51 protein-coding genes and 2 riboswitches (2 of these 53 running past the window's edge) are annotated in these 57,671 nt (G+C 64.9%); of the genes, 42 read left to right on the forward strand and 9 right to left on the reverse strand.

Features of this window, described 5'->3' with window-relative positions:
- From AC24R4_RS17020 to AC24R4_RS17050, 7 genes are all read left to right on the forward strand, one after another.
- On the forward strand, positions 1-466 hold the 3' portion of the coding sequence (locus tag AC24R4_RS17020; RefSeq protein WP_400391432.1) for a branched-chain amino acid ABC transporter permease. 578 nt of this gene lie to the left of the window's left edge; only the last 466 of its 1,044 coding nucleotides appear in the window; its start codon lies beyond the left edge, outside the window; its stop codon occupies positions 464-466.
- 290 nt (positions 467-756) lie between these two features.
- Entirely contained in the window at positions 757-1,329 is a 573-nt protein-coding gene (locus AC24R4_RS17025) for a hypothetical protein (RefSeq protein WP_487523382.1), read from the forward strand.
- A 114-nt stretch (positions 1,330-1,443) separates the two neighbouring features.
- Entirely contained in the window at positions 1,444-2,202 is a 759-nt protein-coding gene (locus AC24R4_RS17030; RefSeq protein WP_487523383.1) for a sulfite exporter TauE/SafE family protein, read from the forward strand.
- A gap of 350 nt (positions 2,203-2,552) precedes the next feature.
- Positions 2,553-3,701, forward strand: a complete 1,149-nt coding sequence (locus tag AC24R4_RS17035; protein ID WP_400394673.1) for an ABC transporter substrate-binding protein — start codon at positions 2,553-2,555, stop codon at positions 3,699-3,701.
- A 213-nt stretch (positions 3,702-3,914) separates the two neighbouring features.
- Entirely contained in the window at positions 3,915-4,967 is a 1,053-nt protein-coding gene (locus AC24R4_RS17040; protein WP_400394671.1) for a branched-chain amino acid ABC transporter permease, read from the forward strand.
- Between the two features lie 108 nt (positions 4,968-5,075).
- The gene (locus AC24R4_RS17045; RefSeq protein ID WP_400394677.1) at positions 5,076-6,851 is read left to right on the forward strand and encodes a branched-chain amino acid ABC transporter ATP-binding protein/permease; all 1,776 of its coding nucleotides are present in this window, start codon (positions 5,076-5,078) and stop codon (positions 6,849-6,851) included.
- A 9-nt stretch (positions 6,852-6,860) separates the two neighbouring features.
- Entirely contained in the window at positions 6,861-7,604 is a 744-nt protein-coding gene (locus AC24R4_RS17050) for an ABC transporter ATP-binding protein (RefSeq protein WP_400394669.1), read from the forward strand.
- Positions 7,605-7,737: 133 nt separating this feature from the next.
- Here the strand turns inward: AC24R4_RS17050 and AC24R4_RS17055 are convergent, their stop codons facing one another.
- A complete protein-coding gene (locus AC24R4_RS17055) occupies positions 7,738-8,661 on the reverse strand; it encodes a LysR substrate-binding domain-containing protein (RefSeq protein ID WP_487523384.1) in 924 nt (307 codons plus the stop codon).
- Positions 8,662-8,789: 128 nt separating this feature from the next.
- On the opposite strand from AC24R4_RS17055, the gene AC24R4_RS17060 reads away from it, so the two are divergent.
- From AC24R4_RS17060 to AC24R4_RS17215, 32 genes are all read left to right on the forward strand, one after another.
- On the forward strand, positions 8,790-9,806 hold the full coding sequence (locus tag AC24R4_RS17060; RefSeq protein WP_400396561.1) for a Bug family tripartite tricarboxylate transporter substrate binding protein: 1,017 nt from the start codon (positions 8,790-8,792) through the stop codon (positions 9,804-9,806).
- A 3-nt stretch (positions 9,807-9,809) separates the two neighbouring features.
- Positions 9,810-10,700, forward strand: coding sequence for an N-formylglutamate amidohydrolase (locus AC24R4_RS17065; RefSeq protein ID WP_487523385.1), 891 nt, complete (start codon positions 9,810-9,812; stop codon positions 10,698-10,700).
- 244 nt (positions 10,701-10,944) lie between these two features.
- Positions 10,945-12,900 carry a tRNA uridine-5-carboxymethylaminomethyl(34) synthesis enzyme MnmG gene (mnmG, locus tag AC24R4_RS17070; RefSeq protein WP_400396268.1) on the forward strand — a complete coding sequence of 652 codons (1,956 nt, stop codon included), beginning with the start codon at positions 10,945-10,947 and terminating at the stop codon, positions 12,898-12,900.
- Positions 12,901-13,608, forward strand: coding sequence for a 16S rRNA (guanine(527)-N(7))-methyltransferase RsmG (gene rsmG / locus AC24R4_RS17075; protein WP_487523386.1), 708 nt, complete (start codon positions 12,901-12,903; stop codon positions 13,606-13,608). It abuts the gene before it with no gap.
- Between the two features lie 76 nt (positions 13,609-13,684).
- Positions 13,685-14,458 (forward strand): ParA family protein, encoded by a 774-nt coding sequence (locus tag AC24R4_RS17080; RefSeq protein WP_400393388.1) that lies wholly within the window; start codon positions 13,685-13,687, stop codon positions 14,456-14,458.
- Between the two features lie 32 nt (positions 14,459-14,490).
- Positions 14,491-15,384, forward strand: a complete 894-nt coding sequence (locus AC24R4_RS17085) for a ParB/RepB/Spo0J family partition protein (RefSeq protein WP_400393390.1) — start codon at positions 14,491-14,493, stop codon at positions 15,382-15,384.
- A gap of 433 nt (positions 15,385-15,817) precedes the next feature.
- Positions 15,818-16,345, forward strand: coding sequence for an ATP synthase subunit I (locus AC24R4_RS17090; RefSeq protein WP_400393392.1), 528 nt, complete (start codon positions 15,818-15,820; stop codon positions 16,343-16,345).
- Between the two features lie 284 nt (positions 16,346-16,629).
- Positions 16,630-17,499 carry a F0F1 ATP synthase subunit A gene (gene atpB, locus AC24R4_RS17095; protein WP_400393394.1) on the forward strand — a complete coding sequence of 290 codons (870 nt, stop codon included), beginning with the start codon at positions 16,630-16,632 and terminating at the stop codon, positions 17,497-17,499.
- Between the two features lie 62 nt (positions 17,500-17,561).
- On the forward strand, positions 17,562-17,828 hold the full coding sequence (gene atpE, locus AC24R4_RS17100) for a F0F1 ATP synthase subunit C (protein WP_008650162.1): 267 nt from the start codon (positions 17,562-17,564) through the stop codon (positions 17,826-17,828).
- A gap of 105 nt (positions 17,829-17,933) precedes the next feature.
- Positions 17,934-18,404 (forward strand): F0F1 ATP synthase subunit B, encoded by a 471-nt coding sequence (locus tag AC24R4_RS17105; RefSeq protein ID WP_029051304.1) that lies wholly within the window; start codon positions 17,934-17,936, stop codon positions 18,402-18,404.
- A 2-nt stretch (positions 18,405-18,406) separates the two neighbouring features.
- Positions 18,407-18,949 carry a F0F1 ATP synthase subunit delta gene (locus AC24R4_RS17110; protein ID WP_153946336.1) on the forward strand — a complete coding sequence of 181 codons (543 nt, stop codon included), beginning with the start codon at positions 18,407-18,409 and terminating at the stop codon, positions 18,947-18,949.
- 39 nt (positions 18,950-18,988) lie between these two features.
- Complete coding sequence (gene atpA / locus AC24R4_RS17115) at positions 18,989-20,530, forward strand: F0F1 ATP synthase subunit alpha (RefSeq protein WP_029051302.1); 1,542 nt, start codon at positions 18,989-18,991, stop codon at positions 20,528-20,530.
- 71 nt (positions 20,531-20,601) lie between these two features.
- Positions 20,602-21,477 (forward strand): F0F1 ATP synthase subunit gamma, encoded by an 876-nt coding sequence (gene atpG, locus AC24R4_RS17120; RefSeq protein ID WP_400393397.1) that lies wholly within the window; start codon positions 20,602-20,604, stop codon positions 21,475-21,477.
- 33 nt (positions 21,478-21,510) lie between these two features.
- Complete coding sequence (gene atpD, locus AC24R4_RS17125; RefSeq protein ID WP_029051300.1) at positions 21,511-22,914, forward strand: F0F1 ATP synthase subunit beta; 1,404 nt, start codon at positions 21,511-21,513, stop codon at positions 22,912-22,914.
- Positions 22,915-23,042: 128 nt separating this feature from the next.
- The gene (locus AC24R4_RS17130) at positions 23,043-23,459 is read left to right on the forward strand and encodes a F0F1 ATP synthase subunit epsilon (RefSeq protein WP_029051299.1); all 417 of its coding nucleotides are present in this window, start codon (positions 23,043-23,045) and stop codon (positions 23,457-23,459) included.
- Between the two features lie 820 nt (positions 23,460-24,279).
- A complete protein-coding gene (locus AC24R4_RS17135) occupies positions 24,280-25,236 on the forward strand; it encodes an alpha/beta hydrolase (protein WP_487523387.1) in 957 nt (318 codons plus the stop codon).
- Between the two features lie 101 nt (positions 25,237-25,337).
- Positions 25,338-26,441, forward strand: coding sequence for a uroporphyrinogen decarboxylase (gene hemE, locus AC24R4_RS17140; protein WP_400396623.1), 1,104 nt, complete (start codon positions 25,338-25,340; stop codon positions 26,439-26,441).
- 512 nt (positions 26,442-26,953) lie between these two features.
- A complete protein-coding gene (locus AC24R4_RS17145) occupies positions 26,954-29,245 on the forward strand; it encodes a primosomal protein N' (RefSeq protein ID WP_487523964.1) in 2,292 nt (763 codons plus the stop codon).
- Between the two features lie 197 nt (positions 29,246-29,442).
- Positions 29,443-33,396 carry a trifunctional transcriptional regulator/proline dehydrogenase/L-glutamate gamma-semialdehyde dehydrogenase gene (putA, locus tag AC24R4_RS17150; RefSeq protein ID WP_400394298.1) on the forward strand — a complete coding sequence of 1,318 codons (3,954 nt, stop codon included), beginning with the start codon at positions 29,443-29,445 and terminating at the stop codon, positions 33,394-33,396.
- Positions 33,397-33,554: 158 nt separating this feature from the next.
- Entirely contained in the window at positions 33,555-34,706 is a 1,152-nt protein-coding gene (locus tag AC24R4_RS17155) for a branched-chain amino acid ABC transporter substrate-binding protein (protein WP_092602235.1), read from the forward strand.
- Between the two features lie 222 nt (positions 34,707-34,928).
- On the forward strand, positions 34,929-35,543 hold the full coding sequence (locus AC24R4_RS17160; RefSeq protein WP_487523388.1) for a PAAR domain-containing protein: 615 nt from the start codon (positions 34,929-34,931) through the stop codon (positions 35,541-35,543).
- The gene (locus tag AC24R4_RS17165) at positions 35,540-36,400 is read left to right on the forward strand and encodes a DUF6402 family protein (protein WP_487523389.1); all 861 of its coding nucleotides are present in this window, start codon (positions 35,540-35,542) and stop codon (positions 36,398-36,400) included. The genes AC24R4_RS17160 and AC24R4_RS17165 overlap by 4 nt, the downstream gene beginning before the upstream one ends.
- Positions 36,384-36,749 carry a hypothetical protein gene (locus AC24R4_RS17170; RefSeq protein WP_487523390.1) on the forward strand — a complete coding sequence of 122 codons (366 nt, stop codon included), beginning with the start codon at positions 36,384-36,386 and terminating at the stop codon, positions 36,747-36,749. The genes AC24R4_RS17165 and AC24R4_RS17170 overlap by 17 nt, the downstream gene beginning before the upstream one ends.
- Positions 36,750-36,752: 3 nt before the next feature.
- Positions 36,753-37,172 carry a hypothetical protein gene (locus AC24R4_RS17175; protein ID WP_487523391.1) on the forward strand — a complete coding sequence of 140 codons (420 nt, stop codon included), beginning with the start codon at positions 36,753-36,755 and terminating at the stop codon, positions 37,170-37,172.
- A 190-nt stretch (positions 37,173-37,362) separates the two neighbouring features.
- Positions 37,363-38,223 (forward strand): DUF6402 family protein, encoded by an 861-nt coding sequence (locus AC24R4_RS17180; protein ID WP_487523392.1) that lies wholly within the window; start codon positions 37,363-37,365, stop codon positions 38,221-38,223.
- Positions 38,207-38,572, forward strand: coding sequence for a hypothetical protein (locus tag AC24R4_RS17185; protein WP_487523393.1), 366 nt, complete (start codon positions 38,207-38,209; stop codon positions 38,570-38,572). Before AC24R4_RS17180 ends, AC24R4_RS17185 begins: the two co-directional genes overlap by 17 nt.
- 127 nt (positions 38,573-38,699) lie before the next feature.
- Positions 38,700-38,879, forward strand: coding sequence for a DUF6402 family protein (locus AC24R4_RS17190; RefSeq protein ID WP_487523394.1), 180 nt, complete (start codon positions 38,700-38,702; stop codon positions 38,877-38,879).
- Positions 38,863-39,228: a hypothetical protein gene (locus AC24R4_RS17195; protein ID WP_487523395.1), complete on the forward strand. Its 366-nt coding sequence runs from the start codon at positions 38,863-38,865 to the stop codon at positions 39,226-39,228. Before AC24R4_RS17190 ends, AC24R4_RS17195 begins: the two co-directional genes overlap by 17 nt.
- A gap of 125 nt (positions 39,229-39,353) precedes the next feature.
- Positions 39,354-39,722: an OmpA family protein gene (locus AC24R4_RS17200; protein ID WP_487523396.1), complete on the forward strand. Its 369-nt coding sequence runs from the start codon at positions 39,354-39,356 to the stop codon at positions 39,720-39,722.
- 175 nt (positions 39,723-39,897) lie between these two features.
- A complete protein-coding gene (locus tag AC24R4_RS17205) occupies positions 39,898-41,865 on the forward strand; it encodes a hypothetical protein (RefSeq protein WP_487523397.1) in 1,968 nt (655 codons plus the stop codon).
- 183 nt (positions 41,866-42,048) lie between these two features.
- Positions 42,049-43,263, forward strand: a complete 1,215-nt coding sequence (locus AC24R4_RS17210) for a cation:proton antiporter (RefSeq protein WP_153946349.1) — start codon at positions 42,049-42,051, stop codon at positions 43,261-43,263.
- Positions 43,263-44,378 carry a YbdK family carboxylate-amine ligase gene (locus AC24R4_RS17215; protein ID WP_092602245.1) on the forward strand — a complete coding sequence of 372 codons (1,116 nt, stop codon included), beginning with the start codon at positions 43,263-43,265 and terminating at the stop codon, positions 44,376-44,378. Before AC24R4_RS17210 ends, AC24R4_RS17215 begins: the two co-directional genes overlap by 1 nt.
- Before the next feature lie 75 nt (positions 44,379-44,453).
- Here the strand turns inward: AC24R4_RS17215 and AC24R4_RS17220 are convergent, their stop codons facing one another.
- From AC24R4_RS17220 to AC24R4_RS17250, 7 genes are all read right to left on the reverse strand, one after another.
- Positions 44,454-45,200 carry an MBL fold metallo-hydrolase gene (locus AC24R4_RS17220; protein ID WP_487523965.1) on the reverse strand — a complete coding sequence of 249 codons (747 nt, stop codon included), beginning with the start codon at positions 45,198-45,200 and terminating at the stop codon, positions 44,454-44,456.
- Between the two features lie 78 nt (positions 45,201-45,278).
- Positions 45,279-46,655 carry an L-serine ammonia-lyase gene (locus tag AC24R4_RS17225; RefSeq protein WP_400392297.1) on the reverse strand — a complete coding sequence of 459 codons (1,377 nt, stop codon included), beginning with the start codon at positions 46,653-46,655 and terminating at the stop codon, positions 45,279-45,281.
- 57 nt (positions 46,656-46,712) lie between these two features.
- Positions 46,713-47,255, reverse strand: a complete 543-nt coding sequence (locus tag AC24R4_RS17230; RefSeq protein WP_400392294.1) for a DUF421 domain-containing protein — start codon at positions 47,253-47,255, stop codon at positions 46,713-46,715.
- A gap of 107 nt (positions 47,256-47,362) precedes the next feature.
- A complete protein-coding gene (gcvP, locus tag AC24R4_RS17235; protein ID WP_400392292.1) occupies positions 47,363-50,287 on the reverse strand; it encodes an aminomethyl-transferring glycine dehydrogenase in 2,925 nt (974 codons plus the stop codon).
- A 78-nt stretch (positions 50,288-50,365) separates the two neighbouring features.
- Positions 50,366-50,746 (reverse strand): glycine cleavage system protein GcvH, encoded by a 381-nt coding sequence (gene gcvH, locus AC24R4_RS17240; protein WP_153946352.1) that lies wholly within the window; start codon positions 50,744-50,746, stop codon positions 50,366-50,368.
- 112 nt (positions 50,747-50,858) lie between these two features.
- Positions 50,859-51,986: a glycine cleavage system aminomethyltransferase GcvT gene (gene gcvT, locus AC24R4_RS17245; protein WP_400392288.1), complete on the reverse strand. Its 1,128-nt coding sequence runs from the start codon at positions 51,984-51,986 to the stop codon at positions 50,859-50,861.
- An 89-nt stretch (positions 51,987-52,075) separates the two neighbouring features.
- Positions 52,076-52,197, reverse strand: a riboswitch (glycine riboswitch).
- Between the two features lie 21 nt (positions 52,198-52,218).
- Positions 52,219-52,306, reverse strand: a riboswitch (glycine riboswitch).
- Between the two features lie 93 nt (positions 52,307-52,399).
- On the reverse strand, positions 52,400-52,624 hold the full coding sequence (locus AC24R4_RS17250; RefSeq protein WP_066736784.1) for a YMGG-like glycine zipper-containing protein: 225 nt from the start codon (positions 52,622-52,624) through the stop codon (positions 52,400-52,402).
- Positions 52,625-52,905: 281 nt separating this feature from the next.
- Between AC24R4_RS17250 and AC24R4_RS17255 the strand changes: the two genes are divergently transcribed.
- From AC24R4_RS17255 to AC24R4_RS17265, 3 genes are all read left to right on the forward strand, one after another.
- Entirely contained in the window at positions 52,906-54,993 is a 2,088-nt protein-coding gene (locus AC24R4_RS17255; RefSeq protein ID WP_400392285.1) for a UvrD-helicase domain-containing protein, read from the forward strand.
- A gap of 324 nt (positions 54,994-55,317) precedes the next feature.
- Entirely contained in the window at positions 55,318-56,049 is a 732-nt protein-coding gene (locus AC24R4_RS17260; RefSeq protein ID WP_400392282.1) for a response regulator, read from the forward strand.
- Between the two features lie 4 nt (positions 56,050-56,053).
- A complete protein-coding gene (locus tag AC24R4_RS17265) occupies positions 56,054-57,352 on the forward strand; it encodes an ATP-binding protein (protein ID WP_400392279.1) in 1,299 nt (432 codons plus the stop codon).
- A 21-nt stretch (positions 57,353-57,373) separates the two neighbouring features.
- Here AC24R4_RS17265 and AC24R4_RS17270 read toward each other — a convergent pair whose 3' ends face one another.
- On the reverse strand, positions 57,374-57,671 hold the final stretch of the coding sequence (locus AC24R4_RS17270) for an ABC transporter substrate-binding protein (RefSeq protein WP_400392276.1). It continues 875 nt past the right edge of the window; 298 of the gene's 1,173 nt are visible here — the last part of the coding sequence; its start codon lies off the right edge, out of view; the stop codon is at positions 57,374-57,376.

The raw sequence follows: 57,671 nt of genomic DNA on the forward strand, positions 1-57,671 counted from the left end.
GGTGCACTCGCCGTTCGGCCAGATTCTGAAGGCGATTCGTGAGAACGAGCCGCGTGCGATCTCGCTGGGTTACGACGTCGACCGCTTCAAGCTGCTGGCCTTCGTCATCTCGGCGGCGCTGTCCGGCTTGGCCGGGTCGATCAAGGCGCTGGTGCTGGGCTTCGGCACGCTGACCGACGTGCACTGGTCGATGTCGGGCTCGGTGATCCTGATGACGCTGGTGGGGGGCCTGGGTACGCTGTCTGGCCCGATCGTCGGCGCTTTCGTGGTGGTGGCGCTGGAAAACAAGCTCGGCGACATCGGCACCTTCCTGGCCAACCTGACCGGCATCGGCTGGTTCAACGCGCTGGGCGAGTCGGTGACGATGGTGACCGGCGTGATCTTCGTGATCTGCGTGCTGACGTTCCGACGCGGCATCATGGGCGAGCTGATTGCGCTGACTGGCCGAAAATCGGACAAGCACTAGCCGGCCACCCCGAGTGGAGATCGGGCGACATGCCCGATTTTGGGGCTAGGGTTATTGCTGACTTGTTTCATACGCACCGGTTCGTTACATTGCATATACGGTTTTCGCAGGTTAATTGGAGGCGGAAGCGAGGAGACGACAGGCGCGCACCCGGTGTCGGGTAGCAGCAGCCAATACGATAAAGAGGCGTTGCTGGGTGATCCCCGGCAACGCCTTTTTCATTTCTGGCCTCCCGAAACCGCCGCCTGCGGCACGCGCCCAAGTGAATGTGCGGCCGATGCATCTTCGGCATGACCGCCCGCCAGCCCCCATGCGACAATGCCGGCAGCTTCTTCGGCCGTGCCATGTCTACCCCTTCCGAATCCCCCGGTTTCCAGAAAGTGCAGTATCAGATACGCGTTGGCGGCAGCGCCGATGGTCCCGCCATCGAGGCCTGGCTGAACGCGCGCGCGCCGATGCCGGTGCCCGAAGCGCGCGCCCGGCGGCTGTCCCTGGACGCCTTGCTGGAGCAGGGCGGCCACGGCATCTGCGTGTTGGGTGTCGGCACCAACGCGGTGCGCGAACCCGGTGAAGCCGATACCGCGCTGGCCTGCCTGATGCCCGTCACACTGGTTCACAGCCTGTCGCTGGGCGGGCGCGTGGCGATGGTGGCCGAATGGTGGCCGCCGGCCACCGATGCGGCGGGCTGGCTCGAGGCGACGTGCCAGCTGCTGGCCGACTGGTGCCGTGCCCATGGCATCCGCCATATCCGGCTGGCGCCGGGGCTGGTGGCCGACGCCGCGCGGCCGCCGCGGGGCTTTCAGCGCGATGCCGATGGCCTGTGGCTGCGCAGCCTGATGCCCACCCCGAAACGGCTGGGCTGACCCGCAGCAGGGCCGTTTTCCCGCCCGGGCGAGGCGATGCGTTGCCGCCTGCTTCGGTTCTTCGATCCCCTCGATTCCTTTCACCGCTTTTTCGACCGTTCGGACTGTTCAACCATGGAGTTTGTATTTCTGGCCGCCGCCGCGTTTCTGGCCGGCATGATCGACGCTGTGGCGGGCGGGGGCGGCCTCGTGCAGGTGCCGGCGCTGTTCTCGACCTATCCCAACATGTCGCCGGCGACGTTGATCGGCACGACCAAGGTGGCGTCGCTGGCCGGGACGTCCAACGCTGCCTTCCGCTTTGCGCGCAAGGTGCCGATCTACTGGGGCGCCACCGCGCCCGCGACGCTGGCAGCCTTCGTGTTCTCGATGGCCGGCGCGTGGACGCTGACGATGATCCCGGCCGATCCGCTGCGCAAGGCGCTGCCTTTCGTGCTGCTGATCCTGCTGGTCTATACGGTGGTGAAGAAGGACCTGGGCACCGAGCACGCGCCGGTGCTGTCGGGCGGGCGCGAGCGGCTGGCGGCGCTGCTGGCCGGCGCGGCGATCGGGTTCTACGACGGTGTGTTCGGCCCCGGCACGGGCAGCTTCCTGATGATCGTGTTCGTGCGCGTGTTTGGTTACGACTTCCTGCACGCGTCGGCGTCGGCCAAGATCGTCAACCTGGCCACCAACCTGGCGGCGCTGCTGCTGCTGTCGGCGAAGGGTCATGTCTGGTGGCAGCTCGGCATCGTGATGGCCCTGGCCAACGTGGCCGGCAGCCAGGTGGGCAGCAAGCTGGCATTGCGGCACGGCAGCCGCTTCGTGCGCAAGGTGTTCATCGCGGTGGTCAGCGCGCTGATCCTGAAGACCGCCTACGACGCGTTCCTGCGCTAGGCCACGGCAAGTGTCCGCACCGGGCTGGAAGCGCCGTCGGACAATGGAAACCCGCGACTGTTGCGCCTGCGCCGCTGCGGGTTAATCCGGCCTTTTCGTATCACATCGCTGTGTTAGACTCGATTCGCATTCCCGACCGGGCGGTCGGGAAATGCAACTGCGCAATCCGGGGGTAATGGCGCAGGACGGGAAAAAACGGGACGAACTTCGATGTTCCCGGCTGAGATCGGATGCCAGCGTTGCATCCGCCAAAGAGCCTGCCAGAGTGGGCCACAAAAAAACTGAAGGCATCCGTCGGCCGGAAGCCGGCGGGTGCCTTTTTCCGTTTTTGGAATCGAAGGAGACAAGCCATGACGTTCAAGCGCGCCAGCCTGCTGGCACTTGCCGCCGCCAGTCTGTTCTCGGGCGCGGTCGGCGCCCAGGTAAAGGTCGGGGTCACGGTTTCGGCGACCGGGCCGGCCGCCTCGCTCGGCATCCCCGAGAAAAACACCTTCACGCTGCTGCCCAGGGAAATCGCCGGCAAGAAGATCGAATACATCGTGCTTGACGATGCCACCGACACGACCACGGCGGTCAAGAACACGCGCAAGCTGATCAGCGAAGACAAGGTGGATGTGGTGGTGGGTTCCACCGTCACGCCCAATTCGCTGGCCATGGTGGATGTGGCGGCCGAAAGCGAGACGCCGATGATCTCGATGGCCGCCTCGGCCCGCATCATCGAGCCGATGGACAGCAAGCGCGCCTGGGTCTTCAAGACGCCGCAGAACGACTCGCACATGGCAACCGCCCTGGCCGAGCACATGACCAGCAACAACGTGAAGACGGTGGCTTTCATCGGCTTCGCGGACGCCTATGGCGACAGCTGGGCGCAGGAATTCGCCAAGGTGGCGGAAATGCGCAAGATCAAGGTGGTGGCCAACGAGCGTTTTGCGCGTACCGACAATTCGGTGACGGGCCAGGTGCTGAAGATGATGGGCGCCAATCCGGACGCCGTGCTGATCGCCGGTTCGGGTACGCCGGCCGCGCTGCCGGCCAAGGCGCTCAAGGAGCGCGGCTACAAGGGCAAGATCTACCAGACGCACGGTGTGGCCAACCCCGACTTCCTGCGCGTATGCGGCAAGGATTGCGAAGGCACGTTCCTGCCGGCCGGCCCGCTGCTGGTGGCCGAGCAGCTGCCCGACACCAATCCGGTGAAGAAGCCGGCGATGACCTACAAGACCGCATACGAGAAGGCGTTCGGCGGGCAGGTATCCACCTTCGGCGGCCACGCCTGGGATGCGGGCCTGCTGCTGCAGAACGCGATTCCCGAGGCGCTCAAGAAGGGCCAGCCCGGCACGAAGGAATTCCGCAAGGCGCTGCGCGATGCGCTGGAGCAGACGAAGAACCTGCCGGTATCGCACGGCATCATCAACATGAGCCCCACCGACCACCTCGGCATGGACCAGCGCGCGCGCGTGATGGTGCAGATCGTCGATGGCAAGTGGAAGCTGCAGAAGTAAGCCGGCACAAACCGACCGGCTGGCAGGGGTCACACGCTGGGCAGCGTAGCAACGCAGGGCGCATGGCAGACCATGCGCCCTTTTTTTGCCGCCGTGAATTCCCGCCACCCTCTAGGCATTGCGCGGTGGAGTCTCTAAGCTGAGGCTGCGGTAGCGGCAGGCAGGTTTTCCGGCGCTGGCGCCCACCACGCGCGCACATCACACGGGCAGACAATGGACCTATCGATTGCGGCCATTCTGGCGCAGGACGGCATCACCTCCGGCGCGATCTACGCGCTGCTGGCACTGGCACTGGTGCTGGTGTTCTCGGTGACGCGCGTCATCTTCATCCCCCAGGGCGAGTTCGTGGCCTACGGCGCGCTGACGCTGGCCGCGATGCAGGCGGGCCACGCGCCGCAGACGACGTGGCTGCTGCTGGCCATGGGCGTGCTGACATTCCTCTACGACGGGGTGGCGGTGCTGCGCAGCCCCGAACTGCGGCTGGCCGCGCCGCGCCGCATCCTCATCCTGGCGGGCAAGTACCTGCTGTTCCCGGGCGCCGTGCATGTCCTGGTGCAGCAGTACGGCGGCATGCCGCTGCCGATGCTGGTGCAGATCGCGCTGACGCTGCTGATCGTGATCCCGCTGGGCCCCATGCTCTATCGGCTGGCCTATCAGCCGCTGGCCGAGGCCAGCACGCTGGTGCTGCTGATCGTGTCGGTCGGCGTGCATTTCGCGCTGGTGGGATTGGGGCTGGTGATGTTCGGTGCCGAAGGCTCGCGTACGAATCCGTTTTCCGATGCGCGCTTCGATGTGGGCAGCCTCAGCGTGTCGGGGCAGAGCATGTGGGTCGTGGCGGTGTCCGGTGTGCTGATTGCGGCGCTGTATTTTTATTTCGAGCGCACGCTGCAGGGCAAGGCACTGCGCGCCACCGCCGTGAACCGTCTGGGCGCGCGGCTGGTGGGTATCGGCACGACGCAGGCCGGGCGCCTGTCGTTCACGCTGGCCGCCGCGATGGGCGCGCTGTGCGGCATCCTGATCGCGCCGCTGACGACGATCTACTACGAATCGGGCTTCCTGGTGGGGCTCAAGGGGTTCGTTGGCGCCATCGTCGGCGGGCTGGCCAGCTATCCGGTGGCGGCGCTGGGCGCGCTGCTGGTGGGGCTGCTCGAATCGTATTCGTCGTTCTGGGCCAGCGCGTTCAAGGAGGTCATCGTCTTCACGCTGATCATTCCGGTGCTGCTGTGGCGTTCGCTGACCAGCAAGCATGTCGAGGAAGAGGAGTAAGCCATGACGATGCTGACCGACAAGCCGCTGGAGAAAGACGTGGTGCCGCAGAACGGGAATTCGCCAGGCCGGCCGCAATCGCGACGTGACGGCCACCTGCGCGGCGTCATGCGCAACCGCGTGCTGGCGCTGGGCTTTGCTGTCGTGCTGGCGCTGCTGCCGGTGCTGCCGACACCGGAGTTCTGGATCACGCTGGGCAACTACATCGGGCTCTACAGCATCGTGGCGATCGGCCTGGTGCTGCTGACGGGCGTGGGCGGCATGACGTCGTTTGGCCAGGCCGCATTCGTGGGGCTGGGCGCCTACAGCACGGCGTACCTGACCACGCAGTTCGGGCTGTCGCCATGGCTGGGACTGATCGTCGGGCTGGTCATCACGATAGCGTCGGCCTATGTGATTGGCCTGATTACGATGCGGATGTCGGGCCACTACCTGCCGCTGGCGACGATTGCCTGGGGCCTGTCGCTGTTCTTCCTGTTCGGCAACCTTGAATTCCTGGGCAAGTACGATGGCCTGAACGGCATTCCGGTGCTGTCGTTCCTGGGTATCGAGCTGCAGTCGGGCCGGTCGATGTTCTACCTGATCTGGGCCGTGGTGCTGCTGGCCGTGGTGGCCATGCAGAACCTGCTCAATTCGCGGCCGGGCCGGGCGATCCGTGCGCTGAAGGGCGGCGGCACGATGGCCGAGGCGATGGGCGTGCATACCGCGTGGATGAAGGTGGTGATCTTCGTCGTGGCGGCGATCCTGGCGTGCGTGTCGGGCTTCCTGTACGCGCATCTGCAGCGTGCCGTGAATCCGACGCCGTTCGGGCTCAACTACGGCATCGAATACCTGTTCATGGCCGTGGTCGGCGGCGTGGGGCACGTCTGGGGCGCCGTGCTCGGCGCCGGCATTCTGACCATCCTCAAGGACGTGCTGCAAGGCCTGCTGCCGAGGCTGCTTGGCAGCACCGGCAACTTCGAGATCATCGTCTTTGGCGTGCTGCTGGTGCTGCTGCTGCAGTACGCGCGAGATGGCATCTGGCCGTTCCTGCGCAGGCTGATGCCATCGGGGCCGCCGGTGGTTGCGCCGGATCAGGCCGAGGCGCTGGCGGTACGGCAGAAACCCGAGGCCGGCGAGCTGATCCTCGACGTGCGCGCGGCGCGCAAGCAGTTCGGCGGGCTGGTAGCGGTGAACGACGTGAGCTTCCAGGTGCGTGCCGGCGAGATCGTCGGGCTGATTGGCCCGAACGGCGCGGGCAAGTCCACGACCTTCAACCTGGTGACCGGCGTGCTGCCGCTCACGCGCGGCGAGGTGCGCTATCGCGGCGAGGTGATCTCGGGCCTGCCGTCGCGCGAGATCGTCAAGCGGGGCGTGGGCCGCACCTTCCAGCACGTGCATCTGCTGCCGACGATGACCGTGCTCGAGAACGTGGCCATCGGCGCGCACCTGCGCGGCGATTTCCGCGCCCAGGGCGGCGTATCGGCGGCAATCCTGCGCATGAACCGCGCGGAGGAACAGAAGCTGCTGTTCGAGGCCAGGCGCCAGCTGGAGCGTGTGGGTCTGGCCGATTGCATGTACATGGAAGCCGGCAGCCTGGCGCTGGGCCAGCAGCGCATTCTGGAAATCGCACGCGCGCTCTGCTGCGACCCCGCGCTGCTGCTGCTCGACGAGCCTGCGGCGGGCCTGCGCTACAAGGAAAAGCAGGCGTTGGCGGAACTGCTACGCAAGCTGAAGGGCGAGGGCATGAGCGTGCTGCTGGTGGAGCATGACATGGACTTCGTGATGAACCTGACAGATCGGCTGGTGGTGATGGAGTTCGGCACGCGCATTGCCGAAGGGGTACCGGAAGAGGTACAGAGGAATCCGGCCGTGCTGGAAGCCTATCTCGGCGGCGTCGAGTGAGGAAATGAGATGAGTCTGATTCTGGAGGTGAAGGACCTGCATGTGCGCTACGGCAAGGTGGAGGCCGTGCATGGCGCCAATCTGCAGGTGCAGGCCGGCAAGATCGTCACGGTGATCGGTCCGAACGGCGCCGGCAAATCGACCATGCTCAACGCGATCATGGGCGCGCTGCCGGTCAGCGGGTCGTCCAGCGGCACGGTCCGTTACCTGGGCCATGACATGTCCGGCATCCCGGTGGAGGGGCGGGTGGCGCGCGGCATGTGCCTGGTGCCCGAGAAGCGCGAGCTGTTTTCGACGATGACCGTCGAAGACAACCTGCAGCTCGGCGCCTTCCGCCGCAAGCGTGCCGGCGAGCGCCACTATCTGGATCAGATGGATGTGGTCTACGACCTGTTCCCGCGCCTCAGGGAGCGTGCCAGGCAAGAGGCCGGCACGCTGTCCGGCGGCGAGCGCCAGATGCTGGCGGTGGGCCGGGCGCTGATGGCCAAGCCACAGCTGCTGATGCTGGACGAACCCAGCCTGGGCCTGGCACCGCTGATCGTGAAGGAGATCTTCCACATCATCAGCAATTTGCGCCAGACCGGCGTGGCGACGCTGCTGATCGAACAGAACGCGCGGGCGGCGCTGCAGGTGGCCGACTACGGCTACGTGGTCGAGACTGGCGATATGGCCATGGAGGGCGAGGCCGGCGCGCTGGCCAGCAATCCGAAGGTCATCGAGACGTATCTGGGGCTGGCCAAGAAGGCGGCGTAAAGGCACCTTGTGGATGCCCCGCGGACGTTTCGCGGTACGTATACATCGGTTTGGAAAATAATGGTGCCAGTTTAGGCACCGTTTTTATTCTCCCAGCCGATGTTGTTCACAAAACTATCCACAGTGTGGATAACTACGGGCGGACCAGTTCGACGATATCGGCCGCCGCCGCCGAAAGCAGCCATTCGCGGAAGACCGCCAGGGCCCGATGGTCGCTTTTTTCACGTGGCGCGCAGAGGAAATAGCCCCGGTTCAACGTGACCGGCAGATCGAACGGCGCCACCACCTGACCGGCCTGCAAGGCATCCCTGACAAGGCATCGCTGCAAAACGGCCACCCCCATGTCGGCCTTCACGGCCTCCAGCAGGATCGACACCTGATCGAATCCACGGGCCAGCGCGGGCGCAGCGTTGGGTACGCCCGAGGCACGCAGCCAGTTCTCCCAGTTCCTGGGGGCAGTTGTGTGGAAAAGCAGCGGTTCGCCCATCAGGTCCGACGGAGTTTTCCACAGATTGGCAGCCTGCCGCGCATGGGCCCGCGCGGGGTGGCAGACCGGCACCATTTCGCGTCCGATCACATAGTCAACCTGCAGGTTCGGCCAGTGGCTGGCTTCCCCGGTCAGGATCGCCGCATCGGGCTTTGCGCCGGCGAAGTCTTCGTCACGTCGGTAGGGCACGAAGTCGAGCCGGATATCGGGATGCTTGCGGTGGAAGTCAGGCAGGCGCGGGACCAGCCATACGCTGGCCAGTGTGGGCACGGCAGACAGCGTCAGGTGATGCTGGCGATCTTCCCCCAGCATCGCCCCACTGGCGGTTTCGATCGCGGCCAGCGGGGCCGAGATGGCGTCCAGGTATTGGCGCCCCGCGTCAGTCAGCGTGAGCTTGTGGGCGTTGCGATGGATCAGCGGCTGGCCGAAATGCGATTCCAGCCGGGAGATGGCCCGGCTGATGGCGCCTTGCGTGACGCACAGCGTTTCCGCGGCACGGGTGAAGCTGCCCAGCCTGGCAGCCGTCACAAATGCATGTAGCTCGGACATCGAAGGTGAGCGTATACGCATGAGGACGTGAGCATGAGCTTTGGTAATGGAAGCGTGCAATATAGTCGTTTGTGCAGGGCCGGTAAACTGCCGAAACTCCCCAGCTCGGTCCCCGGATTCGAGAACGATAAAACGAGGAGTTTCACACCATGAATCGAGCCCTGCCTGTCCGCGCCACGCGCCGCCGCCTGATGTTTTCCACAATGTTGTCCACAGCCATCGGCGCCGCTTTTGGCGGTATGGCGATGCCTGTGGCAGCACAATCGAACTACCCGAACAAGCCGATCCGTCTGGTCGTGCCGTTCGCCGCAGGTGGCACCACCGACCTGTCGGCGCGCCTGGTTGCCGAGTACGCCGGACGCGAGCTGGGCCAGACGATCGTGGTCGATAACAAGGGTGGGGCAGGCGGTTCGATCGGCATGGAGCAGGTGGCCCGTTCCGCGCCGGACGGGTACACGATCGGCATGGCCACGGTCAGCACCCATGGGTCCAACCCGGCGGTATACCCGAAGCTGGGCTACGACCCGATCAAGGACTTTGCGCCCGTCACCAACGTGGCGGCCGTTCCCAGCGTCTTTGCCGTGCATCCGAGCGTACCGGCCAAGACCATGCAGGAGTTTGTCGCACTGGCCAAGGCCAACCCGGGCAAGTACACCTTCGCATCGCCCGGCGCCGGCTCGCTCGGGCACGCCAACATCGAGAATTTCATGATGCTGGCCAAGATCAACCTGCTGCACGTGCCGTACAAGGGGGCCGGCCTGGCACTGAACGATGCGCTGGCAGGGCAGGTGAATGCGATTACCGACAACCTGTCGACCACGTTGCCGCACGTGAAGGCGGGCCGGCTGCGCGCACTGGCCTTGCTGGGGGCGCAGCGGTCCCCGCAACTGCCGAACGTGCCGACGTACGGCGAGCTTGGCTACAAGGATATGGGTGACGGTGGCTGGTTCGGCATCGTCGCCCCGGCGGGTACGCCTCAGCCCATCATCGACAAGCTCAATGCCGCCATCCACAAGGCGATGCTGAACCCCGAGTTCAAGCGCAAGATCGAGGAATCGGGCGGCACGCTGGTGCCGACCACGCCGGACCAGTTCAAGGCCCAGATTCAGCAGGCCATGGCGCGCTATGCCCGCGTGGCCAAGGCTGCCAATATCAAGCTGGATTGAGCCATGACGACGTTCGATACACCGTACCGCGCGGTACAGGGCGATGCGCCCGACGGCCCCTATACGCTGGCCTTGCCGGAAGGGCTGCCACTGCCGCTGGTCTGTGATTCGCCGCACAGCGGCGTCTACTATCCGGACGATTTCCGGGCTGCCGTGCCCCTGGCGCGGCTGCGTGGCGGCGAGGACACCCATATCGATACGCTGTGGTCGGCCATCCCCAAGGTCGGCGGCACGCTGATTGGCGCCACCTTCCCGCGCGTCTATATCGATCCCAACCGGATGCTGGAGGACCTGGACCCGGAACTGCTGGACGCGCCGTGGCCCACGCCGCTGTCGCCGGGCGAGAAGACGCGCCTGGGCTATGGGCTGATCTGGCGGAAGCTCGACGCGGCCACGCCGATCTACGACCGCCAGCTGTCGGTGGCGGAGGTAGAGAACCGGATCGCACGCTACTACCGCCCGTACCACGCCGCACTGGCCGAGGCAGTGGAGACCGCGTATCGGCAATTCGGCGCACTCTGGCATCTGAACCTGCATTCGATGCCGAACAACGCCTACGAGCGGCTCAAGATCGATAGCCCACATCCGTTGGCGGACTTTGTGCTGGGCGACCGCGATGGTACGACCTGCGAGCCCGGCATCGTCGATCTGGTGGAGCGGGAGTTGAAGTCGATGGGCTACACGGTGGCGCGCAACGACCCGTACAAGGGGGTGCAACTGATCGCGCAAATCGGCCGCCCGGCCGAGCGGCGCAACAGCCTGCAGATCGAGATCCGTCGCCCGCTGTATATGGACGAGGCGACCAAGGCGCCGAACGCAGGATTCGCGACCTTGCAGCGCGATCTGGCACGGCTTTCGGAGCGCATCGCGATGTATATCCGTAGCCGCATCTGAGGATGTTTCACGTGAAACAGAGTCGGTAGGGAAGGGCCCCGTGCAAGCGGGGCCTTTTCTTTTTGTCGCGGGTTGTCCACAGGACGGCTTGAGTGTTTCACGTGGAACACACCGACCCATTTCCTGAGTATCTTCGGCGCCATGTTTCACGTGAAACATCGCCGAGGGCAGAGTCCGCCAAACGAATGCCGCTATAATTCGACATCCCGAATTTTCCCGCCTAGCCTCCCGGAGGAGGTGTCCCATGCTTTACCCGAAAGAATTCGACGTCATTGTCGTCGGCGGTGGTCACGCCGGCACCGAAGCTGCCCTCGCCGCCGCGCGCATGGGCTGCCAGACACTGCTGCTCTCGCACAACATCGAGACGTTGGGCCAGATGAGCTGCAATCCGTCGATCGGCGGCATCGGCAAGGGACACCTGGTCAAGGAAGTGGACGCCATGGGCGGTGCGATGGCCGCCGCCACGGACGAGGCCGGTATCCAGTTCCGCATCCTCAACTCCAGCAAGGGCCCGGCCGTGCGCGCCACGCGCGCCCAGGCCGACCGTGTGCTGTACCGCAAGGCGATCCGCACGCGACTGGAGAATCAACCGAACCTGATGCTGTTCCAGCAGGCCGTCGATGACCTGATGGTGGAGGGCGACCGCGTCGTGGGAGCGCGTACCCAGGCGGGCATCGACTTCCGTGCGCGGGCCGTGGTGCTGACGGCGGGGACATTCCTCGACGGCAAGATCCACGTGGGCCTGGACAACTACACCGGCGGTCGTGCGGGCGACCCCGCCGCCGTGTCGCTGTCGGCACGTCTGAAGGAATTGAAGCTGCCGCAGGGACGGCTGAAGACCGGGACGCCGCCGCGCATCGATGGTCGGACCATCGATTTTTCCGTCATGGAAGAGCAGCCCGGCGATTTGGACCCGGTGCCGGTCTTCTCGTTCCTGGGGCGGCCGGAGCAGCATCCCCAGCAGCTGCCGTGCTGGATTACCCACACCAACAGCCGTACCCACGACATTATTCGCGGGGGTCTCGATCGCTCGCCGATGTACACCGGCGTCATCGAAGGGGTAGGGCCGCGCTACTGCCCCAGCATCGAGGACAAGATTCACCGCTTCTCGGGCAAGGAAAGCCATCAGATTTTCCTTGAGCCAGAAGGGTTGACCACCAACGAGTTCTACCCGAACGGCATCTCCACGAGCCTGCCATTCGACGTGCAGCTGGACCTCGTCCATTCGATCCGCGGTATGGAGAACGCGCATATCCTGCGCCCAGGCTATGCCATCGAGTACGACTACTTCGACCCGCGCGGCCTGAAGGCATCGCTGGAGAGCAAGGCCATCCAGGGGCTGTTCTTCGCCGGTCAGATCAACGGCACGACCGGCTATGAAGAGGCCGCAGCACAAGGCCTGCTGGCCGGTATCAATGCGGGATGCTTCGTGCGCGAGCGCGACGCCTGGACGCCGCGCCGGGACCAGGCCTACCTGGGCGTGCTGGTCGACGACCTGATCACGCGTGGCGTGACCGAGCCGTACCGGATGTTCACCAGCCGCGCCGAATTCCGTCTGAGCCTGCGCGAGGACAACGCCGACATGCGCCTGACCGAAGTCGGCCGCGAACTCGGTGTGGTGGACGATGTACGTTGGGATGCATTCAACCGCAAGCGTGACGCTGTTTCACGTGAAACAGAGCGACTGAAGTCCACGTGGGTCAATCCGACGCTGCTGCCGGAAGCTGACGCCGTACCGCTGCTCGGCAAGGCAATCGAGCGCGAATACTCGCTGGCCGATCTGCTACGTCGTCCGGAAGTCCGTTACGAGGCACTGGTCGCCTTGCAGGACGGCCGCTACGCGCCGGAAACGCCGCTTGCCGACGATGCCATGCTGGCCGAGCAGATTCGCGAGCAAATCGAAATCGGCATCAAATATCACGGCTATATCGCGCGCCAGGCGGCCGAGGTGGACAAGCTGGGCGCCAACGAGGCGACCAGGCTGCCCCTCGACTTCGACTACACCGAAGTTCGCGGCCTGGGGTTCGAGGTCAGCCAGAAGCTGAATCAACACCGTCCGGAAACGCTGGGCCAGGCATCGCGGATCTCGGGCGTCACGCCGGCAGCGATCTCGCTGCTGCTGGTCCATCTGAAGAAGAAGGGCATGGGGCGTACGGGGCAGACCAACGGGAAGGCCGGCAACGGTCAGGAGGCTGCCTGAGTGGGAGGCTTCCGATACACCGTGGTCGACGAGGCCGCCCAGCGTCAGCGCCTGGAAGCCGGGCTTGGCGCCATCGGCCTGGCACTGGCGCCTGCCCAGATCGAAACGCTGTTCGCGTACCTGACGCTGCTCCGCAAGTGGAACAGCGTCTACAACCTCACCGCCATCCGTCATCCCGACGAGATGCTGACCCACCACTTGCTCGATTCGCTGGCAGCGGTGCCTGCGCTGGCCGAGGCCGCGCGCAGCTCGGCCGTACCTGATGCTGCACGGGGCAGGGTGCTGGACGTGGGCTCGGGTGGCGGCATGCCGGGCATGCCGCTGGCCATTACCTGCCCCGATGTGTCGGTGCTGATGGTCGATATCGTTCAGAAGAAGACTGCGTTCCTGACGCAGTGCCGCGCGCAGCTGCACCTGACCAATGCCGCGGCACACTGGGGCCCGGTCGAGAAGATCGAGGATGCCGATGGCTATGCCGTCATTACGTCGCGCGCGTTTGCCGAGCTGACGGACTTTGTGAACCTGTCCGGCCACCTGGCGGCCCCCGGCGGGAAGCTGCTCGCCATGAAAGGGGTTTATCCCCAGGCCGAGATTGACCGGATGGAAGCCGCCGGCCTGATGCAGACATGGCAGGTGGAAGCGGTGCCCAAACTGATCGTTCCAGAACTCGATGCGGAACGGCATCTCGTAGTGCTATCGCGGCGTTGAATTCGCTGTTTTAGAATTTGGTAAGTGTTATTCGTCGCATGAATACGAAGACACGCACAGGGAGCTGCAAGCGCATATGGCCAAGGTATTCGTGATCGCAAACCAGAAGGGCGGCGTCGGCAAGACCACCACTACGGTGAATCTGGCCGCCGGTCTGGCCGCGCAGGAGCAGCGCGTGCTGCTGGTCGACCTGGACCCCCAGGGCAATGCCTCGATGGGCTCCGGTATCGACAAGCAGTCGCTGGAACACAGTGTGTACCAGGTGCTGGTGGGCCTGGCATCCGTGTCGCAGGCAACCCGGCGGTCCGAGTCGGGCCGCTACGACGTGCTGCCGGCCAATCGCGAACTGGCCGGTGCCGAAGTGGAGCTGGTGGAACTGGACCAGCGCGAGCGACGCCTCAAGCAGGCGCTGGCCGAAGTGGACGACCAGTATGACTTCGTGCTGATCGACTGCCCGCCGTCGCTGTCGCTGCTGACGTTGAACGGCCTGTGTGCCGCGCATGGCGTGATCGTGCCGATGCAGTGCGAATACTTCGCGCTGGAGGGGTTGTCCGATCTGGTCAACACGATCAAGCAGGTGCATGCCAACCTGAATCGCGAACTCAAGGTGATTGGCCTGCTGCGCGTGATGTTCGACCCGCGCGTGACGCTGCAGCAGCAGGTGTCGGCGCAGCTGGAGGCCCACTTCGCGGAAAAGGTATTCAAGACCGTGATTCCGCGCAATGTGCGGCTGGCCGAGGCGCCGTCATATGGCATGCCGGGCGTGGCATTCGATGCGTCCTCGAAGGGCGCCAAAGCGTATCTCGATTTTGGCGCGGAGATGATTGCGCGCGTACGCCAGCTCGGTTGAGCGGCACGAACAGACAGGGAAGGGTGGCGAGCATGGTGACCGCTAAAAAGAAGGGTCTGGGCCGGGGACTGGAAGCACTGCTCGGCGGGCCCGCCGAGATTGTCGAAACCGCAAAGCAGGAAGGCGCGCCGTCGGTGCTGGGCGTCAATCAGCTTCAGCCGGGCAAGTACCAGCCGCGCACCCGCATGGACGAAGGCGCGCTGCAGGAGCTGGCGGCAAGCATCCGCGCGCAGGGCCTGATGCAGCCGATCCTGGTGCGCCGCGTGGCCGAACCCGACCGGTACGAGATCATCGCCGGCGAACGCCGCTTCCGCGCGTCGAAGCTGGCGGGGCTCGACAAGGTGCCGGTGCTGGTCAAGGACGTGCCCGACCAGGCCGCCGCCGCGATGGCGCTGATCGAGAACATCCAGCGCGAAGACCTCAACCCGCTGGAAGAGGCGCAGGGCATCATGCGCCTGATCCGCGAATTCAGTTTCACGCACGAACAGGCCGCCGAATCGGTGGGCCGCTCGCGCAGCGCGGTCTCGAACCTGCTGCGTCTGCTGAACCTGGCGTCGCCGGTGCAGACCATGCTGATGGCCGGCGATCTCGACATGGGCCACGCGCGCGCGCTGCTGGCCGTGGACGGGGCCAACCAGATCACGCTGGCCAACCAGATCGTGAACAAGCGCCTGTCGGTACGCGAAACCGAGAAGCTCGTCGCCTCGACGCTGAAGCCGTTCGACCTGAAGTCGCTCAAGCAGAAGCAGGGCAACGGCACCCGCGATGTGGCGCGGCTCGAAGAGGAACTGTCCGACACGCTCGGGCTGGCGGTGCAGATCAAGCTCGGCGCACGCGGCAAGGGACAGTTGACCATCCACTTCACCAGCAACGACGCGCTCGATGGCGTGTTGATCCGCCTGCGCGAACCGGCGGCCAGCGCCTGATACCGGCCAGCGGGGTCGGACACGGGCGCCGTATACGTTTACCGGGGTTACGGCAATCGTTTTACCGATGAAATTGCCGGGCTGTCGGCATCGCGCGACAGCCCGCCGCCCATGCACCGTGTCGCGGCATGAATCTGCGCGATAACCGCACGGCCCCCCTGCGATGACCTTTCGGAATGCACGCCCTAACGGCTGCCAACGATGGCCGAACAGCCATCATGCACGCATTGGCGTGCGCAATCCAATTACGTTACGCATCATTGGCGCGCAATTTCGCACCATCCATCATGAACGCGTGATAGCAACCGTTGTGCGAAATTCCCTGCAAGCTAACTGAAAGCAGATTGACGCGTGTCGGCGATTGCTAATAGAATCGTGCGGTTTGAATTCTGGCCGGACCCAAAAAGTTCCGGCCTGGAACGAGGCCAGGCAGGTGGTGGTACGAGACCGTCAGCAGGAAAAATCGCAAGCCGGTACGGCATCCCGCGACAATCATCGAGACGATGGCTGGCGCGATGACTGGGATGATAGCGCCGCGCGCGAAGAGGAAGCTGTCGATCCGCTGTCGCGTGCCGAAGCGGTGAAGCTGCTTGGCGAGCGCGCGTTGCGTCCGTCGCGCATGACACCGGGCAAGGTCGTGCTGGCGCAGGTCGTCGTGACGCTGTTGTCCGCGATTGCCTGGGCGGTGTTCGCGCATGAGCATGCACCGTCGGGCTGGTCGGCCTTCTTCGGCGGCATGGCGTGTTTCGTGCCCAGCGGCTTCTTTGCGCTGCGTCTGTATATGTCGCGCAAGCAGCCGTCGGTCGGCGGCCTGGTGGCCGGCGAGGCGATCAAGGTCTTCGGCACGATGGCACTGCTGGTGCTGGTGATCGTGCTGTACCGGGATCTGCGCTGGGTGCCGATGCTGGTCACGTTCCTGTTGGCGCTCAAGACTTATTGGGTGGCGCTCGCGATCCGCTAAGCGGAGATACGCGAATCCCGTCGCCCTTGGCAATGCGTGAAGCAGGGCCACGGCGTGGGATTCGGTCTCAGATGAGGCACCCATCCGGAATATCAAGTGGTTTTACGCGCAGGGCGTCACAACCGTGAAGTGCTGCGTGAGTAAGGTTTTGCCCAGAACAATAGCGCGGGCTTGCCCAGGCGGTGACCGGTCATGTGACCGAAGGCCAGAGCAAGACGCATGCCGGGCGACCGCCAAAGCGGTTGCCGGAAACAAAGATTTCGCAATATACCGATCGTTTCGACATGTCAGCTGAAGCTACTCAAGGCGCTGGGCACACGCTCACACCCTCAGGCTATATCGCCGAACACCTGCAGAACTTTAATTCGGTCGGCGGCAAGCAGCATTCCGTCGTCGATTTCAGTGTCCTCAACTACGACACCGTGTTCTGGTCGGTGCTGTGCGGCGCCATCGCCGTGCTGTTCCTGTACATGGCCGCGCGCCGCGTCACGGCCGGCGTGCCGGGCCGCTTCCAGGCCTTCGTCGAAATGATTGTCGAGATGGTCGACGACCAGGCCAAGGGCATCATCCACGGCGACCGCTCGTGGATCGCTCCGCTGGCGCTGATGGTGTTCTGCTGGATCACCATGATGAATGCGATCGACCTGATCCCCGTGGACTGGGTCACCGGCCTGAACAACGTGCTGGGCATCTTCCACATCCATCTTCCGCACCACCGCGCGGTGGCCACGGCCGACCTGAACGGCACGCTGGGCATGTCGTGCTCGGTTCTGGTGCTGATGATCTACTACAGCTTCAAGATCAAGGGCGCGGGCGGCTTCATGCACGAGCTGTTCTCGGCCCCGTTCGGCGCCAAGTGGTACCTGGCCCCGTTCAACCTGATCCTGAACATCATTGAATTCCTGGCCAAGGCCGTGTCGCTGGGCATGCGGTTGTTCGGCAACATGTACGCCGGCGAACTGGTGTTCCTGCTGATCGCGCTGCTGGGTTCCATCTGGACGTTCAGCGCCGACCTGTCGGCACTGGGCTTCATCGGGCACGTGGTTGCCGGCACCGTATGGGCCATCTTCCACATTCTGATCGTGCTGCTCCAGGCATTCATTTTCATGATGCTGACGCTGGTGTACATCGGCCAGGCTCACGATCACCACTGATTTTCCGGTTCTTCGTTTTTTGGTTTTTTGGTTCTAAGTCTCTCTAAATTAAAGGAGTCATCATGCAAGCATATCTCGCCAACATCCAGGGTCTGACCGCAATCGGTATCGGCATCATCATCGGTCTGGGCGCTATCGGCGCCTGCCTGGGTATCGCCCTGATGGGTGGCAAGTACATCGAAGCCTGCGCACGTCAGCCCGAGCTGATGAACCCGCTGCAGACCAAGATGTTCCTGCTGGCTGGCCTGATCGACGCTGCATTCCTGATCGGTGTGGGTGTTGCAATGCTGTTCGCCTTCGCCAACCCGCTGCTGTCGGTCATTCAGTAAGTCTTTTCGGTCTGCATGATGCTGACGGGCGGCGTAGGCCTCAGTCCGATGGCCTGGCCGCCCTTGTGCATTTATCTGTAGTTTGATTACCGAAAGGAACACACCATGAATCTGAACGCAACGTTTTTTGCGCAGATGGTCGTGTTCTTCATCCTGTGGTGGGTTGTTGCCAAATTCATTTGGCCGCCGCTGGTGAAGGCGCTCGACGAACGCGCAAAGAAGATCGCCGATGGCCTCGCCGCTGCCGAAAAGGGCAAGGCGGAGCTTGAACTCGCCAACAAGCGTGTGGACCAGGCCATGGCCGAAGCCCGCACCGAAGGCGCACAACGCGTGGCCGACGCTGAAAAGCGCGCCCAGGCCGCCGCTGACGAGATCAAGCAGAACGCCCAGGCAGAAGCCGCACGCATCATCGCCCAGGCCAAGGCCGAGGCAGAGCAGCAAGTGACCCGCGCCCGCGAAACGCTGCGCGACCAGGTCGCCGTGCTTGCCGTGAAGGGTGCAGAGCAGATCCTCAAGCGTGAAGTGAACGCGCAGGTGCATGCAGACCTGCTCAATCAACTCAAGGCTGAGCTCTAATCATGGCTGAAACCGCAACCATTGCCCGTCCCTACGCTGAGGCGCTGTTCCGCGTCGCGAGCGAAGCCGGTGCAGGCAACCTGGGTGCATGGTCTGAACTGGTGTCGGAGATGGGGCAGGTTGCCGCCAACCCCGACATGCAGGCGCTCGCCACCGATCCGAACGTCCCGGGCGAAAAGCTCCAGGAACTGTTCCTTTCGGTGCTGAAGAGCCCGGTGAACGATGAAGCCCGTCGCTTCGTCAACCTGCTGGTGGAGAACAACCGCCTGACGGTGCTGCCGGAAGTCGCCGAACAGTTCCATGCGCTCAAGAATGCCCGCGAGGGTTCGTCCGACGTCGAGATCACCAGCGCATTCCCGCTGGACGATTCGCAGACGAAGGAACTGGTCGCCGCACTCGAACGCAAGTTCGGTCGCAAGCTGTACGCAAAGGTGGCGGTGGACCCGTCGCTGATTGGCGGCGTGAGCGTCAAGGTCGGCGACGAAGTGCTCGACACCTCCGTGCGCGCGCGCCTGGCTGCCATGCAAGCCACGCTGACCGCCTGACCGCAACGGCCGACGGATTGAAGAATTAGGAGCATTGTGATGCAACTGAACCCCTCAGAAATCAGCGAGCTGATCAAGTCCCGCATCTCGGGTCTTGGCGCCGACGCTGAAGTGCGCAACACCGGCACGGTGATTTCCGTGACCGATGGTATCTGCCGCGTGCATGGCCTGTCCGGCGTGATGCAGGGCGAGATGCTGGAATTCCCGGGTAATACGTTTGGCCTGGCACTGAACCTCGAGCGTGACTCGGTGGGTGCCGTGGTGCTGGGCGATTACGAACACATTTCGGAAGGCGATACGGTCAAGTGCACCGGCCGCATTCTGGAAGTGCCGGTTGGCAAGGAACTGCTGGGCCGCGTGGTCAACACGCTGGGTCAGCCGATCGACGGCAAGGGCCCGATCAACGCCAAGGAAACGGACGTGATCGAGAAGGTGGCACCGGGCGTGATCGCACGTCAGTCGGTGAGCCAGCCGGTCCAGACCGGCCTGAAGTCGATCGACGCGATGGTGCCGATCGGCCGTGGCCAGCGCGAGCTGATCATTGGCGACCGCCAGACCGGCAAGACCGCCGTGGCCGTCGACGCCATCATCAACCAGAAGGGCAAGGGCGTCTTCTGCGTGTACGTGGCAATCGGCCAGAAGGCTTCGACGATCTCGAACGTGGTGCGCAAGCTCGAAGAGCACGGCGCCATGGAATACACGATCGTCGTGGCAGCATCGGCTTCGGACTCGGCCGCCATGCAGTACCTGGCTGCCTACGCCGGCTGCACGATGGGCGAATACTTCCGCGACCGTGGTGAAGACGCACTGATCGTTTATGACGATCTGACCAAGCAAGCCTGGGCCTACCGCCAGGTGTCGCTGCTGCTGCGCCGCCCGCCGGGCCGCGAAGCCTACCCGGGCGACGTGTTCTACCTGCACTCGCGTCTGCTGGAGCGTGCAGCCCGCGTGAACGAAGATTACGTGGCCAAGTTCACGAACGGCGCCGTCACCGGCAAGACCGGTTCGCTGACCGCGCTGCCCGTGATCGAAACACAGGCCGGCGACGTGTCCGCTTTCGTGCCGACCAACGTGATCTCGATCACCGACGGTCAGATCTTCCTGGAAACCGACCTGTTCAACGCCGGTATCCGCCCCGCTATCAACGCCGGTATTTCGGTGTCGCGCGTCGGTGGTGCTGCCCAGACGAAGGTCATCAAGAAGCTGTCCGGCGGTATCCGTACCGACCTGGCCCAGTACCGTGAACTGGCTGCGTTCGCGCAGTTCGCCTCGGACCTGGACGATGCCACCCGCAAGCAGCTGGAGCGCGGCCGCCGCGTGACGGAACTGCTGAAGCAGCCGCAGTACCAGCCGCTGCAGGTGTGGCAACTGGCCGCGTCGCTGTATGCCGCGAACAATGGCTTCCTCGACAACGTCGACGTGAAGGACATCCTGCCGTTCGAAAAGGGCCTGCACGATCATCTGAAGACCAAGTTCGCCGACCTCGTCAACCGCATCGAAGATACCAAGGATCTGTCGAAGGACGACGAAGCCGCCCTGCGTGCCGCGATCGAGGATTTCAGGAAGTCCGCCGCGTTCTAACCGCGTGATTCCACGGACCGCGCCGTGGCTGCCGCAAGGCATGCGGCGCGGCACGAATGGAGAGGAAAGATATGGCCGGAACGAAAGAGATTCGAACCAAGATCAAGAGCGTGCAGAACACGCGAAAGATCACCAAGGCGATGGAAATGGTCGCCGCATCCAAGATGCGCAAGGCGCAGGAACGGATGCGCAACGCCCGTCCGTATGCTGAAAAAGTGCGCAATATCGCAGCGCACCTGGCCACCGCCAACCCCGAGTTCAAGCACCCGTTCATGGTGTCGCGCGATGTCAAGCGCGTCGGCATGATCGTGGTGACGACCGACAAGGGCCTGTGCGGCGGCATGAATACGAACGTGCTGCGAGCCGTGACCAATGAACTGAAGACCCTGCAGAACCGCGGCGTGGACGTGCAAGCGACCGCCATCGGTACCAAGGGCATGCAGTTCCTGGGTCGCATCGGCGCCAAGGTGGTCTCGAACGTGGTGCATCTCGGTGACACCCCGCATCTGGAAAAGCTGATCGGCGCGATCAAGGTCCAGCTGGATGCCTTTACCAACGGCGAAGTCGACGCGGTGTACCTGGCTTATACCCGGTTCATCAACACGATGAAGCAGGAGCCGATGGTCGAGCAACTGCTGCCGCTGGCCGCAGACAAGCTGAGCCAGACCGAAGATGAAAAGCGCGCCTACTCGTGGGATTACATCTACGAGCCCGACGCCCAGACGGTTGTGGAAGAGCTGCTCGTCCGCTACGTCGAGGCGCTGGTGTACCAGGCCGTGGCCGAAAACATGGCGTCGGAGCAATCCGCGCGCATGGTGGCCATGAAGGCGGCTTCCGACAACGCCAAGAACGTGATTGGCGAACTGCAGCTGGTCTACAACAAGACCCGCCAGGCCGCGATCACGAAGGAACTGTCGGAAATCGTCAGCGGCGCAGCTGCGGTCTAAGGCGTCAAGAATTCAAGCTATCGGAGATACGAAATGAGTATCGGAAATATTGTGCAGTGCATTGGCGCCGTGGTGGACATCGAGTTCCCGCGCGACGCAATGCCGAAGGTGTACGACGCACTCGTGCTCGAAGAGGGCAACGACAAGTCGTTCGCCGAGAAGGGTCTGACCTTCGAAGTGCAGCAGCAGCTCGGTGACGGCGTGGTGCGTACCATCGCCCTGGGCTCGTCGGACGGCCTGCGCCGTGGCATGTCGGTGAAGAGCACCGGCGCCCCCATCTCCGTGCCGGTTGGCCACGGTACGCTGGGCCGCATCATGGACGTGCTGGGTCGCCCGATCGACGAAGCCGGCCCGATCGCCGCCGATGAAAAGCGCGCGATTCACCAGAAGGCACCGAAGTTCGACGAACTGTCGCCGTCGGTTGACCTGCTGGAAACCGGCATCAAGGTGATCGACCTGGTGTGCCCGTTCGCAAAGGGCGGCAAGGTGGGCCTGTTCGGTGGCGCCGGCGTCGGCAAGACCGTGAACATGATGGAGCTCATCAACAACATCGCCAAGCAGCACAGCGGTCTGTCGGTGTTTGCCGGCGTGGGCGAGCGTACCCGTGAAGGGAACGACTTCTACCACGAAATGAAGGACTCGAACGTGCTCGACAAGGTGGCCATGGTGTTCGGCCAGATGAACGAGCCGCCGGGCAACCGTCTGCGCGTGGCGCTGACCGGCCTGACGATGGCCGAGCGTTTCCGCGACGAAGGCCGCGACATCCTGTTCTTCGTCGACAACATCTACCGCTACACGCTGGCCGGTACGGAAGTGTCGGCACTGCTGGGCCGTATGCCTTCGGCCGTGGGCTATCAGCCGACGCTGGCTGAAGAAATGGGCAAGCTGCAGGAACGTATCACGTCGACCAAGACTGGCTCGATCACGTCGATCCAGGCCGTGTACGTGCCTGCCGATGACTTGACCGACCCGTCGCCGGCTACGACCTTCCTGCACCTGGACTCGACCGTCGTGCTGTCGCGTGACATCGCCGCGCTGGGTATCTACCCCGCCGTCGACCCGCTCGACTCGACCTCGCGCCAGCTGGATCCGCAAGTCGTGGGTACGGAGCACTACGAAGTGGCCCGCCGCGTCCAGCAGACCCTGCAGCGTTACAAGGAACTGCGAGACATCATCGCGATTCTGGGCATGGACGAACTGTCGCCGGAAGACAAGCTGGCCGTGTCGCGCGCTCGTAAGATCCAGCGTTTCCTGTCGCAGCCGTTCCACGTGGCCGAAGTGTTCACGGGTTCGCCGGGCAAGTACGTGCCGCTGAAGGAAACCATCCGTGGTTTCAAGATGCTGGTGGATGGCGAGTGCGATCACCTGCCGGAACAGGCCTTCTACATGGTCGGTTCGATCGACGAAGCCTTCGAGAAGGCCAAGAAGCTTCAGTAAGCGGCGTCTTTCGTCTTGGCGCCAGGCGTGGCTGCCGTGCTCCGGCACGCGGCCACGGCCGGCGCGAAGGCGAAGATCGTGCTTCCTGATTTGCGGGAAGCCAACGCTTTCTGGAGAAAGGATCTTATATGGCAACCATTCTTGTAGACGTCGTCAGCGCGGAATCGTCGATCTTCTCCGGTCAGGCGAAGTTCGTGGCGCTGCCGGGCGAGACGGGTGAGCTGGGTATTCTGCCGGGCCACACGCCGCTGATCACCCGCATCCAGCCGGGTGCGGTGCGCATCGAGAAGGAAGACGGCAGCGAGGAATTCGTGTTCGTTGCTGGCGGAATTCTCGAAGTGCAGCCTCAGCACGTGACTGTTCTGGCCGACACCGCCATCCGCGGCAGCGACCTGGACGAAGCCAAGGCGCAGGAAGCCAAGCGCGCCGCAGAGGAACTGATGCAGAACCAGAGCAGCGATCTCGACCTGGCTCGCGCCCAAAGCGAGCTGGCCGTGGCCGCAGCGCAACTGGCTGCTATCGCCCGACTGCGTCGTAAGAAGTAAGCAAGGCACTGTAGTCGCCACGCTGTTGTTTTTTCGGCGTGGCAAATGAAAAAGGCAGCCAATCGGCTGCCTTTTTTTCTTCCGGACGCTATATTTCGTTGCCTGGACCACAAAAAAAAGCGCGCGGGCCGGGGAGGCTCCGCGCGGACGGGAAAATCCCTTCGAGGGGTCAATTCGAAGGAACGGGTTCGGTCCAGGTTTCACTGAAAAGCGCAGCGGACCGTCTTGTCCGCACCATCGGCGAGTTTCCAATCATCGGAACCTCAAGCCGCGCGCTACAGGTCTTCCTGGTGTCCGGATCAGTCGACGGTGCTCGGCTGGTCCGGATAAATCGGGGAACTGCTCAGGCTTTCTTCCACACCCCTTATTTTTCAAGGCTTTAGCGGCGGGGGTGCCTCACACCAAGCTCAGGTCTGTCAATGCATTGTGGGGGAAACTGCTGGGCATGGCAGTAACAAAATGTATCCTTTTGCAAGAAGATGAAAGCCCGCCCGGGAAAAATCCGGCGTTTTGGACACTTTTATTCGTATTTGAAAGCGTTTTCACGACACCGGCTGGCAATTTCTTTAGCCAGAAATGTTAAGACATTGTGTGCGTAGTGTACTGAATGCATTACGTTTTTTCGGCCGACGCTTAATACACTCCCCGCTTTCGTGGGGTGTCCGAAATGCAGCCGTGAAAATTGTGTTCGCTGGCGCATTGAGCGTTACGATTCGAAACGGTTCCAAGTGCACATTCCGACGCTGTCAACGAGACCCTCGCCGCGCGCGTCGCTGCCGCTACACTGGCGGACGTTCGTGATTCCGCTAGATTCCTCACCATGGCCATCGACCCCCAGCTGCAAGCCTATTACCGCCAGATGGCGGAACTGTATGCCGGCCAACCCGTTGCCGAGAGCCCCGTCGAGCGCCGTGCGCGTTTCGAGGATGCGGCCGCGCGCTCGCAGCTGCCGGACCCCGATGGGCTCGCGATCACCGAGATCGGTCTGCCAGTGGATGGCGCCGTGCTGCCCGTGCGGCTGTTCCGGCCCATGGATGCCGACCGGCCACGCCTGATCGTCTACTTTCACGGGGGCGGCTGGGTCGTCGGCTCGCCCGACACACACCACACGGTGGCCGCGTTGCTGGCGGCCGATACGGGCTGCGCCGTGGCCAGCGTCGACTATCGCCTGGCACCCGAACAGGCATTTCCCCAGCCTTGCGACGATGCCATTGGAGCGGTCCAGTGGCTTGCCGATGCACGCGAGCGCCTGGGCTTCGCGCCAGAGTTCCTGGCCGTTGCCGGGGACAGCGCCGGAGGCCACCTGGCCGCGGTTGCCGCCCGGCATCTCAACGACGCTGCCGGCCGTCATGTGGTCAACGCCCAGTTGCTGATCTACCCCGTCGCCGCACCCGTACTGACCACCGAAAGCTACCGCGCCTTTGCCGATGGCCCCGGCCTGACGCGCGATGAAATGGCATGGTTCTGGACCCAGTACATCGGCGCCGATGCCCTGGCGCTTGGCGCCGCGCAAGCGGACCCGCGCATTCACCTGATGGCCACGCCGCCGCGCCATGTGCCGCCGGCCAGCGTGGTCATCGTGGCGTCCAACGACGTGCTGCGCGACGATGGCCTGGCGTACGCCGATTTCCTGGTGCGCCACGATGCGCCCGTGGTCACGATCGAGGCCAGCGGCATGACGCACGGATTCGCCAGGCTCCAGCCCGACGCCCCGCGTGCGCGCGAGTGGATGCGGCGCGCGGCCCAGGCCTTCGTCGCCGCCTTCGACGAAATCTGACGGACGGGGCCGGAAGCTGGCGCGGATATGACGGCCATCAGCCTCGGGGGCGGCAGCTGGGGTCGGCGTTCCCGTAGAATGGCGGTCTTACGAGGATGACCATGACCGTACTGCAGAACGACACCTTCCTGCGCGCGCTGCGCCGGCAACCCACCGAATACACGCCGCTCTGGCTGATGCGTCAGGCGGGCCGCTATCTGCCCGAGTACAACGCCACGCGCGCTCGCGCCGGCAGCTTCCTGGGGCTGGCGAAGAACCCGGCATATGCCACGGAAGTGACGCTGCAGCCGCTGGATCGTTATCCGCTCGATGCCGCGATCCTGTTCTCGGACATCCTGACCGTGCCCGACGCCATGGGTCTGGGCCTGTCGTTCGCCCAGGGGGAAGGGCCGCGCTTCGCCCATCCGCTGCGTACCGAAGCCGACGTGGCCAGGCTGGCCGTGCCCGATATGTCGTCGCTGCAGTACGTATTCGACGCGGTCAGCGAAATCCGTCGTGCCCTGGTGCAGGACGGCGCCCAGCGCGTGCCGCTGATCGGCTTCTCGGGCAGCCCGTGGACGCTGGCTTGCTATATGGTCGAGGGCGGCGGTTCGGACGACTTCCGCACCGTCAAGGCCATGATGTACGGCCGGCCGGATCTGATGCACCGCATCCTCGAAATCAACGCGCAGGCCGTTTCCGCCTACCTGAACGCCCAGATCGAAGCCGGCGCGCAGGCCGTGATGGTGTTCGACACCTGGGGCGGTGCGCTCGCCGACGGCATGTACCAGACGTTCTCGCTCGCCTATATGCGGCGTGTGCTGCAGGGGCTGAAGCGCGAGCACAACGGCCAGCAGATTCCGGTCATCGTGTTCACGAAGGGCGGCGGCATCTGGCTGGAGCAGATCGCGGCGATCGAGCCCGATGCGATCGGGCTGGACTGGACGGTCAATTTGACCCAGGCGCGCCGTCGCACGGCGGACAAGGTTGCCCTCCAGGGCAACATCGACCCCACCGTACTGTTTGCATCGGAAGCGGCAATCCGGGAACAGGTGCGCGGCGTGCTCGACAGCTACGCGGCAGGTGGCGGCAGCGACGGCCATGTGTTCAACCTGGGACATGGCATTTCGCAGTTCACACCGCCCGAAAATGTTTCGGTGCTCGTGGATGAAGTGCACAGTCACAGCCGCAAGCTGCGGGCTGCAACGGTTGCACCTGTCGCCTGACCGGCCGGTTACCTCGCGACGCAACGATGTGATGGGTATCTGCCGCGCGGTGCCGCGGCAGGCGCAGCGCGCGTCCTGTCAAGTAAACTATTTAGCGATATTTCGCCAAAAAGGTGCCAGGGGCTTGCTGTCAAGGCTTGACTTATGCACACCGATAGGTTTGCGGCACTGCACGAGCGGGTAACCCCTTAACTCAGTTGGGGGGTCTTTGCAAGTCCTTGATTCATAAGGCTTTGAATGTTCTGCAAAGGTGGTTGCAAGGGCGATGAAAGCCTTGTGCCAAGCGCCTTGCCGGGTAGTCGGTGCGACTTTTCAACAAAGTTATCCACAGGGCCGATTGGGAGGATGGAAAACCATCCGTGGATCATCGACTTAGGGTCACATTTGAAGTTTTACTTTAAGTTGATGTTGCGCCGCACACAGACATTCGTCTCCCTTCCTGACCTCATGCGCATGCACAAGATCAGCGCAAACGGGCTGCACCATGCAGGGGGCTGCGCATGACCCCGGACATGCCGGAAGCCGCTGCCGACGCCGCGTTCGTGGCGTCTTCCCCACAGCCGTCCTTGCGCCCCATCGTCCGTGTCGCACTGGATACCCCGGCCGACGACTGCTTCGACTATCTGGCCGACGACGGCGTGGAGCCCGGCCAACTCGTGGTGGTGCCGTTTGGCCGGCGCCAGGCGGTCGGTGTGGCCGTCGCGCGTGTGGACCACTCCGACGTGCCCGAAGACAAGCTGCGCCCCATCGTGCAACGAAACGACTGGATGCCGCCGCTGAGCGCCGAATGGATCGCCTTGGCCCGCTTCGCCGCACGCTACTACCATCGCAGGCTCGGTGAAGTGATGCTGCCTGCGCTCCCGCCGTCGCTCCGGGAGTCCGACACGTGGGACCGCCTGGGACAGCGCGCACGCACCACGCAGTACCGGGTACGCCCGGGCCACGCCGAAACGCTGCGCGAGGCCGCCCCGGCGCGCGCGCGCACCGTCCGTGCGCTGGCCGATGCCCTGATCGATACGCAGGACTGGGTACGCCTGGCTGACGCCCGCGAACTGTGCACGGCGGCGCCGGCACGTCTGGACGAATGGACCGCGGCCGGCTGGGTCGAATGCATGCATGCCGACCGGCCCGTGCTGGAAACAGATACGACCCGCGCGCCATCCGTGGCGCCCACCCTGCACGCCGAGCAGCAGCAGGCGGTGGACGCCATCGCGGCGGCGCAAGCCTACGCGGCTTTCCTGCTGCACGGCGTAACGGGAAGCGGCAAGACCGAGGTCTATCTCCATGCCATGGCCCAGCGGCTTGCCGCCGATCCCACGGCCCAGGTGCTGATGCTCGTGCCTGAGATCAATCTCACGCCTCAGCTGCAATCGCGCATCGCCGAACGCTTTCCCCATCTGCCGCTGGCGGTGCTGCACAGCGGATTGGCCGATCAGGAGCGCAGCCTGCAATGGCTGGCGGCCCATCGCGGCGAGGCACGCATCGTCCTGGGCACCCGCATGGCGGTGATGGCGTCGATGCCGCACCTGAGCCTGATCGTGGTCGACGAGGAGCACGATACGTCCTACAAGCAGCAGGAAGGCCTGCGGTACTCGGCGCGCGACCTCGCCGTGTGGCGCGCCAACCAGCTTGGCATCCCCGTGGTGCTGGGGTCGGCCACGCCTTCGATGGAGACGTGGTACCGGGCGGAGCAGGGCGCGTATCGCAAGCTGGTGTTGCGCGAGCGCGCCCAGGCCGATGCGGCGCTACCGGCCGTGCGGCTGATCGACCTCAACCACGAGCGGCAACGGCAGCGCGCCCTGTACGAAGGGCTGTCGGTGCCGCTGCTCGATGCCATCCAGCAGCGCCTGGACCGTGGCCAGCAAAGCCTGCTGTTCCTGAACCGGCGCGGCTATGCGCCCGTGCTGGCGTGCGACAGCTGCGGCTGGCTGTCCGGTTGTCCGCGCTGTTCCGCGTACCTGGTGCTGCATCGTCCCGAGCGGCGCCTGCGTTGCCACCACTGCGGCCTGGAATCGCCGGTGCCACACCACTGCCCGGACTGCGGCAACGTGGATATTGCGCCACTTGGACGCGGTACGCAGCGGATCGAGGAGTCCTTGGCCGCGCGCTTTCCCCAGGCGCGTATCGCCCGCATCGACGCCGATTCCACGCGCCGCAAGGGCAGTGCCCAGGCGATGTTCGACGAGGTGCATGCCGGCGAGGTCGATATCCTGGTGGGCACGCAGATGGTGGCCAAAGGACACGACTTCCAGCGCGTGACGCTGGTCGGTATCGTCCACCCCGATGCCGCGATGTTCAGCCACGACTTCCGCGCGGCCGAGCATCTGTTTGCGTCGCTGATGCAGGTGTCCGGCCGTGCGGGCAGGGCGGGGCTGGGCGGCGAAGTCATGATCCAGACGCGTTACCCCGATGCCCCCGCATTGCAGGCGCTGGCGCGCCATGACTATGATGGATTCGCGGCCAGCCAGTTGCGCGAGCGGCGGCAGGCCGGGTTGCCCCCGTTTGCCTACCAGGTATTGATTACCGCCGAGCACGGCCAGCTGGAGCGGGCCCTGGCGTTCCTGCAGGCGGCGCGCGAACAGGCCGACGCCTGTTCGATGGCACCCGAGGTGCAACTGCACGACCCGGTGCCGATGTCGATGGTCCGGCTGTTCAACAAGGAACGCGCTCAGATGCTGGTGGAAGCCGGCTCGCGCCCCGTCCTGCAGCGCTTTGTGAGTGAGTGGGTGTCAACTTTCGAAGAAGTCGGCGCGCGGGTGAAGAGCGTGCGCTGGCAGTTGGAAATCGATCCATTGCGGATCTGAGGGCCCGCCGTCCCGCGCCGAAAATGTTGCGTCAGTGCAACCTTCTTGCGGCGGTGGAACTAAGTGGTTGCACTAGGTTGCACCTAGTAAATCTCCGAGAGTAAGATCGCGCCAGCCCCGCAGTCTGGCCCCCTACGCTTGCGCGTGTCGCCAGGACTGCCAACCGTCTTACCAAGATCCGCTGGAGAACTGCCCGCATGGCCACCACCACCCTTGGCGTCAAGCTTGACGATGCATCGCGCGAACGCCTGAAACGTGTTGCCCAATCGATCGACCGCACCCCGCACTGGCTGATCAAGCAGGCGATCTTCACGTATCTGGAACAGGTGGAACGCGGCCATCTGCCCCACGAGGCCGGTTCGGCCGCGCCGGCCGATGGCGAGGCGGCCGACGCCGGCGACGCCGCGCAGGGCGACGCCATGCCTCAGCCGTTTCTGGAATTCGCCCAGAGCATCCAGCCGCAGTCGGTGCTGCGCGCCGCCATTACCTCGGCTTACCGCCGGCCCGAAACCGAATGCGTGCCGGTACTGCTGGAGCAGGCCCGCCTGCCGCAGGCGCAGGCAGACGCCGCCATCAAGATGGCCAAGGCGCTGGCGCAAAAGCTGCGCGAGCAGAAGGTAGGTACCGGCCGCGAAGGCCTGGTGCAGGGGCTGATCCAGGAATTCTCGCTGTCGTCGCAGGAAGGCGTGGCGCTGATGTGCCTGGCCGAGGCCTTGCTGCGCATCCCGGACAAGGCCACGCGCGACGCGCTGATCCGCGACAAGATCAGCGGCGCCAACTGGCAGTCGCACCTGGGCCAGAGCCCGTCGCTGTTCGTCAACGCGGCTACCTGGGGCCTGCTGCTGACCGGCCGCCTGGTGGCCACCCATACCGAAGCCGGCCTGTCGAAGGCGCTGACGCGCATCATCGGCAAGGGTGGCGAGCCGCTGATCCGCAAGGGCGTGGACATGGCCATGCGGCTGATGGGCGAGCAGTTCGTCACCGGCGAGACCATCTCCGAGGCACTGGCCAACGCGCGCAAGTACGAGGCCGAGGGCTTCCGCTACTCGTACGACATGCTTGGCGAAGCGGCCATGACCGAGGCCGATGCCCAGCGGTACCTGGCCTCGTACGAGCAGGCCATCCACGCCATCGGCCAGGCGTCGCGCGGCCGGGGCATCTACGAAGGCCCGGGTATCTCGATCAAGCTGTCGGCGCTGCACCCGCGCTACAGCCGCGCCCAGCACGAGCGCGTGATCACCGAACTGTACGGCCGCCTGAAGAGCCTGACGATGCTGGCCCGCCAGTACGACATCGGCATCAACATCGACGCCGAGGAAGCCGACCGCCTGGAAATCTCGCTCGACCTGCTCGAACGCCTGTGCTTCGAGCCCGAGCTGGCCGGCTGGAACGGCATCGGCTTCGTGGTGCAGGGCTACCAGAAGCGTTGCCCGTTCGTGATCGACTACCTGATCGACCTGGCGCGCCGCAGCCGCCATCGCCTGATGATCCGTCTGGTCAAGGGCGCCTACTGGGACAGCGAAATCAAGCGCGGCCAGGTGGATGGCCTGGAGGGCTATCCGGTCTACACGCGCAAGGTCTATACCGATGTGTCGTACGTGGCCTGCGCGCGCAAGCTGCTGTCGGTGCCGGACGCGATCTATCCGCAGTTCGCCACGCACAATGCGCACACGCTGTCGGCCATCTACCAGATCGCGGGGCAGAACTACTATCCCGGCCAGTATGAGTTCCAGTGCCTGCACGGCATGGGCGAGCCGCTGTACGACCAGGTGGTGGGCGCCAAGGCCGACGGCAAGTTCGGCCGGCCGTGCCGCATCTACGCCCCGGTGGGTACGCACGAGACGCTGCTGGCGTACCTGGTGCGCCGGCTGCTGGAAAACGGCGCCAACACGTCGTTCGTGAACCGGATTGCCGACGAATCGATTCCGCTCGACGAACTGGTGGCCGACCCGGTGGCCGTGGTCGAGCAGATGCACAAGGCCGAAGGTACGCTGGGCCTGCCGCACCCGCGCATTCCGCAGCCGCGCGCGTTGTATGGCAAGGCACGCGCCAATTCGGCCGGTATCGACCTGTCGAACGAGCATCGCCTGGCGTCGCTGTCGTCGGCGCTGCTGGCGGGCGCCAGCGAGGTGCTGCGCGCCGATCCGCTGTTGGGCGCCGAGGTGGACCGCGCCGGCGCGAAGTCCGAGCCCGTGCTGAACCCGGCCGACCACCGCGACGTGGTGGGTCACGTGAGCGAAGCCACGCCGGCCGAGATCGAAGCCGCGCTGACAGCCGCCGTCAATGCGGCGCCGATCTGGCAGGCGACGCCGCCGGAAGTGCGTGCCGCCGCGCTGGAACGTGCCGCCGACCTGATGGAAGCCCAGATGCAGTCGCTGATGGGCATCATCATGCGCGAGGCCGGCAAGACGTTCTCGAACGCCATCGCCGAAGTGCGCGAAGCCGTGGACTTCCTGCGCTACTACGCGGTGCAGGTGCGCGAGACGTTCTCGAACGACACGCACCGTCCGCTGGGCCCGGTGGTCTGCATCAGCCCGTGGAATTTCCCGCTGGCGATCTTCACCGGCCAGGTGGCCGCGGCCCTGGCCGCCGGCAACCCGGTGCTGGCCAAGCCGGCGGAACAGACGCCGCTGATCGCCGCCGCCGCCGTGCGCCTGCTGCGCGATGCCGGCGTGCCGGCCGGCGCCGTCCAGCTGCTGCCGGGCCGTGGCGAAACGGTGGGCGCCGCGCTGGTGGGCGATGCCCGCGTGAAGGGCGTGATGTTCACCGGTTCGACCGAAGTGGCGCGCCTGCTGCAGCGTAACGTGGCGGGTCGCCTGGACGCGGCGGGCCGACCGATCCCGCTGATTGCCGAAACCGGCGGCCAGAACGCGATGATCGTCGATTCGTCGGCGCTGGCCGAACAGGTGGTGGGCGACGTCGTGAACTCGGCGTTCGATTCCGCCGGCCAGCGTTGCTCGGCGCTGCGTGTGCTGTGCCTGCAGGAAGACGTGGCCGACCGCATCCTGGAAATGCTCAAGGGCGCGATGGGGGAACTGACGCTGGGCAACCCGGATCGCCTGTCGACCGACGTGGGCCCGGTGATCGACGAGGAGGCGCGCGGCAATATCGTGCGCCATATCGAGGCCATGCGCGCCAAGGGCCGCCGCGTACACCAGGCCGACGCCGGCTCGGCCGCCTGCCGCAACGGCACGTTCGTGCCGCCGACGCTGATCGAACTCGATTCGATCGCGGAACTGAAGCGCGAGGTGTTCGGCCCGGTGCTGCACGTGGTGCGCTACCCGCGCGCCGCGCTGGACACGATGATCGGCCAGATCAATGACACCGGCTATGGCCTGACGCTGGGCATCCATACGCGGATCGACGAAACCATCGCGCATATCGTTGACCGCGCGCACGTGGGCAACCTGTATGTGAACCGCAATATCGTGGGCGCCGTGGTGGGCGTGCAGCCGTTTGGCGGCGAAGGCCTGTCGGGCACCGGGCCGAAGGCCGGCGGCCCGCTGTACCTGCATCGCCTGCTGTCGGTGTGCCCGCAGGACGCCGTGGTACGTGGCGTGCGCACGTCCGACATGGGCGGCGCCACGCCGGCCGCGCCAGAAAACTCCGCGCTGGCGGCCCTGCAGGCCTGGGCAAAGGCCAGCCTGCCGGACGTGGCGCAAGCGTGCGGGCGCTTTGCCGCCGCTTCCGCCTCGGGCCTGTCGGTGACGCTGCCGGGCCCCACGGGCGAGCGCAATACGTACTCGCTGCTGCCGCGCGAACGCGTGCTGTGCCTGGCCCAGCAGGAATCGGATCTGGCGCTGCAACTGGCGGCCGTGCTGGCCGTGGGCTCCGAAGCGTTGTGGACTGACACACCCGTCGCAAAGACCCTGTTGGCGCGCCTGCCTGCCGCAGTACAATCGCGCGTCCGCGTGGTTTCCGACTGGCTGGGTACCGATATCGCCTTCGACGCGGTGCTGCACCACGGCGATTCCGACCAACTGCGCACGGTCTGCGAGCAGGTGGCCACGCGCCCCGGCCCGATCGTCAGCGTGCAGGGCCTGGCGCAGGGTGAACCGAATATCGCGCTGGAGCGTTTGTTGATCGAGCGTTCGCTGTCCGTCAATACGGCGGCGGCGGGCGGCAATGCAAGTCTGATGACGATCGGCTGAGGCCAGGGGCCAGGCGGATCGTCAGCAAAGCGCGTGGCGGGGGCCGGCGATCCCGACCCTGCCGCGCAACCCAGGAACGGAACGGTGCTGCCAACGCCGATCCGCAAATATGCCGACACCGGCACCATATGGCACCCTATGGGACCCAAGGAGAACTGATGAGCTCGACATTCCGCAAGACGGCCATGACCGTTGCCATGGCCGTTGCAGGCCTGACCGCCGCCTCGGCCGCTTTCGCCCAGGCACAGGAAATCAAGCTGGGCTACGCCGGCCCGCTGACCGGCGGCCAGGCGCAGTACGGCAAGGACATGCAGAACGGCATCGTCCTGGCCATCGACGACATGAACGCCACCAAGCCGAAGATCGGCGGCAAGGATGTCAAGTTCGTCCTGATCTCCGAAGACGACCAGGCCGACCCGAAGACCGGTTCGGTGGTGGCGCAGAAGCTGGTGGACGCCGGCATCCAGGGCATGCTGGGGCACTTCAACTCGGGCACCAGCATCCCGGCGTCGATGGTCTACAACCGCGCCGGCATTCCGCAGATCGCCATGGCCACGGCGCCTGAATACACCAAGCAGGGCTTCAAGACCACGTTCCGCATGATGACGTCCGATACCCAGCAGGGTTCGGTGATCGGCGCCTTCGTGGTGAAGAAGCTGGGCGCGAAGAACATCGCCATCGTCGACGACCGCACCGCGTACGGCCAGGGCCTGGCCGACGAGTTCGAAAAGGCCGCCAAGGCCGCCGGCGGCAAGATCGTGCGCCGCGAATTCACGAACGACAAGGCCGTGGACTTCAAGGCCGTGCTGACCAACATCAAGCGCAGCAACCCGGACGTGATCTTCTATGGCGGCGCCGAGACCCAGTCGGCCCCGATGGCCAAGCAGGTCAAGGAACTGGGCATGAAGGCCCCGATCGTGTCGGGCGAGATGTCCAAGACCGACAACTTCCTGAAGCTGGCCGGCCCGGCAGCCGAAGGCACCGTGGTGTCGCTGGCCGGCCTGCCGCTGGAACAGATGCCCGGTGGCGCCGCCTACGAAAAGAAGTACGAGAAGCGTTTTGGCTCGAAGGTCCAGACGTACTCGCCGTACGCCTATGACGGTGCCACCGCGATGATGACCGCCATGATCAAGGCCGGCTCGGCCGATCCGGCGCGCTATCTGCCGGTGCTGGCCGCCACGAACATGCAGGGCGTGACGACCAAGACCCTGGCCTACGACGCACGCGGCGACCTGAAGGACGGCGGTATCACCGTCTACAAGGTCGAAGGCGGCAAGTGGACCGTGCTGGAAACGGTCGGCGGCAAGTAATCGCCCCAATTGCGACAGTTTTGATGCATTTCCTGTAGTACCTCAGCACCCCGGACGGCTTTCCTACGGACGGGGTGTTCTGACAGTAGCACTGACGCCACCCGGGCCTGGCCCGTGGTGGCGTTTTTTGTTTTGGGGCGGGGCGCAACCCGTTTCAAGGGTACGGCGATTGTGCTCCGGGTACGGGCGTCGCTAGCCTGCTGCGCAATGCCGTCGAGGGCGATGGCATTTCGTCATGGGGGCGGCGGCATGGGGATCTTCTATACGGCAGTGATGGGCGATCCGCTCGATACGGGCGGCAACAGTCAAATCATCGAAGGCGCGCAGGACAACACGATCGAGGGCCCGGATGGTCGGAGTCGCCCGGTCGCACTGCTCGGACACCGGGCATGGTGCGATGCGTGCAAGAGCGTTGGCGTGATAGTGGAGGCGCCCGGATCGCCATATCACAACAGGATGGTGGATTTCGTGGCAGGCGGAGCGCGGGAAGCCTTGGGCGGTGATCTCGTGATGTGCAAGTGCAAGTCACCGGCTCGCATTATTGCCGTCCATGGCCGCAGCTCGATGATTCTTCCCGATTCCGGCCCCGCTGTGGAGACGGCCGCGGCACGAGCCAGTCCCGCAGGAAACCCCGACGACTACGACGAGCACTTTGTCTTGACGGACGTGCGCACGGGCCTGCCACTGGCGGGCTTCGCATGGGGCATCGATACACCGGACGGGCCACGCGAAGGGTGCACGGGGGCAGACGGCAAGACGGCCACCATTTGCGGCTGTGACCGCGAGCAAATCACCCTCTCATGGGTCGCGCAAACGGAAATGGGGATTCGATCATGAGCATCGCTACGTCCAATCTCAGCCCGAAAGACAACCGTCAAGGCACGGTTGTGAAGGTTGACCAGATGTATCTCGACGAGATACCCGGCGCCATGGACAAGATGGGCTGGCGGGTGTCTGCCGCATTGATGCGCAGATGGTTTGCAACGAAGCCGGCTTGGGTGATGAGTGCGGAGGAAAGAACAAGGACCGATGTGGCCGTGCTTTCAGCGTCTCGCGTTGAAAGTCGATTGGTGACCATGAAATGGTTACTGGGCTTCGAATCGGTGCTTCCGGCATTCGAGGCGTTGCGCAAGGGCTGGAATACTCCCAGGGGCCTCGCTTTGCTGCGGGACCGGCTACGTGCCGTCGGATGGTCCCCCGGGTTACATGCAACCCTGGGGTATGGCGTGAGAAGCGCCGTGATGGCGGATGCCACATGCCAGGTCAATCTCAAGCCTTTCGGCGCGTACAACGACACCTTCAATGACCTGTTCGGAGCGGTCAACAAGGGAACCTTCAAGCTGGCTGTCAAAGGTCAGGCGATGCGCTCTCCGGTAACAGGCAGTGACATTTTCGAGATCGACAAGGTGGGCATCTATTGCCGTGATACGTACGACTTCAACGCGAGTTGGTACACAGATATGGCGATTGGCTTGGGGGTGTGGAGTCGAGACCGGTGCTTGTCGAAAGCAGAAATGGCCGCGTATATCGGATCACCGCCCGCATTGAGAGCCGCCAGATTTCCGGGGTTCGTTCCAACGAAAAACGTGGACTTCCGGCGCTGGCAAAAAGCCCGAAACGAAGGCGGCGATTTTTACGTTTTCTCCGACATATTGTGGGTACAGCCGCATATCGACCATGTTCCACTGGATTAAGCGACGCTTGTGGTGGATGCTTCTGGCCATTTTCATTGGTGGCGTGAGCTTTGCTGTAAAGCGCGGCATCTTGTTCGACGACGACTGCTGGAGTCCGAATCACGAATATTTCATGGTCCGGAAACAGAGTTTGTGGTCTGCGATGTTCTCTCAATTCGGCTACGAGGAAGGCTGGGTTCTCGTCTATGACAAGTACGGCAACCTTGTGCATCGATGGGACGGAGACCTTACCACGCAAGGCGGTCCATTCTGGGCGGGCAACGAAGTGCTGATCCTCAACAAGCCGGAGGCCAGTCTGCGCTTGCCCACCGATGCAGGCGAAGGCGATTTGAATCGCATTTGCTATTAGCCTATGACCGCCAAACGTTCGCTGCGCCGGACTTTACAACGGGAATGGTGGTATTTCCTTCCACTCATCCCATTCCTTCTCATGGCCGCCAATTTCTCCTACAGCCTCCTGTTTGGCGAGCGATGCTGGAGTCCCAATCGTCAATACTATTTGATACAGGTGGAAAGCCTGCTGTCGTCGGCACTGTATTCGCCCGGCACGGGCTTTGGATGGATTTTGGTGTTCGACCAGAAGGGGCGCTGGCTATATCACTGGCATGGGGATTTCCTCACTTACAACAGGCCGACGTGGAAAGACGATGCCTTATGGATTGGCGAATCTACCCGGCTGTCCCTCTATGCCGCAGCAGGACCGAACGGCGCCGCGAAGATGTGTTTTTGCATGTATCGGGCAACCTTTCCCAACCCCTGTGAGCCACTGTAGCCCGCGCTAGCCGATGGCCGCCCAGTAGCAGGACGCCACCCGGGCCTGGCCCGTGGTGGCGTTTTTTGTTTTGGGGCGGGGCGCAACCCGTTTCAAGGGTACGGCGATTGTGCTCCGGGTACGGGCGTCGCTAGCCTGCTGCGCAAATCACCCTCTCATGGGTCGCGCAAACGGAAATGGGGATTCGATCATGAGCATCGCTACGTCCAATCTCAGCCCGAAAGACAACCGTCAAGGCACGGTTGTGAAGGTTGACCAGATGTATCTCGACGAGATACCCGGCGCCATGGACAAGATGGGCTGGCGGGTGTCTGCCGCATTGATGCGCAGATGGTTTGCAACGAAGCCGGCTTGGGTGATGGAGGCTGGAGAGAGGGTAAGGGATGATTTTGCCGGTGTGCCACCCAGTCGACTTGAGGAAAACCTGGTGAAAATGAACTGGTTGCTTCGATATCCATCGGTGCGGTCTGCGGCCGAGCAACTCGTTCAGAACTGGGCTTCGCTTAACGGTCGGGCGTTGCTTCGAAAGCGGCTTGAGGAAGCTGGCTGGAAGCCCGGGAAATGCACGAGCCTTGGTTACGGATTTGAAAAAGCGAGTACCGCAGACAGTCTGAGCCAAGTAAATATTCAGGAATTCGGGTCCTACGTCGATACGTTCGATGACCTTTTTGGAGCGATCAACAAGGGTGTGCTCAAAATCTGCGTCAGGGGATCCACCACGCGATTGCCCTTGTCCGGGCGCGACGCATTTGAGATAGAACGGATCGGCATTTACTGCCGCGACACATATGACTTTGCTGCGGACTGGCACATGGACAACACATTCGGCCTGGGCATATGGAGTCGTGATCGGTGCTTGTCGAAGGCCGAGATCGCCGCGTACGTAGGGATGCCAGTTCCATTGCGGGCACTGACCTACGGCAAATTCGTGCCGGTGCGAAATGCCGATTTCCGTCGATGGCAAAAAGCGCGAGACGAGGGAGGAGACTTTTTCGTCTTCTCCGACGTGCACTGGATCGATTCGACAATCGAGCATGTACCGCTGGATTAGGCGCAGCTGGCCCGTGCTGCTTCTGGTGACGGTGCCCCTTCTGGTTTTCGGCGTTGGTCGCCTGGGCATTCCCCACGGCGAAAAATGCTGGAGCCCGAATCACGAGTATTTCATGGAAATGCGAGAGAGCTGGTTATCGAAGGTCTTTTTTTCCAGGGACAGGGAAGAGGGCTGGATTTTCGTCTATGACAAGCATGGGCGTCTTTACCACCGCTACGATGGTCCGCTCAGCAAGCTGGGCGGACCATGGTGGCTCGGCAAGAAAATCCTGATCATGAACAAGCCCGAGGCCATGCTGGAGTTGCCGACGGATGCTGGTGACAGCCGCCTGAAAGGCGTCTGTTTTTGATGCCACGCTTGGGGCTCGGCCATGCCAAGCCTGGTGGACGCGAGTGCTATGACGGTGCCGCCGCGATGATGACCGCCATGATCAAGGCCGGCTCGGCCGATCCGGCGCGCTACCTGCGAAAGCAGAAATGGCTGCTTATGTCAGCGCACCCGTCCCTTTTAGAGCCGCGCGATTCCCTGGCTTTGTGCCCCTGCGCAATGTCGATTTTCGGCGTTGGCAGCAAGCGAGAAACGAGGGTGGGGATTTCTATGTCTTTTCAGACATTCTCTGGATCGAGCCGCATATTGATCATGTCCCTCTGGCGTAAGCGCAGCTGGCTGTTGGCGGCTTTACTGCTTGGCGCAAGCGTTGTCGCCTACAACAGTCGGCAGGGCATTCCGCTTGGCGGCAACTGCTGGAGCCCGAACGGCGAGTACTTCCTGGTGCGTAGGCAAACTTTGACGTCGGCCGTCATCTCGGAGCCCGATTTTGAGACCGGATGGATCCTTATATTCGACAAATACGGCAATCTGATACATCGCTGGGATGGGAGTCTTCACCCCGCAGGCGGCCCGTTTTGGGATGATGATGCTGTAATTGTCGGGGGGGTGGACGGGGCCGTCTTGCCGTTGCCAACGGCTGCTGGAAACGGTGATCTTGCTCGGCGCTGTTATTGAACGCGCGACTGTGCGGTAAGTCACGAGTGATAACTAAGCGCTTGTTTTACCAACGCAAAACGCGGACAGCATTACCGGGTATGTCATCTATGAGCGTTAAATGCTACTTGGCTTGGCTCGTTGGGATGCTGTCAACCCAGATCGCGTTTGCGTGCGTGCCAAGCCGGAACGTCGATATCTATTTTGCGTTCGACTCGGCCGAAATATCGGCGGTCGAATTTCGCAGATTAACGGATTGGGCGCTGGAGCAACGCAAAAACTATCCGAATCAGCAGGCGATCTACCTGGACGGCTATGCGGAAGAAGTCGAGTCTGCCCCGCGCGCGCTTGCCAGCCGAAGGGCCGCGGAAGTCGAACGATTGCTTGTCGAGCTCCGGTTCAACAGCATCCCGATGGAAACATCGGCAGCCGTATATCGAACAGGCGACGTCAGCAATGGCAAGCGAGTTGAGGTGTCCCTGCTTCCCGCCTGCCCCAACGATTGCTGTCAATGAGGACTCGCTGGTGCACCGACGCAAGCCACGGCATTCCGGCCCTTCGATCCGACGATCCCGCGCTCCGCAGACCCACTTCCCACCCCCGTCAACCCAAATCAGACCCCTTTCCGCCCCTGTTCTCTCCCAAGCGTGCCACGGCAATGGCGCATAATTCCGCCTTTGCCGAATTCTGATGAAGGAGCGGACCGTGCAGGATGTCCGTTACGAGCACGCGATCGCGCTGGCCAATGCCGGGCGCCATGACGAGGCGTTGCAGGTTGCCGACCAGCTGTGGGCGGCGCACCCCGAGGTGGTGGATTACGCCGCGTTGCGGGCGCAGATCCAGTCCGACCGTGGCGACGTGGCCGCGGCGCTGGCTGCGCTGGACGAAGCCATGGCACGCCTGCCGGAGCTGGCGCTGGCGCCGATGCACCGCTGGGCGTCGCGCGGGGCGCTGGTCCATATGTATGGCACCTTGCTGATGCGCGATGGGCGCGACACCGAGGCGCAGCCATGGCTGCACGAGGCGGCGCGCCGCAATGGGCTGGCCACCGGCGAATGGGCCGCGCACTTCTATGCGGGCTTTGTCGCGTTCCGGCTGCACGACTTCGCGCTGGCCGGGCGGTACTGGCACGACCTGCTGTACCGGGCCCCCGATCTGGGCGCCAGCGACATCCTGCCGCTGGTCCAGGATTACGTGGCGCGCAGCGATGCCGCCGAGCTGCTGGGCGAACCGCTGCTGCGCATCTGCCTGGGGCGCATCGCGCTCGATTCCCCGGAACTGCTCGACCTGACGCCTGCACAAGGCGATGCGCTGGCTGCGGCCCAGGCCGAGCGCGTGCTGGCCGAACAGCCCGATCATCCCGAGGCACGGCGCCTGCGGGCGCCGCTGCGGCTGGGTTCCGAACCCGCCGCGGCGCTCGACGATCTGGAGACCTATCTGCGCCAGCGGCCCGACCCGCTCGCGCAGGTCCGTGCGCTGACGTGGCGTCACCAGGCCAATGTGACCGCCGGCGCCAACGCCCCGGCGCAGCCCGCGTGGACCGGGTTCGCCGTGACGGCGGATGCCGACGATGGCGCGCTGTATTTCCATGCGGCGACCGCGCTGGGCAGTTTCCTCGATGAAGTCCCCGCTTCGCAGGCGGCGCTCAAGCCGACGCTGGAGGCCATGTGCCGCAAGGGCCTGTCGTGCTTCGAGAGGTATTTCGAGACTGGCGAGGGCGATGTCCAGGGTCACGGCGGCAATGCCGACCCCCATCTCTATTCGCTGCTGTGCCGCCTGCTGGGCCGTACGCTGCCGGCCGATGCGGCGCATCTGGACGAGAAGGTCGCGTTGCACCGCAAGGGCGTGGCGGCCAGCGATTTCATCGACCACTGGATCGACCTGCTCGACGCCTACGCGGCGGCGGGCCAGCACCAGCAGGTCGTGGATATGGCCGGCGAGGTGCTGAACCGCTATCCGGTGGAGCGCAATCCGGCCGGCGTGAGCTGGGCCTTCAGCCGTCTGGTGGCGGCCTGGGCGGCGATCGGCGGGCGCGAAGCCACCGAATCGGCCAGCGCCGCGCTGGCGCATATGGATGCCCGGCTCGATGCCTTGCCCGTGGAGGCGCGCACCGAGGGCGCCCACGCGATGGCCCACGCGCGTGCCCATTACGGCGCGCTGCTGCAGACCGGCATGGCGTCGATGGACGAGCACGACAAGGCGGATGCCATTGCCGAACTCGAAGCCCTGCAACGGCGCTCGCTGCTGATAGAGGATGCCTGGGTATCGGGCCGTTTCGGCCAGATCTGGCGCGACCTCGGCGACAACGCGCGCGCCATGCCGTTGCTCGAACAGGCCGTGCAACTGGGCGAGGGCGACGCACGGCAGCAGGCGCTGGCGCGCGTGCAGCGCGCCCGGCTGCTGGTGGATCTGGAGCGCCACCCCGAGGCGTTGACCGACTTCCAGCTCGCCTTTGCCGCGCGCGACGACTGGGACGCACAGACCTGGCTAGCCGCAGTACAGGCCGCGCTGGGCATGGGACAGCGCGAAACGGCGTTGGGATGGTTCGAGCGCGCACGCTGTCTCGATGCCGAAAAGGGCCCCACCCGTGGCTTGTTCGCCAAGGTGGAAACGGCACTGAAGGCCACACGGCCAAAATGGAAACTCTGGGGCGTTTGATGTCGGGTCGGAAAATGTGACCCATCGCACCAGAGACGATTCTGATTTTGCAAGAGCTACAAAAGCGCTATCGAAGAAGATGGCGCTTTTTCTGTGCAGAAGCCGTAAGTTGCTGGCATGTTCTGGAAAGTGTCGGACAAGCACTTACATTTACTGACGTGTCCTTCCGTTACCATGTCGCGCATGAACGGATTGAGCCAACTTTTCCCCTCGCTGCCGCTGGCGCCGGGCGGACTGTTCTGGGTGGGCCTTGCGCTGGTTGGAGCGGGCCTGGCCGGGGAAGTCTGCCGCCGCTGGCTGGGCTGTCCGCGTATCGTCGGTTACGCGGTGATCGGGCTGTTCGCCGGCATGCTCGGCCGCAGCATTGTCGATGACAACATGATCGCGCAGACCCGGGTGCTGATCGACATGGCGCTGGCCCTGGCGCTGTTCGAACTCGGCCACCGGCTGTCGCTGTCCTGGCTGCGCGCCAATCCCTGGCTGCTGATCACCAGCGCCGCGGAAAGCCTGCTGACCTGGGGGCTGGTGTCCACGGTGCTGCAGTGGATGGGGGCTTCGCCGGGCGTGGCCATCCTGGCCGGCGGTATCGCGGTCAGCACGTCGCCCACCATCGTGCTCCAGCTCAAGAACGAGCTGCGTGCCGATGGGCAGGTCACCGAACGCCTGATGGCGATGTCGGCGCTCAATTCCATCTACGCCGCGGCCATCGTGCAGGTGGCCACGGGCTGGCTCCATTCCGAATACGGCAACCTGGGCGCGGCGCTGCTGCATCCGCTGTACCTGCTGGTGGGCTCGTGCCTGCTGGCGTGGGTGGTGGGCAAGTTCGGGCATGCGATCTACGCGCGCATGTCGGCCGACGATCACTACAGCTTCCTGGTCCTGGTGGGACTGGTGCTGTTCACGCTGGCGCTGACGCGGGTGCTGAAGCTGTCGATGCCGCTGACGCTGATGCTGGCCGGGGTGGTATTCAAGCACCAGGACCGCCAGCCACATGTGTGGCCTACGCACTTTGGCAGCGCGGGCAGCCTGCTGATCATCGTGATGGTGGTGTCGCTGGGCCTGCCGCTGACCGCCAGGGACTGGGTGGTGGGCGGGTCGCTGGCCGTGGCGCTGGTGTTCTTCCGTCACGTCGCCAAGCTGGCCGGCGTGGTATCGCTGGGATCGTTCTCGGGCCTGAGCCTGCGCCAGTGCGCGGCACTGGGGCTTGCGCTGGCGCCGATGTCCGGCCTGGCTTATCTTTTGATGAGCGACGTTGCCCGCCTGTACCCTGGCACCGGGGCGCCGCTCGCATCGATCATCCTGTGCGCGCTCGCGATCGAGCAGCTGCTTGCGCCGATCATCGCGGCATGGGCGCTGCGCTTCGCCGGCGAGACGCGTGACCATGGAGGAGGGCGCTGATGTCGCTCGAACCGTTCAAGCATTCCGAGGCGTTGACCTTCGGCGTCGAGCTGGAACTGCAGCTCGTCAACCGGCACGACTATGACCTGGCGCCGTTCGCTCCGGATCTGCTGCGCGCACTGAAAGGCGCGCAGCATGCCGGCGACATCAAGCCGGAAATCAGCCCGTCGATGATCGAGATCAGCACCGGCATCTGCCATGACTATGCGCAGGCGCTGGAGGAACTGACCGTGATGCGCGACCTGATGGTCAATGCGTCGCGCGGGCTGAACCTTGGCATCTGCGGCGGCGGCACGCATCCGTTTCAGGTCTGGTCGGAACGCACGATCTCGAATTCGCCGCGTTACCAGTACATTTCCGAACTTTATGGCTATCTGGCCAAGCAGTTCACCGTGTTTGGCCAGCACGTGCACATCGGGTGCCCGACCCCCGATGAGTCGCTGTTCCTGCTCCATGCCATCGGGCGATACGTGCCGCACTTTATCGCGCTGGCCGCTTCGTCGCCTTACGTGCAGGGGGTGGATACGGGGTTTGCATCGGCGCGCCTGAATTCGGTCGCGGCGTTCCCGATGAGCGGCCGCGCCCCGCATGTGCTGACGTGGGACGGCTTCGAGGCGTACTTCAACAAGATGCGCGCCACCGGCGTGATCGAAAGCATGAAGGACTTCTATTGGGATATCCGTCCCAAGCCGGAGTTCGGCACGATCGAGGTGCGCGTGATGGATACCCCGCTGACCGTTCAGCGCGCCTGCGACATCGCGGCCTATATCCAGGCACTGGCGCGCTACCTGCTGTTGTCGCGCCCATTCATGCCGCAGGAAGACGACTACCTGGTGTACACCTTCAATCGCTTCCAGGCGTGCCGCTTCGGGCTGGAAGGCGAATACGTGCATCCGAACGAACTGACCCGGATGCCGATCGCGGACCATATCCTGTCGATCTGCGACGCGCTGGAGCCTCACGCCGAGGCGCTGGGGTCGCTCCAGGCGCTGGCCAATATCCGCGCCCAGGCGGCGGCGCGCGACAACGACGCACGCCTGGTGCGCACGGTGAACGACGAGGCGCACAGCCTGCGTGACACGGTGCGCCGTACCTGCGAATTGTGGGAATCCTGACGCATTGCCCGGGCTGAGGCCGGGGCCAGGGCTGGGCCGATCCTGGACCAGCCCGCAGCAAGCCTCCCCGGCGCGCTAGATGCCGTGCGGCACGCTGTCCCCGTCGCGGCCGCTGGCCAGCCCGAGCTGCTTGTTGGCCGGGACGGCGACGTCGATCAGCTTGGGCCGCGGCAGGTTCAGGTTGCGCATCATCATGATGAACTCGTCGCGCGTGCGGCCGGCTACCCGGCTGTTGGTGGCGCGCTCGTGGCCGATCGTTGATTCGGTCCGGCCCTTGTAGTCGTGCGCGGGGTAGACGCGGGTGTCGTCGGGCAGGCGGAAAAGCTTCTGCGTCAGGCTGTCGAACAGCGTGCCGGCGTCGCCCGACTGGAAGTCGGTACGACCGCAGCCGTCGATCAGCAACGCGTCGCCGGTGAAGATCCGCCGCGTCATGCCTTCGGGCGACGGCTCCTCCCAGAGATAGCTCATGCTGCCGGCGGTGTGGCCGGGCGTGTGGATTGCGCGCAGCACCTGGCGGCCGAACGGAATCGTATCCCCATCGATCAGTTGTTTCAGCGCGGGCTTGATGTCGCAGCCCGACGGCGCGGCGGTGCTGGCGCCCGTCAACTGGGCAAGATGGCCGGCTGACGTGATGTGATCGGCGTGCGCGTGGGTCTCCACGACCCAGGCCAGTTTGGCGCCGGTCTGCTCCAGCAGCGCGAGATCGCGTGTGGACTGGCGATCGACGGGGTCGATCAGCACGGCCTCGCGCGTGTCGGCGTCGATGAGCAGGTAAGTGAACGTGGACGAAGCCTCGTCGAACAACTGGTGAAAGGTCTGCATGGCGGTATTGTTGTGGCAAACCGGAAGTGCTTCCATGATACGTCGCCGGCCAGCGCCGGCCAACGGATGCCACGTGCGTCAGCACTCGACAATATTCACCGCCAGGCCACCGCGCGCGGTTTCCTTGTATTTGGTCTTCATGTCGGCCCCGGTTTCGCGCATGGTCTTGATGACCGAGTCCAGCGACACATAATGCGTGCCGTCGCCGCGCAGGGCCATGCGCGCCGCGTTGACGGCCTTGACCGATGCCATGGCGTTGCGCTCGATGCACGGAATCTGCACCAGGCCGCCGACCGGATCGCAGGTCAGGCCCAGGTTGTGCTCCATGCCGATCTCGGCCGCGTTCTCCACCTGCTCCGGCGTGCCACCGAGCACGGCGGCCAGCGCCCCGGCCGCCATCGAACAGGCCACGCCGACTTCGCCCTGGCAGCCCACCTCGGCGCCCGAGATCGACGCGTTGAGCTTGTAGAGCAGACCGATGGCCCCGGCTGTCAGCAGGAAGTCGACCACACCCTGGGTGTTGGCGCCAGGCACGAAACGGTCGTAGTAATGCAGCACGGCGGGGATGATGCCGGCCGCGCCGTTCGTCGGCGCCGTGACCACGCGACCCCCGGCGGCGTTTTCCTCGTTGACGGCGATGGCGTAGAGGTTGACCCAGTCCATGACCGACAGCGGGTCGGACAGCGTGCGCTCGGCGCGCAACGTCAGGTGCCGATAGAGCTCCGGTGCCCGGCGCTTGACCTTGAACGGGCCGGGCAGTTCGCCGTCCGTGCGGCAACCGCGCGCCACGCACTGCTGCATGACATCCCAGATATGCAGCAGTCCGCCCGTCACCTCGTTCTCCGGCCGCCATGTCAGTTCGTTCTCGAGCATGAGCCGGGCAATCGACTTGCCGCTGGCATGGGCCATGTCGAGCATCGCGCGTCCCGTGCGAAACGGGTGCGGCAACTGCTTGCCGGCGGCCAGGACCTGCGTATTGGGCGCGCCGGCGGTGACGACGAAGCCGCCGCCCACCGACAGGTAGCGGGCCTCGCGCAGCGATGCGCCATCGGCATCATAGGCGTGGAACTTCATGCCATTGGGATGCTCGGCCATGGCTTCGCGCCGATAGAACACGATGTGCTCGCGTTCCACGAACGGCACGGTGTGCCGGCCCAGCAGCGACAGCTGCTTGCTGGCGCGCAGCGCCGCCAGCTTGGCGTCGATCGCCTCCGGATCGACCGTGTCGGGCGATTCGCCCATCAATCCCAGGATCACGCCCTTGTCGGTGCCGTGCCCCTTGCCCGTGGCGCCGAGCGATCCGTAAAGCTCCGCGCGCACGCTGGCCACCCGAGGCAGCAGGCCGTCGCGTTCCAGGCCATGCGCAAACATCAGGGCCGCCCGCATCGGGCCCACGGTGTGGGAGCTCGACGGGCCGATGCCCACCTTGAACAGATCGAAGACGCTGACTGCCACGGCTGAACTCCAGATTGGTTGCCGGCGCGGTTTGTGGGACCGTTTGCCGTAAGGCCGCTAGGCCGGCTTGTCCTGATCGGAATGGGCCGGATGACGCCATAGTGCGCCGGGTTCGGCGGGACCGGAAGCCGGCGGCGGCTCCTTCATCTTCACGCTGATGGAGCCGTCGGTTTCCAGAATCGCGAAATGCACGTCTTCCACGCGGGCGCAGCCGTTGCGGCGCAACACCTTGTGCAATTCGTGCGTGCTGATGCGTTCGCGGCGCATGACTTCCTCGTAGACCTCGCCCTGGTGGATCACGATCTGCGGACGGCCGTCGACCAGCATTTCGAGCGGACGGCTACGCCACGTGACATACCCGAGCAGCGCATCGGTCCCAAACAACGTGCCCGCCAGGATCAGCCCCGCCAGCACCGAGTTGTCGCCGGCATTCATCGCGTTCTGAACCGCGTTCGAGATGATCAGCAGCAGGACAAGATCGAACGGCGTGAGCTGGCCGATCTGCCGCCGGCCCGAAATGCGCATCAGCAACAGAATGGCGCCATAGACGATCAGGCCGCGCAGGACGAATTCCCACCAGGGCGCGCTGAGATTCCACATGAATGAGGCCTCCGCTCAAGGACGGCGCCGGATACCGGCGCCCGCTCCCTGAGCATAGTCCGTCGGCGGCATCCGCGTGTATCGGACGCCGCCTGACGGGCTGGCGCTCACTCTTCGGCGTACTCGCTCATCGGCACGCACGAGCAGAACAGGTTGCGATCGCCATACACGTTGTCGGCACGGCCAACCGGCGGCCAGTACTTCTGCGTGCGCAGCGATGCCAGCGGGTAGGCCGCTTCCTCGCGCGTGTACTTGTGCGTCCACTCGTTGCCGACCACCACGGCCGCGGTGTGCGGGGCGTGCTTGAGCGGGTTGTCCTCGCGGTCGAAGCTGCCGTCTTCCACCCGCGCGATCTCGCCGCGGATGGCGATCATCGCGTCGATGAAGCGGTCGAGTTCGTGCAGCGATTCGCTCTCGGTCGGCTCGATCATCAGCGTGCCCGGCACCGGGAAGCTCATGGTCGGGGCGTGGAAGCCGTAGTCCATCAGGCGCTTGGCCACGTCCTCGTTGGTGATGCCGGTGGTCTTCTGCAGGGGGCGCAGGTCGAGGATGCACTCGTGCGCCACCAGGCCATGCTGGCCCGTGTACAGCACCGGGAAGTGCGGCGACAGGCGGCGCGCCACGTAGTTGGCGGTCAGGATTGCGTTCTCGGTGGCGGCGGTCAGGCCGGCCGAGCCCATCATCGCGATATACATCCACGAGATCGGCAGGATGCTGGCCGAGCCGAACGGCGCGGCCGAGATGCCGCCGATGCCGTTGTCGTCGCGACGGTAGCCGACGCTGTCCTGGTTGGGCAGGAAGTCGGCCAGATGCGCCCCCACGGCTACCGGACCGACGCCCGGGCCGCCGCCGCCGTGCGGAATGCAGAACGTCTTGTGCAGGTTCAGGTGCGACACGTCGCCGCCGAACTGGCCCGGCGCGGCCACGCCGACCATCGCGTTCATGTTGGCGCCATCGACATAGACCTGGCCGCCGTGCTTGTGCACGATGTCGCAGATCTGCTGCACGCCCTGCTCGAACACGCCGTGCGTGGACGGGTACGTGATCATGATCGCGGCCAGGTTCCTGCTGTGCTGCTCGGCCTTCTTCGCCAGATCGTCGAGGTCGACGTTGCCGTTGTCGTCGCAGGCCACCACCACGACCTTCATGCCGGCCATCTGCGCCGACGCGGGGTTGGTGCCGTGGGCCGACGACGGGATCAGGCAGATGTCGCGATGGCTCTCGCCACGGCTGGCGTGGTACGCGTGGATGATCAGCAGGCCGGCGTATTCGCCCTGCGAGCCGGCGTTCGGCTGCAGGCTGACCGCGGCGTAGCCGGTGGCGGCGCAGAGCATGGCCTCCAGCTGGTCGATCATCTCGCGATAGCCCACCGTCTGGTCCAGCGGGGCAAATGGGTGGATGTTGCTGAACTCGGGCCACGTCACCGGAATCATCTCGCTGGTGGCGTTGAGCTTCATCGTGCAGGAGCCCAGCGGAATCATCGTGCGGTCCAGCGCCAGGTCCTTGTCGGCCAGCGAGCGCAGGTAGCGCAGCATCTCGTGTTCGGCATGGTGCGTGTTGAACACCGGATGCGTCAGGTAGGCGCTCTGGCGCGCCACGTTGCCCGGGAAGCCGTCGCCGACCGATGCCTCGATCTTGTCGAAGTCGGGCACCGGCTTGCCGTGCGCGAAGATCTCCCACAGCGTGACCACGTCGTCGCGCGACGCGGTTTCGTCCAGCGAGATGCCGATGCGCGACGCGCCGGCGTGGCGCAGGTTGATGCCGCGCTGCGTGGCCGTGGCGTGGAACGCCTCGGTGTTGAAGCCGGTTTCCAGCGTCAGCGTGTCGAAGAACGTCTCGTTGACCGGGGGCAGGCCCAGCGCCTTCAGGCCGGCGGCCAGCGTGGCGGTCAGGCGATGCACGCGTTGCGCGATGCGCTTCAGGCCCTGCGGGCCATGGTAGACCGCATACATCGACGCCATCACGGCCAGCAGCACCTGCGCGGTGCAGATGTTCGAGGTGGCCTTCTCGCGGCGGATATGCTGCTCGCGCGTCTGCAGCGCCAGGCGGTAAGCCTTGTTGCCCTGCGCGTCGATCGTGACGCCGACCAGGCGGCCCGGCATCGATCGCTTGAATTCATCCTTGACGGCCATGTAGCCCGCGTGCGGACCGCCAAAGCCGAGCGGCACGCCAAATCGCTGCGAGTTGCCCACGGCCACGTCGGCGCCCCATTCGCCCGGCGCGGCGATCAGCGTCAGCGCCAGCAGGTCGGCGGCGGCCACCACCCGGCCACCGGCCGCATGCACGGCGTCGGCAATGGCGCGGTAGTCGGCCACATCGCCATTCACGCCCGGATACTGCAGCAGCACGCCGAAGGCGTGGGACTGCGCGGCGTCCGCAGCCGGGCCGACCTTCACCTCGATGCCCAGCGGCAGCGCGCGCGTGCGGATCACTTCCAGCGTTTGCGGCAGCACATCGTCGGCCACGTAGAACGTGTTCGACGCATGCTTGTGGACGCGCTGCAGCAGCGTCATGGCCTCGGCAGCGGCCGTGCCTTCGTCGAGCATCGACGCATTGGCGATGTCCAGGCCGGTCAGGTCCGTGATCATCTGCTGGAAGTTCAGCATCGCCTCCAGGCGGCCCTGCGAGATTTCCGGCTGGTACGGGGTGTAGGCGGTGTACCAGGCCGGGTTTTCGAAAATGTTGCGCAGCACCACGCCCGGCGTGAGCGTGTTGTAGTAGCCCTGTCCGATGAAGCTCTTCAGGACGCGGTTCTTGCCGGCCAGGCCGCGCAGGCGGGCCAGCGCGGCTTCTTCGGTCAGCGGGGCGGTGAACTCGCCCAGCGACATGCCGTCGCGGCGGCGGATGGCGGCGGGCACCACGGCGTCGATCAGCGCGGCGCGGCTGTCGAAGCCAAGCACCTTGAGCATGTGTTGCTGTTCGGCGCTGTCGGGGCCGATGTGGCGGGCGGCGAAGGCGTCGCGCGCCTCCAGTTCGGCCAGCGTGGGCCGTGTACCTTGGGCGGCGGCATTCATGGGAAGCGGGGCGTTCATGGCAAGGAATCTCGGGGAGCGGGCGGCGGGCAGGTGGTCGGCCTGTCCGCCGCGCGCGGCATCAAACAGTCAGCGCGATCAGGCGCCGACGCTGGCCTTGTAGGCGTCGACGTTCATCAGGCCGTTCACGTCGTCGGCGTTGGCCGGCTTCAGCTTGAACAGCCAGGCGTCGAAGGCGTTGGCGTTGACCGACTCGGGCGCTGCCGAAGCGGCGTCGTTGACGGCGATCACTTCGCCAGCCACCGGGGCGTAGATGTCGGAAGCTGCCTTCACGGACTCCACCACGGCCAGGGCGTCGCCGGCACCCACCGACTTGCCCACTTCGGGCAGTTCCAGGAAGACGATGTCGCCCAGGGCGTCCTGTGCGTGGTCGGTAATGCCGATCGTCAGCGTGCCGTCGGCTTCGACGCGCACCCATTCGTGCGACTCGGTGTACTTCAGGTCAGCGGGGAAGTTCATGAGGTTCTCCGGGATACAGTTTGTTTCTTGTTTCATTCACCCGGTCCGCAGCAGGTTGGGCTCGAGCGGACGGGCGGAAGGGCGACCGTTTGATGTGAAGCCGGGCGATGCCTCAGCTCACGAGTGCCTTGCCATTACGCACAAACGGCAGTTTAACCACAGTCGCGGTCAGTTTGCGGTCACGAATCTCGACCTGGACGTCGGTGCCCGGCGCCACGCCCTTCGGCAGGCGGGCGAACGCGATCGACTGCTGCAGGCTCGGGCTGAACGTGCCGCTGGTGATTTCGCCGGTGCCGGCCGCCGTGATGACCTTCTGGTGCGCACGCAGCACGCCGCCCTTGTCGCGCAGGATCAGGCCCGCGAACGTCTGCTTCTGGCCGCCCGCCACCAGGGCCTGCTTGCCGATGAAGTCGCGCTCGCTCTGCAGGTCGACCGTCCAGGCCAGGCCGGCGTCCAGCGGCGAAGTATGGATATCCATGTCCTGGCCGTACAGGTTCATGCCGGCTTCCAGGCGCAGCGTGTCGCGCGCGCCCAGGCCGGCCGGACGTACGCCCGCGGCGATCAGCTTTTCCCAGATGCCGGCGACGTTCTCGGCCGGTACCACGAGCTCGAAGCCGTCTTCGCCCGTGTATCCGGTGCGGGCGACCATCAGTTCGCCCATTTCCGGGTCTTGCACGACCAGCGCGTTGAACGGCTTCAGCGCATCGGCCGGCTGGGTGGAGGGGAAGGCCTGGTAGACCTTGGCGCGGGCGTTGGGGCCCTGCACGGCCACGATGGCCAGCTTGCCGGTGCCGGCCGGTGCCACGTCGCCGCGGCGCGGTGTGATCGTCACGCCGCTGCCGGTGGCGGCATTGCGCGACTGGATCCATTCGATGTCGCCAAGCGCCGTGCTGGCGTTCACCACCAGGCGGAAGTGGTCCTCGGCAAAGAAGTAGACGATCAGGTCGTCGATGACGCCGCCTTTTTCGTCGAGCATGCACGAATACAGCGCCTTGCCCGGCGTCTGCAGCTTGTCGACGTTGTTGGCCAGCAGGCCGCGCAGGAAGGCCCGCGTGCCGGCCCCGTGCAGGTCGACCACGCACATGTGCGACACGTCGAACATGCCGGCATCGGCACGCACGGCATTGTGTTCCTCGATCTGCGAACCGTAGTTGACCGGCATGTCCCAGCCGCCAAAGTCGACCATGCGGGCGCCGAGGGCGCGGTGGATAGCGTTGAGGGGCGTGGCCTGGAGCGTCATGGATATCCTCGGGGGCGGTTCGAAAACGAAAAAAGGGTCATCCGCCGCAACGATCGGGCGCACCAATGTGCATCCAATCCGCTGCGGCGGATGACCCCTCTGTCCTCGATACCTGAGAGATTACGAAGCCGGAACTTCGTGCGCCCCTTCGGTGGACATGCTCACCACGGCATCAGGGCAGTGGCGGATGTCGCTCTCCAGAGTGCGGCATGCATCGTGTGCATGTTGCATGCCGATCCGGTCGGTCCATGGTGCCTGAGAGTTTGCGGGTGGTTCCCCTTCGGCGGCGCAATCGATGCGCGCTCTCCCGGCCGGATGCGCGAGAATGTACGGGACCGGTCAGCCTTTGTCAAACCTACGCCCGACGCCGGCCGGCGGTCCCGCCCCCGGGATTGGAATCGCCCGCGGGTCGGTTAGCGACGGTCCTTCGTCACGACATTACCGACCACGCCGCCCACGGCCGCGCCGCCCAGCGTACCCAGCGCGCTGCCGTCGGTCAGGACGGCACCGCCGAGCGCACCGGCGCCCGCGCCAATGGCGGTATTACGCTGCTTCGGGGTCATGTCCGCGCAGCCCGCAAAGCCCACCAGCGTCACGCCGATCAGGGCAACTTTCGAAAGGGTGCGAAGCGTCTTCATGATTGGCTCCTTTGTTGTCATCGAGATCATCGTTTCCGATTTGTTGATATGTCCCGGACCGGTCGCGCCACGCGCAAGACCCGTGCGGTCCTGTGAGATAAGAGGCAAGCTCCATGCCCCGGGATCCGCCGCTTTACGATTGTTACCAGCCTGAAACGCCTCTTGTCGGACGCCGCCCGACACGCCCGTGCGCGCCTGCGGCGCGTGTTAACATCGACGCCTTCGGCGCGCCACCCCCAGGTGCGCCATGCGCCATTCCGCCTGCCACGTTCCCCAACCTCATGACTCTCGGACTCAATGCCGCGCAATCCGAAGCGGTGCGCTACCTCGACGGCCCCTGCCTTGTGCTGGCGGGCGCCGGATCAGGCAAGACCCGCGTGATCACGCAGAAAATCGCCCACCTGATCGAGGACAAGGGGTTCGAGCCGCGTCACATTGCCGCCGTCACGTTCACGAACAAGGCGGCGAAAGAGATGCAGGAGCGCATTGCCAAGCTGATGGAAGGCAAGACCACGCGCGAAGGGAAGCGCATTCCACTCAAGCAGCTGACGGTTTGTACGTTTCACTCGCTGGGCGTGCAAATCTTGCGCATGGAGGCGGAGCATGTCGGGTTGAAGCCACAATTCTCGATCATGGATTCGGACGACTGCTTCGGGCTGGTCCAGGAGCAGCTGAGCACCACCGACAAGAAGCTGATCCGCAGCGTGCAAGGCACCATCTCGCTGTGGAAGAACGGCATGGTCGATCCCGAGACCGCGCTTGCGCAGGCGGCCAATGCCGACGAGCACCAGGCCGCGATGGTCTATCGCAACTACGTGGCCACGCTGAACGCGTACCAGGCGGTGGACTTCGACGACCTGATCCGCCTGCCCGCCGAACTGTTCGCGCGCGACGAGGCCGTGCGCTTGAAGTGGCAGAACCGGCTGCGCTATTTCCTGGTCGACGAATACCAGGACACCAACGCGTGCCAGTACCAGCTGCTGAAGCTGCTGGCCGGCGGCTCGCACCTGCGCGCGCCGGCGTTCACGGCGGTGGGCGACGATGACCAGGCCATCTACGGCTGGCGTGGCGCCACGCTGGACAACCTGCGGCTGCTGCAGACCGATTTTCCGGACCTGAAGGTGGTCAAGCTGGAGCAGAACTACCGCTCGACCGTGCGCATCCTCGAAGCGGCCAACGCGGTCATCGCCAACAATCCGAAGCTGTTCGACAAGAAGCTGTGGTCGGAACACGGCATGGGCGATCCGATCGCCGTCCATCCGATGAACGACGAGGAGCACGAGGCCGAGTCGGTGGTGTTCCGCCTGTCCGCGCACAAGTTCGAGCGCCGCGCGCAGTTTCGCGATTACGCCATCCTGTATCGCGGCAACCACCAGGCGCGCCTGTTCGAGCAGATCCTGCGGCGCGAGCGCATTCCGTACGTGCTGTCGGGCGGCCAGAGCTTCTTCGACAAGGCCGAGATCAAGGACATCTGCGCCTACCTGCGCCTGATTGCCAATCCGGACGATGACCCCGCGTTCATTCGCGCCATTACCACGCCGCGCCGTGGGGTGGGCAACACCACGCTCGAGGTGCTGGGCACGTTTGCGGGGCAGGCCAAGGTGTCGCTGTTCGAGGCGGCGATGATGGGCGGCATCGAGGCCAGGCTGCAGCCGCGCCAGCTGGAGCCGCTGCGCACGTTCTGCGAATCGATGGTGCGCCTGGCCGAGCGCGCGGCCAGCGACCCGGCCACCGTGGTGCTGGACGACCTGATGGAAGGTATCCACTACGAGGCCTATCTGTACGACACCTTCGACGAACGGCAGGCGCAGTCGCGCTGGACCAATACGCTGGAATTCCTGGACTGGCTCAAGCGCAAGGGCACGCGTCCGGAGGCCGAAGGCGACGGCGAGGCCACGGGCGCCGACACGGCCGACGGCTTCGGCGACGAAGGCAAGAATCTGCTCGAACTGACCCAGACCGTGGCGCTGATGAGCATGCTCGAAGGCCGCGACGAAGATCCCGACGCGGTGCGGCTGTCGACCCTGCACGCGTCGAAAGGCCTGGAATATCCGCACGTGTTCCTGGTGGGCGTGGAAGAGGGCATCCTGCCCCACACGCGCGAGGACGAAGACCTGGACGACGAGAAGATCGAGGAAGAGCGCCGGCTGATGTATGTGGGCATCACGCGCGCGCAGCGCACCCTGCAGATCAGCTGGTGCAAGAAGCGCAAGCGGGCGCGCGAAACCTATTCGGTCGAGCCGTCGCGCTTTATCGCCGAGATGAAGCTGGAGGAAGCGCCAGCACCGCAGGACACCACGCCGGCGATGAGTCCGAAGGACCGGCTCGCCGGCCTGAAGGCGCTGCTGAACAAGCCCGTCGCGGCCTGACTTGATACAAGGCCGACAAGACGGCCGGGGTCGGGCTCACTACGATTGGCGGCGCGTGGAAACGTCCCTCGGACGTTCCTGCGACGCACCGCGCCCGCCCTTCGGCTGCGGTGTGGCTGGGCGCATGCGAGCCCGGCTTCTTCCCTGTTGAACGCTCCCGGATGCGGCAGCACCGGGGGCGTATTTTTCTCCCGGGCGTTCGTGCTGCGCCCCAGGTGCCGTGCGCGGCACGTATCAAAATTGATACAAAGCGGGCATCGCCTGTTATCTGCCGGCTGGTACATTGGCCGATCGGATGTCCCGCGTATTCCTCACTTTTCCCCCATGGACCTGTCGCCCAACCTGCCCATTCGTCTGCTGATCGTCGATGACGACCCCCAGATCCGCGCCATGCTGGCCGAATACCTGGCCACGTTCGGCATGGAGGCCGAGGGCGCGGAAGGCGGCGCGGCGATGCGCACGGCGATGGGCCGGCAGGACTACGACCTGGTGATCCTGGACCTGTCGCTGCCGGGCGAAAACGGCCTGACGCTGTGCCGCGAGATCCGCGAGCAGAGCAACCTGCCCGTGATCATGCTGACCGCGCGTGCCGAACTGGCCGACCGCGTGGTGGGCCTGGAAGTGGGGGCCGACGACTACGTGACCAAGCCGTTCGAGATGCGCGAGCTGGTGGCGCGGATCCACACGGTGCTGCGCCGCAGCCGTGGCGACGTACGCCGCCCGACGCCTGCCCCGGGCGGGCACGAGATGCGCTTCGGCTGCTGGCGCCTGAATGCCACGCTGCGCCAGCTGGTCGATGCGGAAGACACCGTGGTGCCGCTGTCCAACGCCGAATTCCGCCTGCTGCTGACGTTCATCGAGAATCCGAACCGCGTGCTCGACCGCGAGATGCTGATCAACAATGCGCGCGGCCGCGACCTGGACGTCTTCGACCGCAGCATCGACCTGCTGGTATCGCGGCTGCGCCAGAAACTGCGCGACGACCCGCGCGACTCGTCGCTGATCCGCACCGTGCGTGGCGAAGGGTACGTGTTCACCGGCAACGTGGAGCACTGAAGGCATGGCTGCTGCGATTCCGCCGACCACCGGCGGTGCTTCGGCGATACGGGCCGAACCGCGCGCCCCCGGGCCGGCCAGACGCCGCCGGTTCAACTCGATGTTCATGCGGTTGTTCTTCGTGATGACCGCCATCATGCTGGCCGTGCATGTGCTGGGCGTGACCGTGATCGAGAGCGTGTTTCCGCGCCCGGGTTCGGAACGCTACATGGAGCGCATGCGCCGCGCCGCGTCCGACGCCGAGGCGGCGGGCCAGCTGGTGCCCAGCGGCACGCCCGCGCATCCGCTCGAAGGGGTGTTCATGCCCGACCGGCCGCCTGGCGCGCCGGCCGGCATGCGCGGCAATGAACCGTTCGATTTCGATGGCCCGCCGCTGCGCCCCGAAGCGTTCGGCGAACGCCGGCCATTCGACCGTCCCCCCGGGCCGCCGAAGGGATTTCATATCCGTGGCATCTGGCCGCCGCACCTGGGCCTGATCTTCCAGCTGGCGGCCATCCTGATCGCTTCGTGGGTGGGTGCCCGCCTGCTGGCGCGGCCGGTGCAGCAACTGGCCAGCGGCGCCAACCGTCTGGCGCAGGACGTCCATGCCCCGCCGCTGGACGAAGACACCGGCCCCGCCGAAGCGCGCGACGCCACGCACGCGCTGAACCTGATGCAGCAGCGCATCCGCACCCAGCTGGCGCAGCAGTCGCGCTTCCTGGCGGCGGTGTCGCATGACCTGCGCACGCCGCTGACGCGCATGAGCCTGCGTATCGAACGCATCGAGGACAACGACGTGCGCTATCGCCTGCGGCAGGATCTGGCCGAGATGAATGGCCTGATCGACGCCACACTGTATTACCTGCGCGAACGCGACGACGGCACCGGCCCGCGCCAGCGGGTGGACATGGTGGCGCTGCTGCAGGCGGTGGTCGACGACGCCCAGGAAATCGGGCAGGACGTGCGCCTGTCTGGCGAAGCGGCGCCGCTGCTGGCCTATCCGGCCGAACTGCGGCGCGCCGTGGTGAATCTGGTGGAAAACGCCCACCGCTATGGCGGCGCCGCGCACATCATCCTCACCGACACCCCCGAGCGCGTCTCGATCGACGTCTGCGACAACGGGCCCGGCATTCCGCCGGCCGAACTGCAGCGCGTGCTGGAGCCGTTCTATCGGCTGGAGTCCTCGCGCAGCCGCGCCACCGGCGGCGTGGGCATGGGCCTGTCGATCGCCGCCGATATCGTGGCGCGCCACGGTGGCGAACTGAAGCTGACCAACCGGGCGGAGGGCGGGCTGCGCGTCAGCATCACACTGCCGCGCGCCTGATCGAAGCGAGCCAGCCCACGCTCAGGCGCGCTGCGGCAGGCCGCTCTTGCCGATCGCCGCCAGCTGCACGTACTGCGACCCACGCAGGCCCCGCGTGAAGTCGAGCGTGAAGTCCCCGACGTCGATGCGGGCCTGCAGCGCGCGCCGCAATTCCGCCGGGCCCGACGCCTTCATGCCGGCAGCCGCGCGCACCAGCCAGGCCGCACCGATATAGCCGGCCAGCGTGGCAGGCGAGGGCGGCTCGTCCAGGTACTGCTTCATGCGGGCCACGTGCTCCTTGACGACGCGCAGCGTCGATTCCTGCGGCCCCGGTGCTATC

This window comes from Cupriavidus sp. CER-90 (assembly GCF_057652055.1).

Bases quoted from the DNA above. Each gene is read 5' to 3' on its own strand.
- AC24R4_RS17060 (WP_400396561.1), top strand. From the start codon at position 8,790: ATGAATCGAGCCCTGCCTGTCCGCGCCACGCGCCGCCGCCTGATGTTT.
- AC24R4_RS17250 (WP_066736784.1), bottom strand. From the start codon at position 52,624: ATGAAGACGCTTCGCACCCTTTCGAAAGTTGCCCTGATCGGCGTGACG.
- AC24R4_RS17255 (WP_400392285.1), top strand. From the start codon at position 52,906: ATGACTCTCGGACTCAATGCCGCGCAATCCGAAGCGGTGCGCTACCTC.
- AC24R4_RS17165 (WP_487523389.1), top strand. From the start codon at position 35,540: ATGAGCATCGCTACGTCCAATCTCAGCCCGAAAGACAACCGTCAAGGC.
- AC24R4_RS17180 (WP_487523392.1), top strand. From the start codon at position 37,363: ATGAGCATCGCTACGTCCAATCTCAGCCCGAAAGACAACCGTCAAGGC.
- atpE (WP_008650162.1), top strand. From the start codon at position 17,562: ATGCAAGCATATCTCGCCAACATCCAGGGTCTGACCGCAATCGGTATC.
- AC24R4_RS17105 (WP_029051304.1), top strand. From the start codon at position 17,934: ATGAATCTGAACGCAACGTTTTTTGCGCAGATGGTCGTGTTCTTCATC.
- AC24R4_RS17130 (WP_029051299.1), top strand. From the start codon at position 23,043: ATGGCAACCATTCTTGTAGACGTCGTCAGCGCGGAATCGTCGATCTTC.
- AC24R4_RS17065 (WP_487523385.1), top strand. From the start codon at position 9,810: ATGACGACGTTCGATACACCGTACCGCGCGGTACAGGGCGATGCGCCC.
- atpA (WP_029051302.1), top strand. From the start codon at position 18,989: ATGCAACTGAACCCCTCAGAAATCAGCGAGCTGATCAAGTCCCGCATC.
- AC24R4_RS17220 (WP_487523965.1), bottom strand. From the start codon at position 45,200: ATGCAGACCTTTCACCAGTTGTTCGACGAGGCTTCGTCCACGTTCACT.
- AC24R4_RS17055 (WP_487523384.1), bottom strand. From the start codon at position 8,661: ATGCGTATACGCTCACCTTCGATGTCCGAGCTACATGCATTTGTGACG.
- AC24R4_RS17185 (WP_487523393.1), top strand. From the start codon at position 38,207: ATGTACCGCTGGATTAGGCGCAGCTGGCCCGTGCTGCTTCTGGTGACG.
- AC24R4_RS17045 (WP_400394677.1), top strand. From the start codon at position 5,076: ATGCGCAACCGCGTGCTGGCGCTGGGCTTTGCTGTCGTGCTGGCGCTG.
- AC24R4_RS17145 (WP_487523964.1), top strand. From the start codon at position 26,954: ATGCCGGAAGCCGCTGCCGACGCCGCGTTCGTGGCGTCTTCCCCACAG.
- atpD (WP_029051300.1), top strand. From the start codon at position 21,511: ATGAGTATCGGAAATATTGTGCAGTGCATTGGCGCCGTGGTGGACATC.
- AC24R4_RS17260 (WP_400392282.1), top strand. From the start codon at position 55,318: ATGGACCTGTCGCCCAACCTGCCCATTCGTCTGCTGATCGTCGATGAC.
- hemE (WP_400396623.1), top strand. From the start codon at position 25,338: ATGACCGTACTGCAGAACGACACCTTCCTGCGCGCGCTGCGCCGGCAA.
- AC24R4_RS17195 (WP_487523395.1), top strand. From the start codon at position 38,863: ATGTCCCTCTGGCGTAAGCGCAGCTGGCTGTTGGCGGCTTTACTGCTT.
- AC24R4_RS17265 (WP_400392279.1), top strand. From the start codon at position 56,054: ATGGCTGCTGCGATTCCGCCGACCACCGGCGGTGCTTCGGCGATACGG.
- atpG (WP_400393397.1), top strand. From the start codon at position 20,602: ATGGCCGGAACGAAAGAGATTCGAACCAAGATCAAGAGCGTGCAGAAC.
- AC24R4_RS17030 (WP_487523383.1), top strand. From the start codon at position 1,444: ATGGAGTTTGTATTTCTGGCCGCCGCCGCGTTTCTGGCCGGCATGATC.
- AC24R4_RS17155 (WP_092602235.1), top strand. From the start codon at position 33,555: ATGAGCTCGACATTCCGCAAGACGGCCATGACCGTTGCCATGGCCGTT.
- gcvH (WP_153946352.1), bottom strand. From the start codon at position 50,746: ATGAACTTCCCCGCTGACCTGAAGTACACCGAGTCGCACGAATGGGTG.
- mnmG (WP_400396268.1), top strand. From the start codon at position 10,945: ATGCTTTACCCGAAAGAATTCGACGTCATTGTCGTCGGCGGTGGTCAC.
- AC24R4_RS17085 (WP_400393390.1), top strand. From the start codon at position 14,491: ATGGTGACCGCTAAAAAGAAGGGTCTGGGCCGGGGACTGGAAGCACTG.
- gcvP (WP_400392292.1), bottom strand. From the start codon at position 50,287: ATGAACGCCCCGCTTCCCATGAATGCCGCCGCCCAAGGTACACGGCCC.
- AC24R4_RS17200 (WP_487523396.1), top strand. From the start codon at position 39,354: ATGCTGTCAACCCAGATCGCGTTTGCGTGCGTGCCAAGCCGGAACGTC.
- atpB (WP_400393394.1), top strand. From the start codon at position 16,630: ATGTCAGCTGAAGCTACTCAAGGCGCTGGGCACACGCTCACACCCTCA.
- AC24R4_RS17110 (WP_153946336.1), top strand. From the start codon at position 18,407: ATGGCTGAAACCGCAACCATTGCCCGTCCCTACGCTGAGGCGCTGTTC.
- AC24R4_RS17230 (WP_400392294.1), bottom strand. From the start codon at position 47,255: ATGTGGAATCTCAGCGCGCCCTGGTGGGAATTCGTCCTGCGCGGCCTG.
- AC24R4_RS17040 (WP_400394671.1), top strand. From the start codon at position 3,915: ATGGACCTATCGATTGCGGCCATTCTGGCGCAGGACGGCATCACCTCC.
- AC24R4_RS17135 (WP_487523387.1), top strand. From the start codon at position 24,280: ATGGCCATCGACCCCCAGCTGCAAGCCTATTACCGCCAGATGGCGGAA.
- AC24R4_RS17050 (WP_400394669.1), top strand. From the start codon at position 6,861: ATGAGTCTGATTCTGGAGGTGAAGGACCTGCATGTGCGCTACGGCAAG.
- AC24R4_RS17210 (WP_153946349.1), top strand. From the start codon at position 42,049: ATGAACGGATTGAGCCAACTTTTCCCCTCGCTGCCGCTGGCGCCGGGC.
- AC24R4_RS17025 (WP_487523382.1), top strand. From the start codon at position 757: ATGACCGCCCGCCAGCCCCCATGCGACAATGCCGGCAGCTTCTTCGGC.
- AC24R4_RS17170 (WP_487523390.1), top strand. From the start codon at position 36,384: ATGTTCCACTGGATTAAGCGACGCTTGTGGTGGATGCTTCTGGCCATT.
- AC24R4_RS17175 (WP_487523391.1), top strand. From the start codon at position 36,753: ATGACCGCCAAACGTTCGCTGCGCCGGACTTTACAACGGGAATGGTGG.
- AC24R4_RS17035 (WP_400394673.1), top strand. From the start codon at position 2,553: ATGACGTTCAAGCGCGCCAGCCTGCTGGCACTTGCCGCCGCCAGTCTG.
- gcvT (WP_400392288.1), bottom strand. From the start codon at position 51,986: ATGACGCTCCAGGCCACGCCCCTCAACGCTATCCACCGCGCCCTCGGC.
- AC24R4_RS17160 (WP_487523388.1), top strand. From the start codon at position 34,929: ATGGCATTTCGTCATGGGGGCGGCGGCATGGGGATCTTCTATACGGCA.
- AC24R4_RS17205 (WP_487523397.1), top strand. From the start codon at position 39,898: ATGAAGGAGCGGACCGTGCAGGATGTCCGTTACGAGCACGCGATCGCG.
- AC24R4_RS17190 (WP_487523394.1), top strand. From the start codon at position 38,700: ATGGCTGCTTATGTCAGCGCACCCGTCCCTTTTAGAGCCGCGCGATTC.
- AC24R4_RS17215 (WP_092602245.1), top strand. From the start codon at position 43,263: ATGTCGCTCGAACCGTTCAAGCATTCCGAGGCGTTGACCTTCGGCGTC.
- AC24R4_RS17080 (WP_400393388.1), top strand. From the start codon at position 13,685: ATGGCCAAGGTATTCGTGATCGCAAACCAGAAGGGCGGCGTCGGCAAG.
- putA (WP_400394298.1), top strand. From the start codon at position 29,443: ATGGCCACCACCACCCTTGGCGTCAAGCTTGACGATGCATCGCGCGAA.